This is a genomic window from Consotaella salsifontis, from assembly GCF_900167365.1.
Classification (GTDB): domain Bacteria; phylum Pseudomonadota; class Alphaproteobacteria; order Rhizobiales; family Rhizobiaceae; genus Consotaella; species Consotaella salsifontis.
The window spans coordinates 112,355-168,323 of record NZ_FUXL01000005.1; the positions used below are offsets into that span (position 1 = coordinate 112,355).

General features: G+C 66.0%; 52 protein-coding genes and 1 pseudogene (2 of these 53 cut by a window edge). 20 read left to right on the forward strand and 33 right to left on the reverse strand.

Features of this window, described 5'->3' with window-relative positions:
- The 3 genes in view from dapF to ftsY are tightly spaced (at most 24 nt apart) and all read left to right on the forward strand, a layout consistent with a single transcriptional unit that may run on beyond the window.
- Window positions 1-861 carry the 3' portion of a diaminopimelate epimerase gene (gene dapF / locus B5D38_RS08655; RefSeq protein WP_078708019.1) on the forward strand. Its footprint begins 33 nt before the window's first position, so the window shows 861 of its 894 coding nt (coding positions 34-894); its start codon lies beyond the left edge, outside the window; its stop codon occupies window positions 859-861.
- Window positions 861-2,165, forward strand: a complete 1,305-nt coding sequence (gene mtaB, locus B5D38_RS08660; RefSeq protein ID WP_078708020.1) for a tRNA (N(6)-L-threonylcarbamoyladenosine(37)-C(2))-methylthiotransferase MtaB — start codon at window positions 861-863, stop codon at window positions 2,163-2,165. The genes dapF and mtaB overlap by 1 nt, the downstream gene beginning before the upstream one ends.
- Before the next feature lie 24 nt (window positions 2,166-2,189).
- On the forward strand, window positions 2,190-3,875 hold the full coding sequence (ftsY, locus tag B5D38_RS08665; RefSeq protein ID WP_078708021.1) for a signal recognition particle-docking protein FtsY: 1,686 nt from the start codon (window positions 2,190-2,192) through the stop codon (window positions 3,873-3,875).
- A 312-nt stretch (window positions 3,876-4,187) separates the two neighbouring features.
- Here ftsY and B5D38_RS08670 read toward each other — a convergent pair whose 3' ends face one another.
- The 5 genes from B5D38_RS08670 to B5D38_RS08690 form a co-directional block, all read right to left on the reverse strand.
- On the reverse strand, window positions 4,188-5,126 hold the full coding sequence (locus tag B5D38_RS08670; protein WP_116002615.1) for a DUF4167 domain-containing protein: 939 nt from the start codon (window positions 5,124-5,126) through the stop codon (window positions 4,188-4,190).
- A gap of 307 nt (window positions 5,127-5,433) precedes the next feature.
- Complete coding sequence (gene prmC / locus B5D38_RS08675; protein ID WP_078708023.1) at window positions 5,434-6,324, reverse strand: peptide chain release factor N(5)-glutamine methyltransferase; 891 nt, start codon at window positions 6,322-6,324, stop codon at window positions 5,434-5,436.
- A 9-nt stretch (window positions 6,325-6,333) separates the two neighbouring features.
- A complete protein-coding gene (prfA, locus tag B5D38_RS08680; RefSeq protein ID WP_078708024.1) occupies window positions 6,334-7,413 on the reverse strand; it encodes a peptide chain release factor 1 in 1,080 nt (359 codons plus the stop codon).
- A gap of 99 nt (window positions 7,414-7,512) precedes the next feature.
- The gene (gene ptsP / locus B5D38_RS08685) at window positions 7,513-9,723 is read right to left on the reverse strand and encodes a phosphoenolpyruvate--protein phosphotransferase (protein ID WP_078708229.1); all 2,211 of its coding nucleotides are present in this window, start codon (window positions 9,721-9,723) and stop codon (window positions 7,513-7,515) included.
- Window positions 9,724-9,861: 138 nt separating this feature from the next.
- On the reverse strand, window positions 9,862-11,115 hold the full coding sequence (locus tag B5D38_RS08690; protein ID WP_078708025.1) for an aspartate kinase: 1,254 nt from the start codon (window positions 11,113-11,115) through the stop codon (window positions 9,862-9,864).
- Between the two features lie 234 nt (window positions 11,116-11,349).
- Between B5D38_RS08690 and ubiG the strand changes: the two are divergent.
- Window positions 11,350-12,090: pseudogene (gene ubiG, locus B5D38_RS08695) on the forward strand (bifunctional 2-polyprenyl-6-hydroxyphenol methylase/3-demethylubiquinol 3-O-methyltransferase UbiG); the annotation flags it as partial.
- An 86-nt stretch (window positions 12,091-12,176) separates the two neighbouring features.
- Here ubiG and B5D38_RS08700 read toward each other — a convergent pair.
- From B5D38_RS08700 to B5D38_RS08720, 5 genes are all read right to left on the reverse strand, one after another.
- A complete protein-coding gene (locus tag B5D38_RS08700; protein WP_078708026.1) occupies window positions 12,177-13,370 on the reverse strand; it encodes a L,D-transpeptidase family protein in 1,194 nt (397 codons plus the stop codon).
- Window positions 13,371-13,528: 158 nt separating this feature from the next.
- Entirely contained in the window at window positions 13,529-13,957 is a 429-nt protein-coding gene (locus B5D38_RS08705; protein WP_078708027.1) for a DUF1178 family protein, read from the reverse strand.
- The gene (locus tag B5D38_RS08710; protein ID WP_078708028.1) at window positions 13,954-14,814 is read right to left on the reverse strand and encodes a carbon-nitrogen hydrolase family protein; all 861 of its coding nucleotides are present in this window, start codon (window positions 14,812-14,814) and stop codon (window positions 13,954-13,956) included. Before B5D38_RS08710 ends, B5D38_RS08705 begins: the two co-directional genes overlap by 4 nt.
- Before the next feature lie 24 nt (window positions 14,815-14,838).
- Window positions 14,839-15,096, reverse strand: a complete 258-nt coding sequence (grxC, locus tag B5D38_RS08715; protein ID WP_078708029.1) for a glutaredoxin 3 — start codon at window positions 15,094-15,096, stop codon at window positions 14,839-14,841.
- Window positions 15,097-15,137: 41 nt separating this feature from the next.
- Complete coding sequence (locus B5D38_RS08720) at window positions 15,138-15,887, reverse strand: ComF family protein (protein WP_078708231.1); 750 nt, start codon at window positions 15,885-15,887, stop codon at window positions 15,138-15,140.
- A gap of 320 nt (window positions 15,888-16,207) precedes the next feature.
- Between B5D38_RS08720 and B5D38_RS08725 the strand changes: the two genes are divergently transcribed.
- Entirely contained in the window at window positions 16,208-17,101 is an 894-nt protein-coding gene (locus B5D38_RS08725; RefSeq protein WP_078708030.1) for a class I SAM-dependent methyltransferase, read from the forward strand.
- Window positions 17,102-17,107: 6 nt separating this feature from the next.
- Here B5D38_RS08725 and B5D38_RS08730 read toward each other — a convergent pair whose 3' ends face one another.
- From B5D38_RS08730 to B5D38_RS08750, 5 genes are all read right to left on the reverse strand, one after another.
- Window positions 17,108-17,425 (reverse strand): hypothetical protein, encoded by a 318-nt coding sequence (locus tag B5D38_RS08730; RefSeq protein WP_131829885.1) that lies wholly within the window; start codon window positions 17,423-17,425, stop codon window positions 17,108-17,110.
- A 116-nt stretch (window positions 17,426-17,541) separates the two neighbouring features.
- Window positions 17,542-17,946, reverse strand: a complete 405-nt coding sequence (locus B5D38_RS08735; protein WP_078708032.1) for a (deoxy)nucleoside triphosphate pyrophosphohydrolase — start codon at window positions 17,944-17,946, stop codon at window positions 17,542-17,544.
- 3 nt (window positions 17,947-17,949) lie between these two features.
- A complete protein-coding gene (locus B5D38_RS08740; protein ID WP_245318950.1) occupies window positions 17,950-18,774 on the reverse strand; it encodes a GNAT family N-acetyltransferase in 825 nt (274 codons plus the stop codon).
- The gene (argJ, locus tag B5D38_RS08745; RefSeq protein ID WP_078708034.1) at window positions 18,755-19,996 is read right to left on the reverse strand and encodes a bifunctional glutamate N-acetyltransferase/amino-acid acetyltransferase ArgJ; all 1,242 of its coding nucleotides are present in this window, start codon (window positions 19,994-19,996) and stop codon (window positions 18,755-18,757) included. Before argJ ends, B5D38_RS08740 begins: the two co-directional genes overlap by 20 nt.
- Window positions 19,997-20,146: 150 nt before the next feature.
- Window positions 20,147-21,040: a peptidylprolyl isomerase gene (locus B5D38_RS08750; protein WP_078708035.1), complete on the reverse strand. Its 894-nt coding sequence runs from the start codon at window positions 21,038-21,040 to the stop codon at window positions 20,147-20,149.
- 486 nt (window positions 21,041-21,526) lie between these two features.
- Between B5D38_RS08750 and secA the strand changes: the two genes are divergently transcribed.
- On the forward strand, window positions 21,527-24,253 hold the full coding sequence (gene secA / locus B5D38_RS08755; protein ID WP_078708036.1) for a preprotein translocase subunit SecA: 2,727 nt from the start codon (window positions 21,527-21,529) through the stop codon (window positions 24,251-24,253).
- Between the two features lie 548 nt (window positions 24,254-24,801).
- Window positions 24,802-25,824, forward strand: coding sequence for a LysR substrate-binding domain-containing protein (locus B5D38_RS08765; protein WP_078708038.1), 1,023 nt, complete (start codon window positions 24,802-24,804; stop codon window positions 25,822-25,824).
- 71 nt (window positions 25,825-25,895) lie between these two features.
- Here the strand turns inward: B5D38_RS08765 and B5D38_RS22000 are convergent, their stop codons facing one another.
- From B5D38_RS22000 to B5D38_RS21835, 7 genes are all read right to left on the reverse strand, one after another.
- Window positions 25,896-26,084, reverse strand: coding sequence for a hypothetical protein (locus tag B5D38_RS22000; protein ID WP_131829886.1), 189 nt, complete (start codon window positions 26,082-26,084; stop codon window positions 25,896-25,898).
- Between the two features lie 399 nt (window positions 26,085-26,483).
- On the reverse strand, window positions 26,484-26,753 hold the full coding sequence (locus B5D38_RS08775) for a hypothetical protein (RefSeq protein WP_131829887.1): 270 nt from the start codon (window positions 26,751-26,753) through the stop codon (window positions 26,484-26,486).
- Between the two features lie 41 nt (window positions 26,754-26,794).
- Window positions 26,795-27,010 (reverse strand): hypothetical protein, encoded by a 216-nt coding sequence (locus tag B5D38_RS08780; protein WP_165690816.1) that lies wholly within the window; start codon window positions 27,008-27,010, stop codon window positions 26,795-26,797.
- A gap of 146 nt (window positions 27,011-27,156) precedes the next feature.
- Window positions 27,157-28,161, reverse strand: coding sequence for a L,D-transpeptidase family protein (locus B5D38_RS08785; protein WP_078708042.1), 1,005 nt, complete (start codon window positions 28,159-28,161; stop codon window positions 27,157-27,159).
- Between the two features lie 252 nt (window positions 28,162-28,413).
- Window positions 28,414-29,367 carry an acetyl-CoA carboxylase carboxyltransferase subunit alpha gene (locus tag B5D38_RS08790; protein WP_078708043.1) on the reverse strand — a complete coding sequence of 318 codons (954 nt, stop codon included), beginning with the start codon at window positions 29,365-29,367 and terminating at the stop codon, window positions 28,414-28,416.
- 186 nt (window positions 29,368-29,553) lie between these two features.
- Window positions 29,554-30,501: a site-specific tyrosine recombinase XerD gene (locus B5D38_RS08795; protein ID WP_280949377.1), complete on the reverse strand. Its 948-nt coding sequence runs from the start codon at window positions 30,499-30,501 to the stop codon at window positions 29,554-29,556.
- On the reverse strand, window positions 30,498-30,671 hold the full coding sequence (locus B5D38_RS21835) for a histidine kinase (RefSeq protein ID WP_116002616.1): 174 nt from the start codon (window positions 30,669-30,671) through the stop codon (window positions 30,498-30,500). The genes B5D38_RS08795 and B5D38_RS21835 overlap by 4 nt, the downstream gene beginning before the upstream one ends.
- 109 nt (window positions 30,672-30,780) lie before the next feature.
- Between B5D38_RS21835 and B5D38_RS08800 the strand changes: the two genes are divergently transcribed.
- From B5D38_RS08800 to B5D38_RS08810, 3 genes are read left to right on the forward strand one after another with little or no spacing between them, the layout of a single operon-like run.
- The gene (locus B5D38_RS08800) at window positions 30,781-31,380 is read left to right on the forward strand and encodes a shikimate kinase (protein WP_078708044.1); all 600 of its coding nucleotides are present in this window, start codon (window positions 30,781-30,783) and stop codon (window positions 31,378-31,380) included.
- A 2-nt stretch (window positions 31,381-31,382) separates the two neighbouring features.
- Window positions 31,383-32,522 carry a 3-dehydroquinate synthase gene (gene aroB / locus B5D38_RS08805; RefSeq protein WP_078708045.1) on the forward strand — a complete coding sequence of 380 codons (1,140 nt, stop codon included), beginning with the start codon at window positions 31,383-31,385 and terminating at the stop codon, window positions 32,520-32,522.
- Window positions 32,519-34,033 carry an HlyC/CorC family transporter gene (locus B5D38_RS08810; protein ID WP_078708046.1) on the forward strand — a complete coding sequence of 505 codons (1,515 nt, stop codon included), beginning with the start codon at window positions 32,519-32,521 and terminating at the stop codon, window positions 34,031-34,033. The genes aroB and B5D38_RS08810 overlap by 4 nt, the downstream gene beginning before the upstream one ends.
- Window positions 34,034-34,054: 21 nt before the next feature.
- On the opposite strand, the gene B5D38_RS08815 is transcribed toward B5D38_RS08810, so the two are convergent.
- Window positions 34,055-35,914 (reverse strand): transglycosylase domain-containing protein, encoded by a 1,860-nt coding sequence (locus tag B5D38_RS08815; protein WP_078708047.1) that lies wholly within the window; start codon window positions 35,912-35,914, stop codon window positions 34,055-34,057.
- A gap of 149 nt (window positions 35,915-36,063) precedes the next feature.
- Window positions 36,064-36,363, reverse strand: coding sequence for a BolA family protein (locus tag B5D38_RS08820; RefSeq protein ID WP_078708048.1), 300 nt, complete (start codon window positions 36,361-36,363; stop codon window positions 36,064-36,066).
- Window positions 36,364-36,507: 144 nt separating this feature from the next.
- Between B5D38_RS08820 and B5D38_RS08825 the strand changes: the two genes are divergently transcribed.
- The 5 genes from B5D38_RS08825 to B5D38_RS08845 all read left to right on the forward strand — a co-directional run bounded on the left by B5D38_RS08825 (window position 36,508) and on the right by B5D38_RS08845 (window position 41,690).
- Window positions 36,508-37,116, forward strand: coding sequence for a J domain-containing protein (locus B5D38_RS08825; protein WP_078708233.1), 609 nt, complete (start codon window positions 36,508-36,510; stop codon window positions 37,114-37,116).
- A 152-nt stretch (window positions 37,117-37,268) separates the two neighbouring features.
- The gene (gene cobS, locus B5D38_RS08830; protein ID WP_078708234.1) at window positions 37,269-38,255 is read left to right on the forward strand and encodes a cobaltochelatase subunit CobS; all 987 of its coding nucleotides are present in this window, start codon (window positions 37,269-37,271) and stop codon (window positions 38,253-38,255) included.
- Window positions 38,255-38,728 (forward strand): hypothetical protein, encoded by a 474-nt coding sequence (locus B5D38_RS08835; protein WP_078708049.1) that lies wholly within the window; start codon window positions 38,255-38,257, stop codon window positions 38,726-38,728. Before cobS ends, B5D38_RS08835 begins: the two co-directional genes overlap by 1 nt.
- A gap of 11 nt (window positions 38,729-38,739) precedes the next feature.
- A complete protein-coding gene (cobT, locus tag B5D38_RS08840) occupies window positions 38,740-40,653 on the forward strand; it encodes a cobaltochelatase subunit CobT (RefSeq protein WP_078708050.1) in 1,914 nt (637 codons plus the stop codon).
- Window positions 40,653-41,690, forward strand: coding sequence for an esterase-like activity of phytase family protein (locus B5D38_RS08845; RefSeq protein ID WP_078708051.1), 1,038 nt, complete (start codon window positions 40,653-40,655; stop codon window positions 41,688-41,690). Before cobT ends, B5D38_RS08845 begins: the two co-directional genes overlap by 1 nt.
- 82 nt (window positions 41,691-41,772) lie before the next feature.
- On the opposite strand, the gene B5D38_RS08850 is transcribed toward B5D38_RS08845, so the two are convergent.
- The 5 genes from B5D38_RS08850 to B5D38_RS08870 all read right to left on the reverse strand — a co-directional run bounded on the left by B5D38_RS08850 (window position 41,773) and on the right by B5D38_RS08870 (window position 45,040).
- Window positions 41,773-42,207, reverse strand: a complete 435-nt coding sequence (locus B5D38_RS08850) for a DUF305 domain-containing protein (RefSeq protein WP_078708052.1) — start codon at window positions 42,205-42,207, stop codon at window positions 41,773-41,775.
- Window positions 42,208-42,308: 101 nt separating this feature from the next.
- Window positions 42,309-42,995 (reverse strand): queuosine precursor transporter, encoded by a 687-nt coding sequence (locus B5D38_RS08855; RefSeq protein ID WP_078708053.1) that lies wholly within the window; start codon window positions 42,993-42,995, stop codon window positions 42,309-42,311.
- Window positions 42,996-43,076: 81 nt separating this feature from the next.
- Window positions 43,077-43,379 (reverse strand): 50S ribosomal protein L28, encoded by a 303-nt coding sequence (gene rpmB / locus B5D38_RS08860; protein WP_078708054.1) that lies wholly within the window; start codon window positions 43,377-43,379, stop codon window positions 43,077-43,079.
- A 153-nt stretch (window positions 43,380-43,532) separates the two neighbouring features.
- On the reverse strand, window positions 43,533-44,465 hold the full coding sequence (locus B5D38_RS08865; protein ID WP_425349321.1) for a methylated-DNA--[protein]-cysteine S-methyltransferase: 933 nt from the start codon (window positions 44,463-44,465) through the stop codon (window positions 43,533-43,535).
- An 80-nt stretch (window positions 44,466-44,545) separates the two neighbouring features.
- Entirely contained in the window at window positions 44,546-45,040 is a 495-nt protein-coding gene (locus B5D38_RS08870) for a DUF2244 domain-containing protein (protein ID WP_078708236.1), read from the reverse strand.
- A gap of 130 nt (window positions 45,041-45,170) precedes the next feature.
- Between B5D38_RS08870 and nth the strand changes: the two genes are divergently transcribed.
- Complete coding sequence (gene nth / locus B5D38_RS08875) at window positions 45,171-45,887, forward strand: endonuclease III (protein ID WP_245318953.1); 717 nt, start codon at window positions 45,171-45,173, stop codon at window positions 45,885-45,887.
- Here the strand turns inward: nth and B5D38_RS08880 are convergent.
- Complete coding sequence (locus tag B5D38_RS08880) at window positions 45,853-46,593, reverse strand: sulfate transporter family protein (RefSeq protein WP_078708056.1); 741 nt, start codon at window positions 46,591-46,593, stop codon at window positions 45,853-45,855. The genes nth and B5D38_RS08880 overlap by 35 nt on opposite strands.
- Before the next feature lie 170 nt (window positions 46,594-46,763).
- Here B5D38_RS08880 and B5D38_RS08885 point away from each other — a divergent pair, with 170 nt between their 5' ends.
- Complete coding sequence (locus B5D38_RS08885) at window positions 46,764-47,765, forward strand: adenosine kinase (protein ID WP_078708057.1); 1,002 nt, start codon at window positions 46,764-46,766, stop codon at window positions 47,763-47,765.
- A gap of 33 nt (window positions 47,766-47,798) precedes the next feature.
- Window positions 47,799-48,479 carry a glutathione S-transferase family protein gene (locus B5D38_RS08890; RefSeq protein ID WP_078708058.1) on the forward strand — a complete coding sequence of 227 codons (681 nt, stop codon included), beginning with the start codon at window positions 47,799-47,801 and terminating at the stop codon, window positions 48,477-48,479.
- 64 nt (window positions 48,480-48,543) lie between these two features.
- On the opposite strand, the gene B5D38_RS08895 is transcribed toward B5D38_RS08890, so the two are convergent.
- From B5D38_RS08895 to B5D38_RS08905, 3 genes are all read right to left on the reverse strand, one after another.
- The gene (locus B5D38_RS08895) at window positions 48,544-49,038 is read right to left on the reverse strand and encodes a class I SAM-dependent methyltransferase (protein ID WP_078708059.1); all 495 of its coding nucleotides are present in this window, start codon (window positions 49,036-49,038) and stop codon (window positions 48,544-48,546) included.
- Window positions 49,039-49,132: 94 nt separating this feature from the next.
- The gene (locus B5D38_RS08900) at window positions 49,133-50,665 is read right to left on the reverse strand and encodes a YifB family Mg chelatase-like AAA ATPase (protein WP_078708060.1); all 1,533 of its coding nucleotides are present in this window, start codon (window positions 50,663-50,665) and stop codon (window positions 49,133-49,135) included.
- 324 nt (window positions 50,666-50,989) lie between these two features.
- Window positions 50,990-52,417 carry a helix-turn-helix domain-containing protein gene (locus tag B5D38_RS08905; protein ID WP_078708061.1) on the reverse strand — a complete coding sequence of 476 codons (1,428 nt, stop codon included), beginning with the start codon at window positions 52,415-52,417 and terminating at the stop codon, window positions 50,990-50,992.
- Between the two features lie 140 nt (window positions 52,418-52,557).
- On the opposite strand from B5D38_RS08905, the gene B5D38_RS08910 reads away from it, so the two are divergent.
- Window positions 52,558-54,090: an acyl-CoA carboxylase subunit beta gene (locus tag B5D38_RS08910; RefSeq protein WP_078708062.1), complete on the forward strand. Its 1,533-nt coding sequence runs from the start codon at window positions 52,558-52,560 to the stop codon at window positions 54,088-54,090.
- A gap of 10 nt (window positions 54,091-54,100) precedes the next feature.
- Window positions 54,101-55,969 carry the 5' portion of an acetyl-CoA carboxylase biotin carboxylase subunit gene (locus B5D38_RS08915; protein ID WP_078708063.1) on the forward strand. It continues 141 nt past the right edge of the window, so the window shows 1,869 of its 2,010 coding nt (coding positions 1-1,869); it begins with the start codon at window positions 54,101-54,103; its stop codon lies beyond the right edge, outside the window.

The following is a 55,969-nucleotide window of genomic DNA, read 5'->3' on the forward strand; positions in this document are numbered from 1 at the left end:
GGGCTCGGCAACGAGATCCTCGTCGCCGACATGCGCGGACAGGAGGGTCGCATCGCGCCCGAGGCAGCGCGCGCCTTGGCGGCTCGCCCGGAAACCCACTTCGATCAGATCATGGCGATCCATAATCCCAAGGTGACGGGCACAGACGCCTTCATCCGCATCCTCAACGCCGACGGGACCGATGCGGGCACCTGCGGCAACGGCACGCGCTGCGTCGTTTCGGCGTTGGCGGCCGAGACCGGCAAGAAGACCTTCACCTTCCAGACGATCTCGGGGCTCCTCAATGCGCAGGAGCGGGAGGACGGCCTCATTTCCGTGGACATGGGAATGCCGCGCTTCGCCTGGAACGAAATCCCGCTGGCCGAGCCCTTCGCCGACACACGCTGCATCGAACTCCAGATCGGCCCCATCGACGCGCCGGTTCTCCATTCGCCCTCCGTCGCCTCCATGGGCAATCCCCATGCGATCTTCTGGGTGAAGGAGGACGTCTGGTCCTACGAGCTCGACCGATTCGGCCCAGTCCTGGAAAACCATCCGCTCTTTCCCGAGCGGGCCAACATCACCATTGCCAGGGTGACGAGCCCCTCCTCCATGGATATCCGCACCTGGGAGCGCGGCGCCGGCCTCACCCGCGCCTGCGGCTCGGCCTCGTGCGCGGCGGCGGTATCGGGCGCGCGCACCGGGCGCACCGGGCGCTCGGTCGCCATCACCGTTCCGGCGGGCGGCGAACTTCTGATCGACTGGCGCGCCGACGACCACGTCGTCATGACCGGACCCGCCGAATGGGAATGGTCAGGCCGTCTCGATCCCGCCACGGGCGATTATCGGCGCGACGAGGCTGATGCCGCGGAGGCCTCTTGATGGGAATTGACGTCATCTCTTTCGGCTGCCGCCTCAACACCTACGAGGCCGAGGTGATGAAGCGCGAGGCGACCGAGGCCGGCCTCGGCGCCGATGGCCGCGGCGCGATCCTCGTCAACACCTGCGCCGTGACGGCGGAAGCCGTGCGCCAGGCGCGTCAGGCGATCCGCAAGGCGCGGCGCGAAAACCCCGGTGCCCGCATCATCGTCACCGGGTGCGCCGCCCAGACCGAGGCCCAGCGCTTCGCCGAAATGGACGAGGTGGACGCCGTCATCGGCAACGCCGACAAGCTCGTCGCCGATTCCTACCGCGCGCTGCCCGACTTCGGCGTGGCGGGCGCGGAGAAGGTCCGCGTCAACGACATCATGTCGATCACCGAGACGGCGGCCCATATGGTCGACGCCATCGAGGGCCGCGCCCGGGCGATCGTGCAGGTGCAGAACGGGTGCGACCATCGCTGCACCTTCTGCATCATTCCCTTCGGCCGCGGTAATTCGCGCTCCGTGCCGATGGGCGCGGCGGTGTCCCAGGTGAAGCGGCTGGTGGACGCCGGCTACAACGAGGTCGTCCTTTCAGGCGTCGATCTCACGAGCTACGGCGCCGACCTGCCGGGCACGCCCCGCCTCGGCACCCTCGTCCAGTCGATCCTTCGCCATGTGCCGGAGCTCAGGCGCCTGCGCCTGTCCTCCATCGATTCCATCGAGGCGGACCCGGCGCTGATGGAGGCGATCGCCTCCGAGACGCGGCTGATGCCGCATCTCCATTTGTCGCTTCAGGCGGGCGACACCATGATCCTCAAGCGCATGAAGCGTCGCCACAGCCGCGACGACGCCATCCGCTTCTGCGAGGAGGCCCGGCGGCTTCGCCCGGACATCGTCTTCGGCGCCGACATCATCGCCGGCTTCCCGACAGAGACCGAGGAGATGTTCGAGAATTCGCTGAGGTTGGTGGACGAGTGTTCGCTGACGCTGCTCCACGTCTTCCCCTTCTCGCCGCGCGAGGGAACGCCCGCAGCGCGCATGCCGCAGCTGCCGCGTGCCCTGATCAAGGAGCGCGCCGCGCGCCTGCGCGAGAAGGGCGAGGCCGCCCACCGCGCCCATCTTCAAAGGCTGGTCGGCACGCGCCAGAGCGTCCTTATGGAAAAGGACGGGATCGGCCGGGCCGAGAACTTCATCACCGTTTCCCTTGCGGCCGATCCCGACGGCGCGCACCCGCCGTCGGGCTCCATCATCGACGTGACGATCGTGGGCGAGGATGGCGACAAGCTGATCGCCGCGCCGGCGGGCGCCGCCAAGGCAGCCTGAGGCAGGGTAGGACAAGGAGAGATCATGGCTGAAAAGAAGGGCCTCTTCCGGCGGATCTTTTCCTTCGGCGCCCACGACCAGGAGACGCCGACTGAAGGCGTCACGGTGGCGCCGACCGAAAGCCTGCCGCCGGCACCGCCGGAGCCGGAGAGCGATGCCACCGCCGCGCCGGAGCCCACGGCCGTCGAGGAGACGCTGATCGCGGGCGACGGCGGCGCACCGGTCGAACCCGAAATCCCTGAACAGGCGCCGGTGACGGAAGACCCGGAGCGCGAGATCGCCGTCGCGCCGGCGCCGGTCGAGGCCGCACCGGGCGACGAGGCCGAGGACGATTTTTCCTGGCTCGAGAAACCGGAACCCGAGGCAGACGAGCCGGAAGCAGACTTCTCCTGGCTTGAAAGCCCGAGCGAGCCGCAAGGCGATATTCAGGAGGAAGAGCCGGCTCCCGTCGAGCAGCCAGAGCCCGCCGCCCTCGCCGCCGAGGAGCCAACCGAGGCCATCGAGAGTCCAGAAAGTCCTGAACCGGATAAAGCCGAGGATGAAGCAGAGGCCGATTTCTCCTGGCTCGACGCGCCGCTTGCGCCAGAGGAGGCCGAGGAGGAGAAAGTAGAGGCACGCCTCGTCGAAGAGGACGGCGGCACACTCCCCGACGTGGAAGAGAGCCTGCCCGCGACCTCGGCAGAAGCGCCCACCGTCGTCACACAGCCCGCGACGCTGCCCCCAGCGCCAGAAGCCGGCGAAGGCTGGCGCCGACGCGCCGCGCCGGCACCCGTTCTCGCGCCCGCGCCGAAGGTGCCGTGGTATCAGCGCCTGCGTCATGGTCTTTCCCGCTCCTCCGACCAGCTGACCGGCTCGATCACGGCGCTCTTCACCAAGCGCCGGCTCGACGAGGAAACCCTTCAGGACTTCGAGGACGTGCTGATCCAGGCCGATCTCGGCGTCGAAACTGCCATGAAGATCACCGGCAGGCTTTCCGAGGGCCGCTTCGGCAAGGAAATCTCGGGCGAGGCGGTGCGCGCCATCCTCGCCGAGGAGGTCGAATCCGCCCTCGCGCCGGTGGCGGTTCCGCTGGAACTCGATCTCGACAAGAAGCCCCACGTCGTCCTCGTCGTCGGCGTCAACGGCACCGGCAAGACCACCACCATCGGCAAGCTCGCGGCGAAGCTGACGCGCGGCGGCCTGAAGGTCACGCTCTGCGCCGGCGACACGTTCCGCGCCGCGGCCGTCGAGCAGCTGAAGATCTGGGGCGAGCGGACCGGCTCGCCGGTGATCGCCAAGCAGATCGGCGCCGACGCCGCCGGCCTCGCCTTCGAGGCTTACGATGCGGCGCTCGCCAACGGTTCCGATGTGCTGATCATCGACACGGCCGGCCGTCTCCAGAACAAGGCGGAGTTGATGGCCGAGCTCGAGAAGATCGTGCGCGTCCTGAGGAAGCGCGAGCCCGACGCGCCGCACACCGTTCTCCAGACGCTGGACGCCACCACCGGCCAGAACGCCCTCTCCCAGGTGGAGATTTTTCGCAATGTCGCGGGGGTCAACGGCCTCGTCATGACCAAGCTGGACGGAACGGCCCGTGGCGGCATCCTCGTCGCCATCGCCGCCAAGCACCGCCTGCCGGTCTATTTCGTCGGCGTCGGCGAGGGGATCGACGATCTCGAGCCGTTCAAGGCGCGGGACTTCGCAAGGGCCATCGCCGGACTGGCCGCATAGTTCGCCACGCTTGAAACGTCCGCCTTAGCGTAGGTTCAGGTCAGCGCTGCGACGTCGGAGCGCACCCGGCGCACCGATCACCTCGCAGCGCACGGTCGAGAGTTTGCCGGCGACTACCCGCCCGCGCGATAGGCGACGGGTTCCCCAAACGAAACGATCCCGGAGGCGGACCTCCGGGATCGGGAAGATCAGATGGTTCATCGAAGGCACTTAGCCGGCGATGCTGGAGCGAAATACGACTGATTTCGCTGCCATTCCTCGAGTGGGCATGATGCCTTCACGAAAAGCCAAATGACTTTTCGCCATCATGGCTCAGCCGTTCGAGGCGAGCAGGAAGGACGGAAGTTCGCCGACGCTCTCCTCGCCGCCTTCCTCGTCCTTCTTCTTGCGAGGGCGGCCGGCCTTGCGCTTGGGCTTTTCCTCTCCGGCGGCAGCCTCCGGCGTCTCGGCGGCTTCCTCGGTCTTGGCGGTACGACGACGACGCGGCGCCTTCTTCACTTCGTCCTGAGCCGGCTCTTCGCTCACAGCCGGCGCAGCAGCTGCCACCGGCTCCGGTGTCGGCGCTGGTTCGGCGGCAGGTGCGGCAGGAGCTGCGGCCTGAGTCGGCCGCTCCGAAACCTCTCGCTGAGGCTGGCGCTGTCCGCCGCCCTCATACGAGCCTTCCGAGCCGGCACCATTGCCGCTGCCGCGACGTCCGCGGCTGCGACGCGAGCGCTGCCCGTCACGGTCTCCGCCATAGTCGCGCCGGTCGTTGCCGCCCGACTGACCTCGATTGGAGCCGGACTCATCGTCCTCGTCACGGTCCCGGCCCATCATGGCCTCGCCGCGCTCACCATCGCGATCATTGTCGTCCGAAAGGAAGGGCTGCGGGCCGGTGCCGTTCGCCGAAGGGCGATCCTCACGGCCGCCCTGACGCCGGTCGGGACGAGAGAACGAATTCTCCTGGCCGTCCATATCGTCCTCATCGTCGAGGTCGCGGGAGTCGCGCTCCTCGCGCTGCGGCTGGAACTGGCCCTGGGCCGCGGCAATGATGCGGTTGTAGTGCTCGGCGTGCTGGAGATAGTTTTCCGCCATCACGCGGTCGCCCGATGCGGAGGCATCCCGCGCCAGCATCGTGTATTTTTCGGCGATGTGCTGGGCCGTTCCCCGAATTTTGACATCCGGGCCGTTCGACTCATAGCTTCGCGAAAGCGGGTTGGGCCCTTTGCGTCCGCGCCCGCGCATCCGCTTGTTCTGCTGTCCTGGCCTCATGCTCTTCCTGTCTTTGATCTTCCGGCATCCCGCCGGTTGGACCCCTCAAGGCGACGCACGCGCCGCTCTGCCCGTTGCCGGAGTCGACTGAGCGTCACCGGCCGCAAATACCTTTTGGTGGTTAGTTCCAGCGGCTCGTACCGCCAGACCCCGCGGGCGGCCTCGGCCGTCTCGAGCATCCCGCTTCGTGGCGCTGCGAAAGCGCCCCGTGCGATGGGATGTCCCCCTCGAATTTCCGCGATGTGCCAAAAACCCTAGAGTCTTGTTCGCTGGGCCACAAGCCCTTTTTTCCAACTGTTCCGCGAAATTATACTGATTCCACTGATGGCGTGTCCGCCAGGTCGCTTCGGCGGAATTCGAGCGCCCGCACTCTATCACCCAGGTCGAGCGCCTCACCCGTTAGTACGAATCCGCCCGCCTCGAAAATCATCCTGACATCAGGAGCTTGACCGAAGCCGATTTCGACGAGAACCGCGCCTTGCGCGGCGAGAATCCGCCGAGATTGCTGGGCGAGCGCGCGATAGGCGGTCAGCCCATCCGCCCCTCCATCGAGGGCAAGGAGAGGGTCGTGCTCCCGCACATCCCGCTCCAGGTCGGCGATCTCGCCGCTCGGAATATAGGGAGGGTTTGCGACAATTGCATCAAACGAGCCGCCCAGAGCGGAAAGATAATCCGAGGCCACGGGAAAGAAGCGGCGTTCAACCCCCGCGAGCACCGCGTTGGCGCGCGCGGTGACAAGCGCGCCGGGCGCGAGGTCGATCGCGACGCACTCGGCTAGTGGCAGCGCCGCGAGCAGCGAAACGGCAATCGCGCCCGTCCCGGTGCCGACGTCGACGAAACGGCACCCCGTACCGGATTCCGCCCGGCCCGCGAGGAAACGGCGGGCGAGATCGACCAGGATCTCCGTGTCAGGCCTCGGCTCCAGCGTGTCGCGCGACAGGAGAAAGTCGTGGTCGTAGAAGGCACGGCGCCCGAGAATGCGGTGAACCGGCTCGCCGCGAAGCCGGCGAGCGCTCATCGCCTCGAAGGCGCTGAGGGCGGGCGCCCCCATCGGTTCTCGCGCCTTAAGCACAAGCCCGGCTCGGTCGAGCCCCGTCGCGGCGCACAGCAAGAGGCGCGCGTCGAGATCGGGCGTCGAAAGGCCAGCCGCCGCGAAATCCCGCCGGGTCTTGTCGAGAGCTTCGGCGACGGTCGCCATCGGGGCGGCCTAAGCTTCGGCCTTCACGGCCGCCAGCCGCGCCGCCTGATCCTCGGCGATCAGCGCATCGATCAGCTCGTCCATCTCGCCCTCGATGAAGCGATCCAGCTTGTAGAGAGTCAGGTTGATGCGATGGTCCGTGACCCGCCCCTGGGGGAAATTGTAGGTGCGGATGCGCTCCGACCGGTCGCCGGAGCCCACCTGGACGCGCCGCGCCTCGGAACGGGCGCTGTCAGCGCGATGGCGCTCCAGATCATAGAGGCGGGCCTTCAGAACCTCCATTGCCCGGGCGCGGTTCTGGTGTTGCGACTTCTCCGAAGAGGTGACGACGATCCCTGTCGGCAGATGGGTGATGCGAACGGCGGAGTCGGTTGTATTGACGTGCTGACCGCCGGCGCCCGACGAACGCATGGTGTCGATGCGGATGTCCTCGGCCTTGATGTCCACGTCGATATCCGCCGCCTCCGGCAGCACGGCCACCGTCGCCGCCGAAGTGTGGATACGCCCGCCCGACTCCGTCTCGGGTACGCGCTGCACGCGATGGACGCCCGATTCGAACTTCAGCCGGGAGAAGACATTCTTGCCCTTCACGGAGGCGATCACCTCCTTGTAGCCGCCGACATCGCCCTCACTGGCCGAAAGGATCTCGACCTTCCAGCCGGAAAGCTCGGCGAAACGGTTGTACATGCGGAACAGATCGCCAGCGAAGAGCGCGGCTTCCGAGCCTCCGGTGCCGGCGCGGATTTCGAGGATCGCGCCCTTCTCGTCGGCATCGTCCTTGGGCAGGAGAAGAATCTGAACCTCTCCAGCGAGCTTTTCCAACCGGTCCTCCACCTCGTGGAGCTCGACCTCAGCGAGCTGGCGCATTTCCCGATCCCCCGAAGGGTCGTCGCGCAGCGTCCTGAGATCGGCGACCTCCCGCTCCGCCGCGCGGTAGGTCTGGATCGCCTTCACCACCGGCTCCAGCGAGGCATAGTCGGCGGCCAGCGCTCCAAAGTCGGCGCGGTCGCCGCCTTTGGCCATCTCCGCCTCGAGATAGGCGAAGCGCTTCACCATCTCGTTCATGCTGTCTTCGGGCAATGTGACCATAGGTGCCTTGTCCGTCCGCCACGGAGAACCGGATCAGGAGAGCAGCGCGGCGCCACTCCCGCTCAAATCCGCGCGGAAAACCGCGCGCGAGAAACGGCGCTAATAGGGGATCTCGTGCGTGGCTGCAAATTGCAGCAGCCTGTCGCGCAACTTCACGCCCGGCTGGTTGGCGTCGATGAACTCGTTGACGGTCGACGCGAACTTGCTGACGTCGAGCTGCATCAGCGCGGCCTTGACCGGACCGATGGCCGCCGGCGCCATGGAGATCGAGCGGAACCCGAGGGCGATGAGGACCAGCGCCGAGAGCGGCCGACTGGCCAGCTCTCCGCACAGCGTCACCGGCGTCTTGTTGCGCTCCCCCGCCTCCACGATCGAGCGCAGCACCTTGAGGAACGGCGCGGCGAGATCGTCGTAGCGCCCCGCGAGATGCGAGTTGCCGCGATCGACGGCGAAGAAGAACTGGAAGAGATCATTCGACCCGATGGAGACGAAATCCGACATCGCCATCAACGCGTCGAGCTGGAAGAGCAGCGAGGGCACCTCGATCATCGCGCCGAGCTTGATCGTCTTCGGAACGCCGTAGCCAAAGCGCTCGAGATGAGCCAACTCGCGATCGACCAGCGCGCGCGCCTGCCGCATCTCGGCGAGGTCCGCGACCATCGGGAACATGACGCGCAGCTCGCGTCCCGCCGCCGCCTTCAGCAGCGCGCGCAACTGGGTGCGCATCAGGGCCGGCCGATCGAGCGTCAGGCGCAGCGCGCGATAGCCAAGGGCGGGGTTCTCCTCCGGTGCCTGCCGCAGATACGGCAGCAGCTTGTCGCCGCCGACATCCAGCGTCCGAAAGGTCACGGGCCGATCGCCGGCCGCATCCAAAACGGCCGAATAGAGCCGCTCCTGCGCCGAAGCCTTCGGCATGGTCGAGGCGATCATGAACTGAAGCTCGGTGCGGAAGAGGCCGATGCCGGCCGCTCCCGATTCGTCCAGTTGCGGCAGATCGACGGTCAGGCCGGCATTCATCATCAGATCGATGGTGACGCCGTCTTTGGTCTCGGCCGGCAGACCACGCAGCGCGCGATACTGCTCCTGTCGGCGGGCGCGGAAGCGCACCTTTTCGGCAAAGACGTCCTCGACATCCGCCGGCGGGCGCAGATGAACGCCGCCGTCGTCGCCGTCGACGATGATGGGATCGCCCTTCTCCGCCATGGAGACGACGCCCTTGACCTGCCCCACCACAGGGATGCCAAGCGCACGCGCCACGATGACGACATGGCTCGTCGGCGTTCCCTCTTCGAGAACGAGGCCACGAACCCTTTCACGGCGGTAGTCGAGAAGCTCCGCCGCGCCCATGGAGCGGGCGACGATGACCGCGTCCGCCGGTTCCTGCGGGTCCTCGGCGTCGTCACCGCCCATCAGCTGGCGCAAGAGGCGGTTGGCCAGATCGTCGAAATCGTGCAGGCGCTCGCGGATATAGGGGTCCGTCATGTGCATCATGCGCGCGCGCATGTCGCTCTGGACCTTTTCAACGGCCGCTTCGGCTGTCAGGCCGTTGCGGACCGCCTCTTCCAGCCGGCGCACCCAGCCCCGATCATGGGCGAACATGCGGTAGGCCTCGAGCACCGCGCGGTGCTCGCCCTCGACCGCGATATCGCGCCGAGAAAGAAGGTTCTCGATGGCCTCCCGCAGCGAATCGAGCGCTTGTCCCAGGCGCTCGACCTCGGCCTCGCCGTCCTCGTTGAAGAGGTTCATGACGACGACGCGAGGCTCGTGCAGGACGACGCGGCCCAGCCCGATGCCGTCGGACAGCGGCACCGCCGCATAGGAGACCGGCCGCGTCAGGTCGAGCTGAACGCCCGGCCGGGACAGCCCTTCCAGGCTGCCGGCGGCGATCATCTCGGCGATGACCATGGCGATGGTCTCGAGCGCCTCGACCTCCTCGTCGCGGTAGATGCGCTTGTCCTTGTTCTGGACGTCGAGCACGCCGAGCGTGCGCCCGGCCCTCAAGATCGGAACGCCGAGGAAGGAGTTCACCATCTCCTCGCCCGTCTCAGGCAGATAGGTGAAGGCCGGGTGCTTGTGCGCCTCTGGCAAGTTGAGCGGGCGGGCCGTCGCGGCGATGGTGCCGACGAGGCCCTCACCGAGCCTCAGCTGGGCGAGGTGCACCGACCCAGGGTTGAGGCCCTCGGTGGCATAGAGTTCGAGGACGCCGTCGACCCGGAGCACGTAGATCGAACAGACCTCGGCCACCATGGTCTTGGCAATCTGGCGCACGATCTCGTCGAGCCGCTGCTGCGGCTCGAGCGGTTCGGCCATGAGGCCACGGATGCGCCGCAACAGGACGCGAGGGCCGGAAGGATCGCTTCTTGGCAAGAGCGTCTTCTCGTCTTTCGGTACGGCCGGTCAAACCGGTCGAGGAGCGCGGAAGGCGGCCGGATCAGCCGCGACACATCCTCAAGCTTTGTCCAGACCGTAGGCCGAATGCAAGGTCCTGACTGCAAGCTCTGTAAACTCGCCGTCAATGAGGATCGAGATCTTGATCTCGGAGGTCGTGATCGCGCGGATATTGATGCCGCGATTCGCCAGCGCCTTGAAGGCAGTGGCGGCCACGCCCGTATGGCTTCGCATGCCGATGCCGATGATCGATACCTTGGTGAGGCCCGTCTCGCTCTGCACCACGTCGTAGCGCATATCGGCCTTGGCCTTGTCGAGCACGCCCTCGGCCTTGGCGACATCACCGGCAGGAACGGTGAAGGTCATGTCCGTCGCCGAGCCATCCTCGGAGACGCTCTGCACGATCATGTCGACATTGACGCCCGCCTCGGCGAGCGGGCCGAAGATCGTCGCCGCCACGCCCGGGCGGTCCTGGACGCGCCTCAGCGAAATCTGCGCTTCGTCCTTGGCGTAGGCGATGCCTGTCACGACCTGCTGTTCCACGATTTCGTCCTCATCGCAAATGAGCGTTCCCGGCGGATTGTCGAAGTCGCCCATGCCGGGTGCATCCGGGTCGTCGAAGGAGGACCGGACGAAGGTCCGGACCTTATGAACCATGGCGAGCTCGACCGAGCGCACCTGCAGCACCTTGGCGCCGAGCGAGGCCATCTCCAGCATCTCCTCGAAGGAGACGCGGGCCATGCGGCGCGCCTTGGGCTCGATGCGCGGGTCGGTTGTATAGACGCCGTCGACATCCGTATAGATGTCGCAGCGATCGGCCTTCACGGCCGCGGCAATGGCGACCGCGCTGGTGTCGGAGCCGCCGCGCCCGAGCGTCGCGATGCGATTGTCGGGAGCGATGCCCTGGAAGCCGGCGATCACCGCCACTTGGCCTTCGCCGAAGCGACGCACGATCTCGCTGGCGTCGATATCCTCGATGCGCGCCGCGCCATGGGCGCCATCCGTCTTCAGCGGAATCTGCCAACCCTGCCAGGAGCGGGCGTTGACGCCCATGGCCTGGAGCGTGATGGCCAGGAGGCCGGACGTCACCTGCTCGCCCGAGGCGACGACGGCGTCGTATTCGCGCGCGTCGTGAATGGGCGAAGCTTCCCGGCACCATCCGACGAGCTCGTTGGTCTTGCCGGACATGGCGGAAACCACCACCGCCACCTGATGACCGGCGTCGACCTCGCGTTTGACGTGGCGCGCGACGTTTCGGATGCGGGCGATGTCGGCCACCGAAGTGCCGCCGAATTTGAGAACGAGACGCGCCATCAGGAAAAGAGCCGTTGCTCCGCAGGAGCTTGTGGTGCCAAGCCGTCGTCGATAATCGGAATGCGCGAAGCGGTCATCAATGCCCACGACGCGCGGCGAGCGCGGGCTGAGTAGCGGAATTGTCGCCTCTTCGCAAGATTCGGCGAAGTTCCGGCCATCCGGGCCGGACTTGCTTGACTTTGGGGATGAAAGCGGAACCTTCCCCCCATGGCAGCAGAAAGAGCGGAAATGACGATGACCGAGGCCAAGCCATCCACCATCGACGCGAACGAGATCGATCGCTTCTCGCGGCTTGCCCGGGAATGGTGGAATCCCGCCGGCAAGTTCAAGCCGCTGCACAAGTTCAATCCCGTCCGGCTCGACTACATCCGCGAGCAGGTCTGCATGAATTTCGGCCTCGACCTGAAGGACCTGAAACCCTTCGAGGGATTGCGCATCCTTGATATCGGCTGCGGCGGCGGCCTCATCTGCGAGCCGATGGCGCGCCTTGGCGCATCCGTCGTCGGCGCCGACGCCTCGGAAACCAACATCGAGGTCGCCAAGATTCACGCGGCACAGTCGGACCTTGCCATCGACTACCGCGCGACCACCTCGGAGGATCTTGAGCGCGCCGGCGAGACGTTCGATGTCGTGCTGGCGCTCGAGATCGTCGAGCACGTCTCCGACGTTGATCTCTTCCTGTCCTCCTGCGCCAAGATGGTGAAGCCGGGAGGGCTGCTCTTCGTCGCCACCATCAACCGAACCTTGAAGGCCGGCGCCATGGCGATCTTCGGCGCCGAATACGTTCTTCGCTGGCTGCCGCGCGGCACCCATCAGTATTCCAAGCTGGTCCGCCCCCAAGAGATCGAGGCACCGGTCCTGGCGGCCGGTCTCGACGTCATCGACGAGACCGGGGTCGTCTACAATCCGCTGTCCGATTCGTTCCGCCGTTCGTCCGATATCGACGTCAACTACATGATCCTCTCCCGCCGCCCCCGCGAAGGCGAGATGAGCGAAGCGGCAGCCTCCAAGCCGCCCCGCAAGCGCCGGACTCCTGCAAGAAGAAAGGCGCCCAAAGCCGGCTAACCTTCCTTGAAGACGACCTTCGTCTTCTTCGGCTCGACCAGCTTGGAGAGCGTCTCCGCATCCCAGTTGGTCAGCCGCACGCAGCCGTGGCTGGCGCTCTTGGAGACAAGATCCGGCGCGGCTGTGCCGTGGATGCCGTAGGTGGGCTTGGACAGATCGATCCACATGGAGCCGACCGGCCCATTCGGCCCGGAGGGCAGCGTCATCGCCTTGTCGTTGTTCCCCTGCTTGAAGTTCTTGCCGGGGTCGTAGGTATAGGTCGGCTCCGGAGCGATCGCCTCGACCATCGTCTCGCCCGAGGGTGAGGGCATGGCATCCGAGCCGATGGTCGCGGGCGCCGCCATCACCACGCGGCCCGCCTCGTCATAGGCGAGCAATTCTCCTGCCTTCTTGTCGACCACGATATTCGTGACCTTGGCTTCGGGCGTGGCGCCGGGGACGGTGACGAGAATGGTCGTGCCGGCCTTTGCCAGATCCGCCGCCGGGTTGAGGCGCTTCAGCAGGTCCTCGTCCATGTGGAAGCGCTCGGCCAGCATCTCGGCCGGTCCGCGAAAGCCGAGCCAGTCGAGCTTGGCGAGTTCGCCGTAATCCTCCGGCAGGCTTTTCACATAGCGCGGGGCTTCGTCCTCCGGCGCGATGGTGTATTCAGCGACCACCTGCCCGCCATCGCGCGACAGGGACTGCCAGAGCGATTCGTCGGGTTCGCCGTCGACGGCAAGACCGGCCATGGCCTCGTAGGCGCGAATCGCCTTCTTCGTGTTCTCACCGAGGAAGCCATCGATGACGCCGGGCGAGGCATGGGCCCGGTCCAGCAGCACCTGGAGACGAACCAGGAACGGATCCGGCTCCTGCGGCTCGTCCACTTCCTCCAGCGCGGCCTGATCGGGAACGTCGGTGGAATTCTCGGGAACCTCGACCACCTTGCCCGGTGCGCCCGTCACCGGCACGGTTTCCGTCGAGGAAGACGGTGGCGTCACGGCCTGATTCGCATCGATGATGGCGCCGATGGTCGGATCGGCCTTCGCCGTCGCGGCGATGGCCGCGGCCTCGTCCTGGCGGTGGCGCCAGTCGGTGAAGGTCGCGGCGTTGATGGTGTCGGCGGACAGCGGCTTGGGCAGGCCGGCGGTTTCAGCGGCGACCGCCGGCGAGGCGACAAGGGCAAGAACGCCGGCAAGACGAGCGAGGGTCATGCATGGTCTCCAGAACAGGAAAAGGCGCTTCCCTGGGGCTGAGGCCAGCTCATCCCCTTGGAATCGTTCAAACTGTCCTGTCAACGCACCAGTCCTCGCCGGGCTCCCCGCACAAATGTGGCGAGCGCGGGAAACCAAGGATTAAGGTCAATTTTGAGTTAATTCTGATCTTCCGGCAATGGCGGCATCGGAAAGGCGGCGATGCCCTCGCCGGCGAGTTCCTTCACCTCGGCCGTCGAAGCCTCGCCATAGATCTGGCGGCGATCGGCCTCGCCATAATGGATCTTGCGGGCTTCCTCGGCGAACTGCGGGCCGACATAGTCACCGTTGGCGCGCACCTGGCGTGCCATCTCCTGAAGCTGGGCAAGAGCCTTGGCCGCCTCGGCGTTCATCACCGCGCCGCGCGCTTCCTTGGCGCGGGACGAATTGACCGCGGGCGCCATCGGCGCCTTCTCGACCGCGCTCGCGCCGCACACGGGACAGGAGACGAGCCCTTTCGCCGCCTGCGCCTCGAAATCCTCGCTGGAGCGGAACCAGCCATCGTAGCCATGGCCTTCAGGCTTGCAGCGAAGAGAGAAGCGAATCACAGGCGGTCCTTCCCGCCGGAAAAGCCGAGGCCGAATGCGCGGGCATTCGCAAGGTTCGGAATTTTCTTCCGCGCCGAGGCCACCATCGCCGTATCGATCTCGGCGACCGCCACGCCCGGTTCATCGCCCGCCATCTCTGCCAGGACGCGGCCCCAGGGATCGACGATCAGCGAATGACCGTAGGTCTCGCGTCCGTCCTGATGACGACCGCCCTGCGCCGCGGAGACGACGAACGCGCCGTTCTCGATCGCTCTCGCGCGCTGGAGCACATGCCAGTGCGCCTCGCCCGTCTGCCGCGTGAAGGCGGCGGGGGCCGTCAGCACCTCGGCGCCGGCCAGCGCCTGTCGCTGGAAGAGCTGGGGAAAGCGCACGTCGTAGCAGATGCCGAGGCCAAGGCGCGCCGTGCCCTCGCCCAGCGCGAGATCGACGAGGCCCGCCGTCTCCCCCGGTTGATAGGTCGCCGATTCGCGCCAGCTCTCGCCATGGTCGAGGTCGACGTCGAACATATGGATTTTATCGTAGGTGGCGAGCAACTCGCCCGTAGGCGAAAACACGAAGGCGCGGTTCGCCGCCTTGTCGCCGGTCCCCTTCACGGCGACAGACCCGATATGGATGTGGACCCGGTGACGCCGGGCGAGATCGCGCGCCGCCTTCACCACCTCGTCCTCGTCGGGGTCGCGGAGCCGGGCGTTGAAGACCTCGCGGTCGCGCGCCAGCATGCCCGTCATCTCGGGCGTCTGAAGGTAGATCGCGCCGCGCCGGACGGCCTCCTCGACCAGACGTTCGAGAAGAGCGGCATTGTCGCGCGGCTCCTCGCCGGAGCGCATCTGGAGAACAGCAGCGGAAAAGACGGTCATGACCCTGTCTTGCCCGATTTCGCCTCAGGACGCCAGCAGGGCGTCGAGCCGGCCGGCATGTTCCAGCGCGTAAAGATCGTCGCAGCCGCCCACATGCGTCTCGCCGATGAAGATCTGGGGGAAGGTTGAGCGGCCCTTCGCCCGCTGGATCATCTCCGAGCGGAAGGAGGGATCGACGCCGGAATCCTTCTCATCGAACTCTACGCCCTTCTCGGCCAGCAGTTGCTTGGCCCTGACGCAGTAGCCGCAATAGGGACGCGTATAGATCGTGACATTGGGCATCGGGAGACTTTCTGAAGGAGAGGACACCCGATGATATGGATTCACGAGCTGCCTGCCGCAACCCTGGCGAACGTCACGACATCGACGTCGCGGGCACCGGCGCGCTTCAGCGCGCGGGTCGCGCTCTGAGCGGTGGCACCGGTCGTATAGACGTCGTCGACGAGAAGGACGCGCCGGCCCTCGATCTCGAAGCGGCGATCGTCCCGGACGAGAAAAGCCCCGCGCACATTGTCGTGGCGCTCCTGCGGGCCGAGCCCGACCTGGCTCCGGGTCGGCCGGACGCGCGCCAGGGCAAGAGGCGCCATCGGCTTGCCGGCCTTCCGGGCGATGTGACGGGCGAGCTCGGCCGACTGGTTGAAGCGGCGGCGCCAAAGCCGCCCGGTATGGAGCGGCACCGGCACGACCACATCGACGTCACCGATAAGCTCGGCCCCCGCCCGGCTCATCCAACCCGCCATCATCGGCGCGAGATCGGTACGGTCGCCATATTTCAGCGCACCGACCAGTCGGCCGGCCAGATCACCGTAAAGAACGGCGGCGCGCAGCCGCGCGAAGGGAGGCGGATCGGCAATCGCCTCGGCCGACAGAAAGCCGCGCCCGAGATCGTAGCTGAAGGGAAGGCAGAGAACCTCGCAAAAGGGTCGCTCGATGAAGCGCAGCTGGCTCCAGCATCGGGGACACAAGGCCCCCGCTTTGACGGTCGCGGTCTGGCAGCCAGCACAGACAGGAGGAAACAGAAGGCGCGAAACCACCCCCGCGAAGGTTCTGCTTCCCCGAGCCCACAACGTCATATTCGCCTCCCGACTGCTCGGCCGGGAATCGCCCAGCCGCGCCATGGACGACCCAGCCGATGGCGCCCGTCGCGCCTGTTCGTCTCAGCTCCCCGCGACAATGCCGGTTCTCGCCCCGATCATCCCGCCAGTGGCGCACGATCCCAAATCAAATTCGTGCAACTTTTTCGCGATCGATCGGCTTTCCGCCAAGGACCTCACATTCGTCCCGAGGATTGCCAACGGCTCCGTTCCGCTTCAGAAACCGGGCACGTTAACGATACTCCCTTTGCCGCCGCCGACAAGCGTCCGGGGGAGCGAACGAACAAGGACGCGCCACCATGGCCGAACAGCTGTTCGACAGAATTCTTCTCGATCGCCGAAGGAGCCGGGCCGCGCAAAAGCCCGAAGCCGGCTCGGCGCGTTTCCTTCTCGACGCCGTGACGCAGGAGCTTCTTGATCGCCTTTCGCTGGTGGAGCGACAGTTCGAGACCGCCGTCGAGCTTGCTGGCCACGGCGGGACACTGGCCGAAGGGCTCCAGGGCAGCGGCAAGGTGACGCGCGTCCTTCGCCTCGAGCGCATCGCCGCCTTCATCGACGGCTCACCGCTGTCGGCGGTGGCCGACGAGGAAGCCCTGCCGCTGCGGGATGATTCGGTCGACCTGATCGTGTCGCCACTCGCGCTCCATCTCACCAATGACACGCCGGGCGCCCTTGTTCAGATCAGGAGAGCGCTGCGGCCAGATGGTCTCTTTCTCGCCGCGCTCCTCGGCGCGGGCTCCCTTGCCGAGCTGCGCGCCGCGCTGCTGGCTGCGGAAAGCGAGCTGTCGGACGGGGTTTCGCCGCGCGTTGCGCCCTTCGTCGACACGCGGGACGCCGGCGGTCTGCTCCAGCGCGCCGGGCTGGCTCTCCCCGTCGCCGATCTCGATCGGTTGACGGTGCGCTACCCTTCCATGTTCGAGCTGATGGCCGATCTCCGCGCCATGGGCATGGCGAACATGCTGACCGAGCGCCGGCGCGCCTTCACGGGCAAGCGCCTGTTTCTCAGGGCGGCGGAAATTTACCAGGAGCGCTTTGCCGATCCCGATGGCCGCGTCCGCGCGACCTTCGAGATCGTGTACCTCTCCGGCTGGAAGCCGCACGAAAGCCAGCAAAAGCCGCTGCGCCCCGGCAGCGGCAAGGTCAGTCTCGCCGCCGTGCTGGGCGACAGGTCGAGCGATCTCGCAAAAGATTGAGGGACGTCAGCAGCCGCCGACGCGCCGTCCGTCGGGGTACATCAGGCATGCTGCGGAGCCCGGCTCCTGCAGCACGCTGCGCCGAACCACATAGGTCTGGCGTGCGTCTCCGCGCACCGTGCCGGTGACGATGGGATCGATCAGATCCGTCTGCTCGGCCATGCGAAAGCGCCCCTGACGGTCGGCGACCGGCGCCAGAATGAGCGCGAGCGCGAAGAAGAGAACGCCGAGGAGAAGGGAGGCCCTGACCAGTCCAGTGCGGGCCTCGGCCAGGACGGACCGTCCCGTGTTTCCGGCGCGCCCGTTCGCTCGTTCACCGCTCACTCGCTCCACTCCGCCAGCTCCTGCGAATCGCGAACGCGATACGTCCTTCCTCCACAGGATCGCGCTAGAGCCGTGAATTTTGACTTAACGGAGCCTTTCCCGGATCGGGAAAATTCTCACAAGAGGTCGAGAAGGAAAGGAATGAGCGGCTCGTCGGCCGGCGGCATCGGATAATCGCGCAGGTTCTTCGCCCGCACCCATTTCAGCGCCTGCCCCTCGCGCGGGGCGGGAATGCCCTCGTAGCGCCGGCAGACATAGAGCGGCATCAGAAGGTGGAAGCTGTCATAGGCGTGGCTGGCGAAGGTGAGCGGTGCAAGACATGGCGCCTTAACGGCAATGCCGAGTTCCTCCTCCAGCTCGCGGATCAGCGTCGCCTCCGGGCTTTCGCCGGGCTCCACCTTGCCGCCCGGAAACTCCCAAAGGCCAGCCAGCGTCTTGCCCTCCGGGCGCTGGGCGAGAAGGACGCGGTTGTCGCTGTCCAAAAGGGCGCAGGCCGCCACCAGCAGGATCTTTCCCGTCATCGGCTACTCTTTCTCCTCCTCGGAAGAGGGCCCGGAGAGCATCTGCGCGGAGCCGGCGGGCGCGCGATAGACATAGCGGTAGGCTTCCGTGAATCCGAGACCGCGATAGAGCTCGATACCAGCCTCGTTGTCGGCCTCCACTTGCAGCCAGGCGGTGCTTGCGCCCTTGTGAAGCGCAAAGCGTAGCGTCGTTCTCACCAGATCGCGGCCGATCCCCTGGCGTCGGTGCGCCGGCGAAACGGCGAGGTCGAGGACGCCGGCGAGATCGCCGTCCGGCACGGCGAGGGCCGCCGCCACCGGCCGGCCATCGAAGCCTGCGCGAATGAACATGCCGGCCGGAGCCTTGATGGACTGGAGGATGGCGAGAAGCCCCGGCCGCAGCGACGGGTCGCGCCCATGCACCACCAGGCTGGTTTCGACATACCGGTTGAGATCGCGGGTGGGGATGCCGTCGAGGGCGTCCGACAGGTCGATTTGCGAAAGATCGGCGGACAGCACGATGGATTCGCCGAAGGCATCCCAGCCCTCTTGATCGAGGTGCTCGGCAAGCGTCGGCGGCGCGAGCGGCGAAAGCCGGAAGACGAGCGGCCGCCCAAAGGCGGCGAAGCGCTCGCGGGCCCGCTCGACGCGCGCGGCAAAGTCGCGCGTATCGCCCGGATCGAGCGGGTTGACGGAATTCAGCCGCTTGGCGGGAAAGCTCCCCGTCAGACGGATCACCCACGTCCCGTCATACTCGGTCTGGCTGGCAGGCCAGGCCCTGAGGGACGCGGCCTCCAGCCGCCGGACGAAGGCAAGCCGACTCTGGCGCTCAGCTTCTGTAGTCGCCATTGATCGCCACATACTCCTTGGTGAGGTCGCAGCCATAGACGGTCCAGCGCCCGTCGCCGAGGCCGAGGTCGACGCGAACGACGATCTCGTCCTTCTGCATCACCGCCGAGGCCGCCGCCTCGCTGTAGTCCGGGTCGCGCTCGCCGCCAAAGGCCACGCGCACGTCGCCGAACCAGATCGCAAGACGATCGCGCTCGGCCGGTTCGCCCGCCTTGCCGACCGCCATTACGACACGCCCCCAATTGGCGTCCTCGCCGGCAACAGCCGTCTTGACCAGGGGCGAATTGGCGATGGCAAGCGCGATCCGCTTGGCTGATCGGTCATCGACCGCCCCCTCGACCTCGACGACGACGGCTTTCCTCGCGCCTTCGCCGTCCCGCGCCACCTGGCGGGCGAGATCGAGCAGGAGATCGGTAAGCGCCGCCTTGAACGAAGCGGCCCTCTCGTCGCCCGCATCCGATACGGCGCCGGCGCCCCGGTGCTCGGCGGCACAGGTGGCGAAGACCAGGAGCGTGTCCGAGGTCGAGGTATCGCTGTCGACCGTCACCGAATTGAAGCTCGGCTCGACCGCCTCGGCCAGCATCGCCTGGAGCGCCCTCGCCGCGATCGGGGCGTCGGTGACGACGAAGGACAGCATGGTTGCCATGTCGGGCGCGATCATGCCCGCTCCCTTGGCGATGCCGTTGATCGTCACCGCAACGCCGTCGATCGAGGCGGTGCGCGTGGCGAGCTTGGGATAGGTGTCGGTTGTCATGATCGCCTCGCCCGCCGCGCGCCACCGATCCTCGGAGGCGTCCTGGACGAGGCCTGCAAGCAGGCCGGAGAACTTGCCGGCGTCGAGCGGCTCGCCGATGACGCCGGTCGAGGCTAGGAAGACGTCGCTCGTCGCGCAGCCGGCGGCGCGCGCCGCCGCCTCCGCCGTCATCGCCGTGGCCTGCACCCCTTTTTTGCCGGTAAAGGCGTTGGCATTGCCCGAATTCACCACGAGGGCGCGGGCGACGCCGCCCTTGAGGCTCTCGCGGCAAAAGTCCACCGGCGCCGACGGACATTTCGACCGGGTGAAGACGCCGGCAACAGTGGCCGGACGATCGAACACCATCATCATGAGGTCGGTCCGGCCCTTGTACTTGATGCCGGCGGCGGCCGTCGCCATGCGCGCGCCCTCGATCGGCGGCAGCACGGCGAACGACTTGGGGGCCAGAGGAGAGGTCGAGCCGCTCATGACGAAAATTCCCTGAAACGAAGGATTAGCGAAAGAAGAAGAATGGGCCGGCGCCCGATGACGCCGGCTTCTGGTAGGCGACAGGCCGGGGGCGCAAGGCCGCCCACCCGCCTCGGGCGCCCCGCCTGGGACGCCTTCGCCTCTCACCGGTTACTTGCCGGGTGTCGCCTGAGCGGGGTCGGCAGCGGCACCCGCGGCCGCCTTCTTTTCCAGATCCTCGACCTGGGACTTCAGCTTCGGATCGACATAGGTGACCTTGAGGTCGCCGCGAGCCTTCTCGATCATCGCCATGTACTTGTCGCGCAGCACGACCTGCTTGACCTGATCCTTGACCTCGTCGAATGCCGGCGGCTGCTGCTTGCGCTTCTCCTCGACCTTGATGACGTGCCAGCCGAACTGGGTCTGCACCGGCTCCTTGGTGTAGGAGCCCGGCTCCAGGGCGAAGGCCGCCTTCTCGAACTCGGGCACCATCTGACCCTGGCCGAAGAAGCCGAGATCGCCGCCCTTCGGTCCCGTCGGGCCAGTGGACTTTTCCGTCGCCAGCTTGGCGAAGTCGGCTCCGCCGTCGAGCTGCTTGATGATGTCCTCGGCCTCTTCCTTGGTCTTCACGAGGATGTGGCGGGCGTGGATCTCGTCCGTCGCCGGCATGGCCGCGACTTCCTTGTCGTAGCGCGCCTTCAGCTCCTCGTCGCTGATGGCATTGAGCCCGTTCTTCTCGAAATAGGCGTTGTGGAGGGCCCGATCGCGCAGCAGCTTGATCTTCGCCTTCACCTTGGGATCGTCCTGCAGCTTGGCCTTCTCCGCCTCCTGGGCCAGCGCCTCGATGTCGATAAGGGCGGACAGCACGGCGAGGCGCTGCTGCTCCGGCGGCAACTGGCCGAACTGCTGCCCGAGTTCGTCCGTGGCGATCGCCAGCTCATTCTCGGTGATTTCGGCCGACCCAACCTTGGCCAGAACGCCATTGTCGGCCGCGATCGCCGGAAGCGCGAGGCAGGAGAGCGCCAGGGCGGCCGTCGCCGTCATCAAGCGTGGCATGGATTTCATGGATCTTCTTCCTTTGGGTTCGTTTCTTCGGTTGGGCGGCATCCCGCCTCCCTCGAAAATCAGGCAGGCCGACCGCCTCCGGGAAGGCGGCCGCCAGCCGGGCGAGCGGCGCCGAGCGTTGACATCCCTTGGCCCCACTCTTATCTCTCGCCCGTTCCGGAGAGCAAGAAACATTCAGATGAAATCGGTGTAACTCTCGGGCGTGGGAAGGCCCCAAAGGCAGGGTCAGACGGCCGCAGCCTCTCCGATGGGCCAGAGAGTGGAGGGGTTGAGCGGCGGTTCGAGGGCCTTCGCCCGTTCCGGCTCCAGGCATTCGGACCCGGCTCCGGAGCCCCTCGCCCAAGCACCGTCGGTTTCACCTGAATGTTCCTTGCTGCCGGAGATTCCCCGCTGCCGCGCCTTGAACGCACTTGGCGCCGCGGCTTTGACGGCGACATGCAGCCCGCCAAGAGACGGCTGCGTGGCTTAATCTGAAGAGGCCTGTTCATGGTCAGTTTCGGCGGTCTCGCCCGCAAGTTGCTCGGCTCCAGCAACGACCGGATCATCCGTGGCTTCAAGCCGGCGGTGACTGCGATCGGCGCGCTCGAGTCCGAGATGGAAGCTCTGAGCGACGAGGCTCTCCGGGCCAAAACCGACGAATTCAAGGCCGAGCTGGCAAACGGCAAGACGGTGGACGACCTCCTCGTTCCCGCTTTCGCGGTTGCACGCGAAGCCTCCAAGCGCGCGCTCGGCATGCGCCCCTTCGACGTCCAGCTCATGGGCGGCATGGTGCTCAACAGCGGCGACATCGCCGAGATGCGCACCGGCGAGGGCAAGACGCTGGTGGCGACCCTGCCCGTCTATCTCAACGCCCTGGAGGGCAAGGGCGTCCACGTCGTCACGGTCAACGACTATCTGGCCAAGCGCGACTCCGAGTGGATGGGACGCGTCTACCGCTTCCTCGGCCTCACGGTCGGCGTCATCGTCCACGGCATGAACGACGACGAGCGGCGCGAGGCTTATGCCTGCGACGTCACCTACGGCACCAACAACGAGCTCGGCTTCGACTATCTGCGCGACAATATGAAGTACGAGCGCGGGCAGATGGTGCAGCGCGGCCATCACTACGCCATCGTCGACGAGGTGGACTCGATCCTCATCGACGAGGCGCGCACACCGCTGATCATCTCCGGTCCCCTCGACGACCGCTCCGAGCTCTACCAGATCATCGACAGCTTCATCCCCCAGCTTGCCGACAGCGACTTCGAGCTGGACGAGAAGCAGCGGACCGTGACCTTCACCGAGGAGGGCACGGAAAAGCTGGAAAGGCTGCTGGCCGCCGCCGGGCACCTGCACGGCGCCTCGCTCTACGATATCGAGAACGTGGCGATCGTTCACCACGTCAACAATGCGCTGAAGGCCCACAAGCTGTTTTCGCGCGACAAGGACTACATCGTCCGGAACGACGAGATCGTCATCATCGACGAGTTCACCGGCCGCATGATGCCGGGCCGACGCTATTCGGAAGGGCTCCATCAGGCGCTCGAGGCCAAGGAACACGTCAAGATCCAGCCCGAAAACCAGACGCTCGCCTCGATCACCTTCCAGAACTACTTCCGCATGTACAAGAAGCTGTCGGGCATGACCGGCACCGCCGACACGGAAGCGGCGGAATTTGCCGACATCTACGATCTCGACGTCGTCACCGTTCCGACAAACCTGCCGATCCGCCGTCTCGACGAGGACGACGAGGTCTACCGCACGGCGGAAGAAAAGATCCGCGCCATCGTTCGCGAGATCAAGGACGCGCACTCCCGCCGCCAGCCCATCCTGGTCGGCACCGTCTCCATCGAGAAGTCCGAGCATCTTGCCGACCGGCTGCGCAAGGACGGCCTCAAGGACTTCAAGGTCCTCAACGCCCGCTATCACGAGCAGGAAGCCTATATCGTTGCCCAGGCGGGTGTGCCCGGCGCGGTGACGATCGCCACCAACATGGCCGGCCGCGGCACCGACATCCAGCTCGGCGGCAACGCCGACATGCGCATCGAGGCCGAGCTCGCCGACATGCCGGCGGGGCCGGAGCGGACGGCGAAGGAGGCGGCGATCCGCGCCGACATCCAGCGTCTCAAGGAAGAGGCGATCGCCGCCGGCGGCCTCTACGTTCTCGCCACCGAGCGCCATGAGAGCCGACGCATCGACAACCAGCTGCGCGGCCGTTCAGGCCGCCAGGGCGATCCCGGCCGCTCAAAGTTCTTCCTGTCCCTTCAGGACGATCTCATGCGCATCTTCGGCTCGGAGCGCATGGATTCGATGCTGGTCAAGCTCGGCCTCAAAGAGGACGAGGCCATCGTCCATCCCTGGATCAACAAGGCGCTGGAGAAGGCGCAGAAGAAGGTCGAGGCGCGCAACTTCGACATCCGCAAGAACCTGCTGAAATACGACGACGTCATGAACGACCAGCGCCGGGTCATCTTCGACCAGCGCCTGGAGCTCATGGATGCCGAGACGCTGTCGGAAACCATCACCGACATGCGCCACGAAACAATCGAGGCGATCGTTGCCCGCCACATTCCAGAGCGCGCCTATCCCGAGCAGTGGAAGACGGCGGAGCTCAGCCAGGATGTGCAGGCGATCCTCAATCTCGACTTGCCCATCGCCGAATGGGCGGCCGAGGAAGGCATCGCCGAGGACGATATCGTCACCCGCATCAAGGAAGCCGCCGACAAGATCGCGGCGGACAAGGCCGAGCGCTTCGGCCCCGAGCTCATGACCTATGTCGAGCGCTCGGTGGTCCTTCAGACCCTGGACGGCCTGTGGCGCGAGCATCTCGTAAATCTGGATCACCTGCGCTCGGTGGTCGGCTTCCGCGGCTATGCCCAGCGCGACCCGCTGAACGAGTACAAGTCGGAAGCCTTCGAGCTCTTCCAGTCCATGCTCACGCAGCTGCGCGAGCGCACCACGACCCAGCTCATGCGGGTCGAGTTGGTGCGCCAGGAGGAGCCGGCTTCTCCCCCGCCGATGCAGCTTCACCATGTCGACGCCACCAGCGGCATCGACGAGGGTGGCAACGGCGCCGAAAGGTTGACGGCAGATTTCACGCCGAGCGAGGCGACGCCTCTTCAGCGCGATCCTGACAAGCCCGAGGACTGGGGCTATGTCGGCCGCAACGAGCCCTGCCCCTGCGGCTCGGGCAAGAAGTTCAAGCACTGCCACGGCGCGCTGACGCATGCCTGAGGCAGCCGCTCCGGCGGCTTTGGAATGATCGAGTGAAGGCTCTCCCGACTGACGGCAGAGCCTTCGTCAATGGTGGCCGTCAACAAGCCACCGCCGGCTTCACTTGTGGTGTCCGGCCGGATGCGCGGACTTGCTGGTCTCGCAGATTCGTATCTTGGTGAAGACCTTCTTGCCGTGAACGATCTTTGAACGTCGCTCGACTCGGCACGTGGTCTTCGCCTTCGGTTTTGAGTGCTCCACGGAATGGTGCACATTGGCTGCGGCCAGCGGCGACCTTATGGGTTGCGCGAAGGCTGGAGAGGCCAGGGCGAGACAGGCCGCGACCGTTAGAACAGATAGCTTTTTCATGCTTTTTCCTGATGCTTGACGACGGATAACGTAATCGAGATCAGGGGGCTCAGTTGCCCACGAAAGCGTTACGAATTGTTGCTGGTCATCGTCCTGCTGTTTTGTCGCGGGACATGGCATTCTGGGAGGCCGCCCGTCGACGGTTCAGCGAGGCATCGCGCCCAAGCTGAGCGGCCGACACCGACCGAAAGGCTCGCGCCATGCATGATCTGAACGACCTCTACTATTTCGAAGCCGTGGTGCGGAACGGCGGCTTCAGCGCGGCCGCGCGCGATATCGGCGTGTCCAAATCGATCCTGTCGCGGCGCGTGCGCGAGATGGAGGACGAACTGGGCATACGCCTCATCGACCGCTCCAATCGTCTCTTCAAGGTGACGGAGATCGGCCAGCAAATCTACGAAAGATGCCGGGCGGCGGTCGGCGAGATGGCGCGCGCGCAAGAGATCGCAGCCGCGATGACCGAGGAGCCGCGCGGCGATTTGACCGTCACCTGTCCGCCGGGACGCTGCGCCGATATCGTTTCCACCGTGGTGCTTGAGATGATGGAACGGTACGAGCGGCTGCGCATCCATCTGATTGTCAGCGCGCAACGTTTCAACATCATTGAGGACAACATCGACGTTGCCATCCGGGGCGGCCCCCTGCAGCGGCCGGGTGAGCTGGACCTGGTGGTGAAGAGAGTCCTGGACATGTCGTCGGGGTTGGTCGCCAGCCCTGAGTTGATCGGCCGCCTGGGCGAGCCCAAGGACCCAGTGGAGTTGATCTCCTACCCGACCATCGGCCGGCGGGCGAGCGCGGGGACCGAAACCTGGGAGTTGCGTCGCGACGATGGCGAACAGCGCGCCGTTCGCGTCGCTCCGCGCATGTCGTCGACCGATCTTGTCGTTCACCTCAAGGCAGCCGAACACAGCGGCGGCATCGCGTTTCTGCCCGACTTCATCGCCTGCCATCGCGTCCGCGCCGGAACGCTGGTGCGTGTCCTGCCCGAATGGAAGGGCCTGGATGGCTCGCTTCACATCGCCTTCCCCTCGCGGCGCGGCATGCTGCCGGCGGTTCGCGAATTCATCGATGCGATCCATCCGCGTCTCGTTGCCGCGTTCAGGGAGCCTTACGGAAATCTTGCCGAGAGCGAGATCGAGCTTGCGTCATCGAGCGCCGGATTCGCGCCTCTGTCCGACGCTTCACTCACGCCCACGCCTGTCGTTCCGCTCGCAAAGGCCTGAAGGTCGAACCCGAGACGCAAAAAAAGCCCGGAGGCGGCGCCCCCGGGCTCTCTTGAAAGACCTGTCTTCGCTTACTTCGTGACGTAGGTCACGATGTTCTCAGGCGAGACGCTGAGCGAGACGATCGTGCTCGTATCGACGCCCTGCTCGGCAAAGGCTTCCGCCAGACCCGGATGAGCCTCGATCTGCTTGGCGACCGCCTCAGGCGATGCCTCCGCCGTGTCGGCCGTCGCCGATAGCTCGGCCTTGTTGTTGGTCATCATCTCATTCGACACAACCGGCTTAAGAGTATAAGCCGTGCTCGAGGTCTGAGCCGAAGCAACAGAAGCGACAGAAGACATGCCAAGAATAATGGCGCCCGCGGCAGCGTACTTGATGCAATTCATGATATCACCCTTTCGTGATTTTCTTTGACGAGCAAGCCATTCGCACCGCCATGCGGCGCGTCCTGTCGGCGTTGCCGTCAGACACGGGGTAATAATTATCTCGCGGGAAGAGCGTTCCTAAAAAAAGACGGGCCCGCCTAATTAATTCTCGGGGTTCCGTGCAGCGAGCTGATAGGCCTTGTCGCCATCGAAGCTCTCTTTGTTGGACCAGAAAACAAAGCGGCCCGACAGAAACAATCTGCCGGGCCGATATGAGCGAGATGGTCGAGTCGATTAGTCGACGAAGTAGACCACATGGCTCGGCGTCACCTCGAGCGCGGTGATCGAGGCCGTGTCGACGCCCTGAGCGCGGAAGGCTTCAGCCAGACCCGGATGAGCCTGGATCTGCCTGGTGATCGACTCAGACGACTGGGCGGCGCCGATCAGTCCCGGCGTGTCGGTGTCATTCTGATAGGTCGCCGACTGAGGGACAGAACGCAAAGCATAAGCTCCGCTATTTGCCGTGTTGATCGCGAAGGGATTGGCAGCTGCGATAGAAGTCATGCCAATAACCAGAGCGCCAGCGGCAGCAAAAACACCATACTTCATTTTTTTATTCCTTTGATTACATCGCTAAAGGCAGCGAACTTGGCCGCCTTCGATGAGCTGTACTTATGCCCCTCGATGGTGCGCCGCCAGACAGGAAACTCGAACACCGCGTTCCAGTTTTGCAACGACGAACGGCGCGCGGCCGCTTGAATGCCCGCGCCCGCCTCCCCATGCGACGCTGCATGGACGGCGGTCTGCACGGCAGGTGTCATCGACGGTCAAGGAAGCCAAGCCCAGGCCGGTTCGCGATGCCGCGCCCTCGCGGCGAAAAGCGATGCAAACACGAAAAGGGCGGCGAGAAGGTTCCCGCCGCCCTTGGCCGATTACTGGCTGATTGCGTCCGCCTGGAGCGGATCAGTTATTGGGAAAGCAGCGACTGGAACACCGAGGGCGAAGATTTCGTCACCCGGTTGCCGAGGCGGTCGTAGCCGGCCCGACGATGCTGCTCGGCCGCATAGGCCTCGGCGGTGATGGGGGTTCCCGTCTTGTAGGAGAAGGTCGACTGGACGGCGAAATCGCTGGGATCGAGCCTGGCCGCGATCTTTTCTTCCTCGGCGGCGTCGGCGATCTGGCGTGCAGCGACATCAACCGGCATCTCGATCTTCGGGCAAGGGCCCGTCGGCGTGAGCATCTCCCCCGCATCGAGCTTGGCATCGAAGACGTAGCGCTTCTCGCACACGCCGATTTCGGCGGGCTTGTGGCTCACCTCGAAGCGGTCATAGCCTTCTTTCAGCATCTTCCAGAACGCATAGTGCTCGGAATTGCGGTGCCGCGCCATGTTCTTGGGCGTCATGCGGAAGGGATAGGCCTGGATCTGGAACGAGCGCTGGCCGCCTTTGAAGGCATAGCGCGCCAGCGTGTAGATCTCGCCGATCTGCTGATCGTCCATCGCGTAACAACCGGACGAATTGCACGAGCCGTGAATCATCAGGTTCTGACCGGAGCGCCCGTTGGCGCGGTCATAGGTGTTGGGAAAGCCGGTGTTGATAGCCAGGTGATACTGCGAGGCGGGGTTCAGAAGCCCCGGCGTGATGGCGTAGAAGCCTTCCGGCGCCTGACGGTCGCCTTCCTTCACCTTGGGCCCGAGCTTTCCGGACCAGGCGCAGATGTCGTAGGTCTTGAGCAGCGCGTAGCGGCCATCGGTCTTCTGCTTCCAGACCTCGAGCTGCGACTCTTCCTTGAACAGGCGCACCAGGATCGGCGCGTTCACGCCCATGCCCTTGGTCTGGATCACCTTGACGAGGGCGGGCGGCAGCTGCGCTTCGGCGCCAAGCGCGATCTCGTCAAGCGAGCCCTGGCAGGAAGACAACAGAACGAGGCCCGCGAACAGCGCGGCAGCCTTTGCCAATCGCTTTGCGATCATCCTCTCGCCCCTCTTCAGTCGGGTCGGCCATGCCGTCCCGTCGTCGATATCGTACGGCGCTCGGCCGCTCGGTGCGTGGCTCCGCGCCGGCAGGTGGCCGGTTGACGGAAACTTCACGAAAATTGTCTGTAGTGTGTTGAGAAAGCGTTAAGACCGCTCTTCCCCCTCAACGATGCGTGCAACATACCCCATGGAGCATGGCTGAAGTTTGTCTGATCGCCGGGATAATGAAAATACCCAGGCGTCCTCTCGTCAGAGGTTGCGACCGATCGCGAGAAATTTTTCCCGTCGCTGTTGCTTGAGGGTCGCACCGTCGAGGCCGGAAAGCTCCGCGAGGTTCGCCGCCACCCGCTCGCCCGCCGTGTCGATGGCATCCATCGGCGCACGGTGAGCCCCTCCCAATGGCTCAGGCACGATCTCGTCGATGACGCCGAAGCCCTTGAGATCCTGCGCGGTGATCTTCATCGCCTGGGCGACGTCCTTCGCCCGGCCGGCGTCGCGCCACAGGATCGAGGCCCCCGCCTCCGGCGAAATCACCGAGTAGATGGCATGTTCCAGCATGAGGACGCGGCTCGCCGCCGCCAGCGCGATGGCGCCGCCCGATCCGCCCTCGCCGATGACCAGCGCCACCAGCGGCACCTGGAGATTGAGGCAGGCCTCGGTCGAGCGGGCGATGGCCTCGGCCTGACCGCGCTCCTCGGCCCCGATGCCCGGATAGGCGCCGGCCGTATCGACCAGCGTCACCACCGGAATGCCGAAGCGCTCGGCCATCTCCATGATGCGAACGGCCTTGCGATAGCCCTCGGGCCGGGCCATGCCGAAATTGTGCTTGAGGCGCGTCTGGGTGTCGGCACCCTTCTCCTGGCCGATCACCGCCACGGCCTCGCCGCGGAAGCGGCCGAAGCCGGCGACGATGGCATGGTCCTCGGCAAAGTTGCGATCGCCGGCGAGCGGCGTGAAATCCGTCACGAGGCGGTTGAGATAGTCGATGCAGTGAGGCCGGTCGGGATGGCGCGCCACCAGCGTCTTCTGCCACGGGGTGAGCTTCTTGTAGAGGTCGGAGAGCGCGTCATACGAGCGCTTCTCCAGACGCTGGATCTCGTCGCGGACGTCGACGCCCTCGCCCGCATCCATCAGCTTCTTCAGCTCGAAGATCTGACCTTCGAGATCGGCGACGGGTTTTTCGAAATCGAGATAATTGTGCACAGGCCGCTTCCACCCCTTTGCGCGGGGCGGTCCTCGAAAAGGGCTCGACCCGACGGCCGGGGCGCCCGCAATGGGTTCTGTCGTCCGGCCGCACTCGTCCTGCGGCGTCGGAAAACGCGGCGCAAACTGCCGACATGACATTTCATTGTCAAGGAATGAACCTTGCTGCGGTGCACGGGTCCCGCCTCACCCGTCTTGCCCACGCGAGAGCGGGTGGTGTTCGGAGACGAGGCGCACCAGCCTTTCCTCGAGCACATGGGTGTAGATCTGCGTCGTCGAAATGTCGGAATGGCCGAGCAGTTCCTGCACGGCGCGAAGGTCGGCGCCGTTTTGGAGGAGATGGCTGGCGAAAGCATGACGCAGAACATGCGGCGATATCTTGGCGGCGGGAATGCCGGCTCTGGCGGCGAGCGCCTTGAGGTCGCGCGCGAAGGCCTGCCGCGTCAGATGGCCGCTCTCCGACAGGGCGGGAAAGAGCCAGGTGCCGCCATCGGCCGCCGGGGGCAGGACCGAGGCGAAGGCGGCGAGCGCATCGCGCGCCTTGTCGCCGATCGGCACCATGCGCTCCTTGCCGCCCTTGCCCTTGACCACGATCATGCGGGCGCGGGACCGCAGCACCGAGCGCGGCAGGCCGACGAGCTCGGAAACGCGCAGCCCCGTCGCGTAGAGCAGCTCGACCAGCGCATGAAGTCGCCGCGCCCTGGCGAGCGCGAAGGCCGACCGTTCGGTTTCCGCCGCCTCGCTCGCCGCCGTGGCGAGCAGGCGGTCGACCTCTTCCTCGCTCATGACCTTGGGCAGCGGGCGGCTTTTGCGCGCGCTGTCGATCGGCCCCGTCGGATCGTCGCCGCGCCGCCCCTCGGCATAGAGAAAGCGATAGAACTGGCGCAGCGAGGAAAGCCGCCGCGCCTGGCTCGATCCGGCAAAACCGCGCGCGGCGAGATCGCCGAGATAGGCGCTGATGTCGGCGCTGGCGGCGGCGCCAAGGCTTGTCCCGGTGGAGGAGAGAAAGTCCGAGGCGTCCTCGAGGTCGCGGCGATAGCTCGACAGCGTGTTCTCCGCCGCGCCGCGCTCGGCGGCCATCATCTCCAGAAAGGTTTCGATGTCGGCGCCATCGCGCCGCCCCGCCGAACTCACGGGGTCCCCGCCGCATTGCGCGCTGGCGGCTGATCGAGTTGCGGCAGCGGGACGTTGACCTCCACGGGCCGGCGCACCGGCTGCACCAGATTCACCAGTGCGCTCATCGCGCCATAGATCAGGCCGGCGATGACGGCGACGATCGTCAGGAGGCGAACGAGGGTCGGCATGATCTCTGGTTCTCGCTTTGCGGCACGTGGCGCCCGATGCCCGCCGAAGCGCGCGCCTTGACGGATCAGCCGAATTCCTATTCTGCAAGAGCCGACCTTTCCAGAGAAAATGGGCACTCTGTTGTCGAAGCCGACCACCTCGGAGAATCCGGAAGTTGATTTGATCGGCGCCCGCCTGGGCGAGCGCTCGATCGCGCTCGTCGGACTGATGGGCGCCGGCAAGACCTCGATCGGCCGGCGCCTCGCCCGCGACCTCGGTCTGCCGTTCCACGACACGGACGAGGAAATCGAGGCGGTGTCGCGCATGACCGTGACCGAACTTTTCGCGGCCTATGGAGAGCCGGAATTTCGCGCCCTCGAAACGCGCGTGGTCGGCCGGCTGGCGCGCGAAGGACCCTCAGTCATTGCCACGGGCGGCGGCGCCTTCATCAACGAGCAAACGCGCGAACTGCTGCACGAGGCGTCGATCACCGTTTGGTTGCGGGCCGAACTCGACATTCTGATGGAGCGTGTCACCCGCCGTTCCACGCGCCCGCTTCTCAAGACGCCCAATCCCCGTGCCACCATGCAGGGGCTGATGGAGCAGCGCTATCCCATCTACGCGCAGGCGGACATCACGGTCGAATCACGCGAGGCGCCGCGCGAGACGATCGCCCGCGAGGTCGCCCTTGCGGTCGCGGCCTATCTTTCCGGCGAGGTGACGAAATGAACATGGGTATGGGCGAAGCGGCGGCTAACGACACCACGGTGAGGGTGGCGCTCGGTGAGCGGTCCTATGACGTGGTCATCGGCTCGGGTCTCGTCGAGCGGGCCGGCCGCCTGCTGGCCGAGCGGCTGCCCGGCGCGCGCGTGGTCGTGGTGACCGACGAAACGGTCGCCGGTCTTCATCTCGCCCGCCTGGAAAACGCCTTCGCGCAGGCCGGCGTTACGATGGCGGCGCCGGCGGTGTTGCCGGCCGGGGAGGCCACCAAGTCGTTCGACCGGCTGCGCGAGGTGGTGGACCACATTCTCGCCGCGCGCCTGGAGCGGGCGGATGCGGTGGTGGCGCTGGGCGGTGGCGTCATCGGCGATCTTTCCGGCTTTGCAGCCGGCATCGTGCGGCGCGGCATGGCCTTCGTCCAGGTGCCGACCAGCCTTCTCGCCCAGGTCGATTCCTCCGTCGGCGGCAAGACGGGCATCAACAGCGCCCACGGCAAGAACCTTGTCGGCGTGTTCCATCAGCCGGCCCTGGTGATCGCCGACACCGACATCCTCGATACGCTCGATGCCCGTCAGTTCGCGGCGGGCTATGCCGAGGTCGCCAAATACGGCCTGATCGACCGGCCGGATTTCTTCGCCTGGCTTGAGGAGAACCGCGAGCTGGTCTTTTCAGGACATGGCGAGGCGCGCGCCCGCGCCATCGCCGAGAGCTGCCGAGCCAAGGCCGAGGTCGTGGCCGCCGACGAGCGCGAGTCGGGCCGGCGTGCCCTGCTCAATCTCGGCCATACCTTCGGCCATGCCCTGGAAGCGGCGACCGGCTACCGCTCCGAGCGCCTGGTCCACGGCGAGGCGGTGTCCATAGGCATGGCGCAGGCCTTCCGCTTCTCAGCTCACCTCGGTCTTTGCGAATCCGTCGATGCCGAGCGCGTTGCCGCGCACCTCTCTGCCGCCGGATTGCCGATCAGCCCGAGGGCCATTGCCGGCGAGCCGCTCGATGCCGATATGTTGATGGCTGCGATTGCTCAGGACAAGAAGGTCAGCCACGGACGGCTCACCTTCATCCTCGTGCGCGGCATCGGCCAGGCCTTCATCGCCAAGGATGTCGACCCGGTCGCGGTCAGGGATTTCTTACGGGACGAGTTGTCGTCATGAATGTGACACTGTGGTTGATGCTTGCCATCATCCTGGTGCTGGTCTGCATCTCCGCGTTCTTCTCCGGAACCGAGACCGCGCTCACCGCCGCCTCCCGCGCCCGGATGATGAGCTACGAGAAGAACGGCGACCCTCGGGCAAGCATCGTCAACCGGCTGCTCGAGAAGAAGGATCGCCTGATCGGCGCCATCCTCATCGGCAACAATCTCGTCAACATTCTCGCCTCGGCGCTTGCCACGACCGCCTTCGTCGGCCTTTTCGGCCAGTCGGGCGTCGCCATCGCCACCCTCGCCATGACCGTCATCGTGGTGATCTTCGGCGAGGTCCTGCCGAAGTCGATCTCCATCGCCCATCCCGACACCACTGCGCTGCGCGTCTCCCGGATGACCTCGGTGGTGGTCACGACGCTCGGCCCGATCACGGCCGTGGTGAACTGGATCGTGCGGCTGATTCTGCGCCTTTTCGGCATGAGCCTCGATCAGGGCGCGCCGCTGCTGACAGCCCACGAGGAGCTGCGCGGCACTCTGGAGGTGCTGCATCGCGAGGGCACACTGGTCAACGCCGACCGCAACCGCCTCGGCGGCCTTCTCGACCTTGCCGAGCTGGAGGTGTCCGACGTCATGGTGCATCGCACGGCGATGCGCCAGGTCAACGTCGATGATCCGGCGGAGGAGATCGTGCGACAGGTGCTGGAAAGCCCTTATACGCGCATGCCAGTCTGGAAAACCGACTACGACAACATCGTCGGCGTCGTTCACGCCAAGGACCTTTTGCGCGCCCTGCACGAGGTCGACAACGACCCCGGCCGCATCGACATCATGAAGATCGCTGCCAAGCCCTGGTTTGTGCCCGAGACGACGTCGGTTCAGGACCAGCTCAACGCCTTTCTGCGCCGCCATGCCCATTTCGCCATCGTCGTCGACGAGTATGGCGAGGTCGAGGGCCTCGTCACGCTGGAGGATATCCTGGAGGAGATCGTCGGCAACATCGCAGACGAGCACGACGTGGAAATGCAGGGCGTCACCACCGAGGCGGACGGCTCCGTTGTCGTCGATGGCTCCGTGCCTATCCGCGATCTCAACCGCGCCCTCGACTGGAACCTGCCGGACGAGGAGGCCGTGACCATCGCCGGCCTCGTCATCCACGAAACCCAGATGATCCCCGAGGAGCGGCAGGCCTTCACCTTCTTCAACAAGCGCTTCACCGTCTTGAAACGTGAGAAGAACCGTATCGCCAAGCTGAGGATTCGCCCGGCTCAGGTGGTCGTCCCGCCGCCCAAGAAGGCGGGTGGTCCCGTCTCTGCTCTGCGCAACGAGCCGCCGGTGGTTGAGTATGACGAGGACGACTACATCGAAGCGTCACAAGATGAGGCGCGGACCACCGAGGCGGAAGCCGAGACGCTGGCCGCTGATAGAGTGGACGCAACAGAGCCAACCTCGGCCTCCGAGCCGGACGATAGGGTTGTCGACGAGGAAGCCACACGCGAAGAGACGCGCCGGACGGGAGACTGATCGCCGGGCGCCGCCGCCCCGTCAGTTTTCGTCCCGCTCGGCGTGAGCCACCTCGGTGCTGACCGGGCAGCCCAGCGCGCCGCGATAGTCCTCGGGATGAATGTTCGAGTTGAGGTTCTTCACCAGGGGCACCAGCGCCGATGAGGAATAGCGCCGCTTCAGCTTGGCCGGATCGCTCGCGCCGGCCGACACCAACACCGTATAGGCGCCGGTAAAGGTGATCAGGGTGATCTGGCGGTTGTTGTCGGATGTGCCGGTCTTGGCCGCGACCTCGCGCACGAACCGGCTTCCGTTGGCCGTACCGCCCGGTCCGGTCACTTTGGCGAGCATGGCATGAAGCATGTCGAAGCCGTTCGTCAGGCGCGCGTCGGCGGCGGGAAGCCCTTTCGCCGTCTGACGCATCACGACTTTTTGCGTCAACGCGTCCCTCGCCTCCTCTACCATCATCGGCGCATTGGCGACCCGTCCGCATGTCGCGATCGTCACATAGGCGCCGAGGAGATCCTTGAGGCTCACAGGCTCGGCGCCGAGCGCCAGGGAGCGCGCCGTCGGCCCCGAAAGGCGCAGCGGAGAGTTCATCCTCGCCAGGATGCCGTTCGGGCAATCCGCGCCGAATGAACCGACCAATCGCACGAAGGGCGGGTTGCGGCTGCGCATGAGCGCGGTTTCCAGCGCGATGCTGCCGAGATAGTGGCGGTCGAAATTGCGCACCGGCGGCACGCCGACAGGCGTGTCGAGCATCTTCGTGCCCTCCGTCCAGCCGTGGTCGACGATGGCGCAGAGCGCGGCGAAGGGCTTGACGGTCGAGCCGGGATAGATGCGCGCGTTGGGCGGCGCGACGATGGCGCGGATGCCGCCATTGGCGTTGTCGACGACGACGGCGGTCAGCCTGTCGTAGCCGGCGGCCTCGATCCTCGGATAATAGGTCGCGATGGCCTTCTCCAGATAGAGCTGGATCTCGGACGAATAATAGGTGACGACGTCGAGGGTGCGGGGCTCGGCTCCCAGGCGGGCGGAGACCTCGAAGGCGGCAAGATTGCGCGCCGAGGAGAACTGGTCGGAAAGACGGCCGCTTTCCTCGAAGGCCGCCGCGGCGAAGCGCCGGGGCAGGCCGGGGTCCCTCACCGCCTTCTCGCTCAGCACCTTCGGCTCGATTCCCATGGCAAGGAGGAGCCGGCGCGCCCTCGCCATGTTCAGCGGCTCGGTCGGGTTGCCTCCGGTCGGGTTCTTGATGGTCACGGCAAGGCTCGCGGCCATTTCCGGCGTGAAGGCCACGGGTTGCCAGCGTCCGGCCTTCTTGAACGAGTAGCCGAAATAGTGGCGGGCGGCCGCCTCGATCCCCTTCGTGCCGTGGCCCATGAACGGCGTGTTGAAATAGAGTTCGAGCAGCGTTTTCTTGTCGAAGTGCCATTCCAGCCAGAGCGCGATGGCGAGCTCGTCGAACTTGCGCGTCATCGCGTGGCGGCTGCCGACATAGAGCTGCTTGGCGAGCTGCTGGGTGATGGTGGAGCCGCCCCGCCCGTCGCCGCCGAACTGGCTGATCAGCGCCTTGCCGAGAGCGATCGGATTGAAGCCGGGATGATAGAAAAACCAGGCGTCCTCGCTGGTGAGGATCGCCTCCCGCATGACCGGCGGCACATCGCCATAGGCGACGTACATCATCTCTTCCATGGGCGCGTTCCAAGGTTCGGCGCCATGGTCCGGCAGATGGATGACAAGCTTGTTGGCGTGCGCCCGCTCCAGCGTCGTCGCCTCGGTGACGCCATAGCGCCCCACCGTCCAGTTGACCCAGGCATAGGCAAGGGCAAGACCCGACGCCATGAGAAGGACGGCGAACGCGACCAGCGCGGCCCCAAGTCGCCGGGATGCCCTCTCGCGCATATTCCGATCCCCTCGCCTCAAGCGGCTCTTTACCGCTCGTTAACCATAAGTATGGGGAGGAGAAAATGGCGCCGCAACGGCGGCAGCGGCGCGACCGGTGGCATATTTGCCTCATCGGCCTCGCAAAGTGAGGGCGAGGTCCGAAGCGCCTATCGAGTGGCCGCCTCGCCCGGCGCGGACGCCTCGATGGCCAGCGCGTGAACGCCCCCAGCGAGCTCTTCCTTCAACGCGGCGTTGATCGCGCGGTGGCGCTCCAGCCGGCTCATCCCGGAAAAGGCCGGCGCCACGATGCGCACCCGAAAATGGGTTTCGCCGTCGCCCGTCACCGGAGCATGGCCCGGTCCGTTGGGCCGATGGCCGGCGTGATGGTGGCTCTCGTCGAGAACGGCAAGCGCTTCAGGCGAAAACGCCGCCGCGAGCTTGGCTTCCATGACGTCTCTGAGCCCCATGGCCGATCCCCGTTCCGGTCCTCGTGGAGAAAACGCCGGCGCATCGGACCGAAAAGATCGTCGCGCCGAACCCCAATGGATGTGGCGCTTTTTTCGCTTCTGTCAATTCTTGTTCGGCCGAGTCGCTCGCACCATAATCGGCGGATGAAGCTCGACTCGAAATATTTCGACCGCATACGCCTTCGCCCCGATCCGCTGGCGCAGGAAAAGGCGCGCGCCCCCGGTTGCGAGTGGGAAGGATGCGAGGAGTCCGGCATCTATCGGGCGCCACGCGGTCGCGACCACGAGGGCGAGTATTACCATTTCTGCGTCGACCACGTTCGGCTCTACAACAAGAGCTACAACTACTTTTCCGGGCTCGGCGACAAGGACATCCAGGCCTATCTGAAGGACTCGATGACTGGCCACCGGCCGACCTGGGGCATGGGATCGAATTCGACGCGCCCTCAGGGGGCTGAGGCGAAGGCTAAGGGATTGAACAGCCATATCCGCGATCCCTACAACCTCTTCGGCGAGGCCGACCTCAAGCGCCGCTTCGAGACGCGCCGCAAGAAGGTTCGCTCGCTCGAGGCAAAAGCCTTCGAAGCGCTCGATTTGACGCCCGATTCCGATGGCGAGGCGATCCGTATGCGCTATAAGAACCTTGTGAAGCGCTACCATCCCGACGCCAATGGCGGCGATCGCGGCAGCGAGGACCGCCTCAGAGAGGTCATTCAGGCCTACAAACTTTTGAAGCAGTCCGGTTTCTGCTAGCAGGTGGCGATTGCGCATCAAAACGTCGCGAAGATCCCCTCGCGCGTATCTTAAACCGTTCGACGCCGGCGCGGCCTTCAGGGTCAATTCGTCAGCCGGTTGATGACGAGAAAGCGGCCCGGTCGATCGTTCGCCCGGCCGATGGAGGTATGATGAGTGCAGCGGTTCAGGATGTGGCGGGTCTTCCCGACTGCACGGTCTCGGTCCGCGAAAAGTTCGGCTTCGACAGCGATCTGACGGTTCCCGCCTACCGCGAGACCAGCGAGCACGTGCCCGAGATCGATCCGGACTATCTCTTCGACCGCGAGACGACGCGGGCCATCCTCGCCGGCTTTGCCAAGAACCGCCGCGTCATGGTCGCGGGCTTCCACGGCACAGGCAAGTCGACCCATATCGAGCAGGTCGCCGCGCGGCTCAACTGGCCGTGCGTGCGCGTCAACCTCGACAGCCACATCTCGCGCATCGACCTCGTCGGCAAGGACGCCATCACGCTTCGGGACGGGCTCCAGGTCACGGAGTTCCGCGACGGCATCCTGCCCTGGGCCTATCAGAACAACGTGGCGCTGGTCTTCGACGAGTATGACGCCGGTCGGCCCGACGTGATGTTCGTGATCCAGCGCGTTCTGGAATCCTCCGGCCGGCTGACCCTGCTCGACCAGAGCCGCGTCATCCGCCCCCATCCGGCCTTCCGCCTCTTCGCCACGGCCAACACCATCGGCCTCGGCGACACCACCGGGCTCTATCACGGCACCCAGCAGATCAATCAGGCGCAGATGGACCGCTGGTCCATCGTCACCACGCTCAACTATCTTCCCCATGAGAACGAGGTCGGCATCGTGCTGGCCAAGGCCAAGCACTTCGACACGACCGAGGGCCGGGAAATCGTTTCAAAGATGGTGCGCATCGCCGACATGACGCGCGCCGCCTTCGTCAACGGCGACCTTTCGACCGTGATGAGCCCGAGAACGGTGATCACCTGGGCCGAGAACGCCGAGATATTCGGCGATGTCGGCTTTGCCTTCCGCGTCACCTTCGTCAACAAGTGCGACGATCTGGAGCGGCCGCTGGTGGCCGAGTTCTATCAGCGAGCCTTCGGCAAGGAGCTGCCGGAATCGTCGGCGAACCTGGTTCTGGACTGATGCTCCTCGACCGGCGGAGATTCCTCGGCTCGCTCGCCGCCTCCTGCATCTCCAGTGTCGCGCTCGCACAGCAGCAGCGCGTGCTGCGAGTGAATGGCGAGGTGACGGGCCGAAACTACCTCGGCCTCGAAGCCTTTCTGTTCAACTCGATCGACACCGTTATCGGGTTGAAGCTTCGTTTCCATCAGAACGAAGACGCAGGCAAGGGTGATGTCTCCGCCTCTGTCGACGACGGCCTTTTTGTCGCCTATCTCGTCGGCGGCGGCGAATCCGAGGTGACGGCGCGCCAGGGTTTTGCCGAAGACCGGATCTACTACGCCTTCGACGGCTTCTTCGTGGTGAAGGACGCCGGCATGCATCAGGGCATCACTTCGCTCTTCCTGGAGAAGGCAGAGGCGGCCTCGGTCCTTCTCTCGGGCCGCAAGGTCAAGGACATCGACATCGATCGCCTCAATCCGGCGATCAGGCATTAGGATTAGAACCCGTGGCGACCCGCATCGGCGATAATTCCGACCCGCAAAAGGCCAAGAGCGCCGACCGTGAGCCTTTTCGGCGCGCGGTCGCCGGGTGCCTGCGGGCCATCGCTGGCGACAACGAGATCGAGGTGACGTTCGGCAGCGACCGCCCCGGTATGTCCGGCAACCGCGCCCGCCTGCCCAACCTGCCCAAGCGCACCACCGCCAACGACCTCGCCGTCACCCGCGGCCTCGCCGACGCCATGGCGCTCAGGAAGGCCCGCCACGACGTGCGCCTTCATGCGCGCTTCTGCCCGGACGGGCGCAGCGCGCGTGCCGTCTTCGACGCCGTGGAGCAGGCCCGCGTCGAGGCGATCGGCGCGCGCGCCATGGCAGGCGTCGCCGACAACCTCTCCTCCATGCTGGAGGATCGCTACTTCCGCTCCAGCTATGCCGACGTCACCGATCGCGCCGAGGCGCCGCTGGAGGACGCCCTCGCCCTGGTGGTGCGCGAGAAGCTCACCGGCCGCCCGGTTCCCAAGAGCGCGGCGGCGCTCGTCGACCTGTGGCGCGACTTTATCGACGAGAAGGCCGCCGCCAAGTTCGAGCGTCTCCTGGAGACCATCGAGGACCAGCAGGCCTTCGCCCGCGCGATGCGCGACATGCTGGCCGCCATGGACATGGCCGAGGAGCTCGGCCAGGAGGCGGAGGACGAGGAGAACGAGGACCAGGAGAGCGGCGACAAGCAGACCGGCGAGAGCCAGGAGCGCGGCGGTTCGGAAACCGACGCCAGCCCCGATGAAGCCGAATCACGAGAATCGGAAAGCGAAAGCGAATCCGAGGCCGAAGCCGAAACGGAGAGCGAGCTCAGCGCCGACGAGACGCTGGAGGACGCCGAGCAGGACGCCGAGACGCCGGGTGAAAGCCGCCGGCCGCCCGGCAAGCTCTCCAACGAACCACAGGAAGCGGCCTATGCCGTTTTCACACAGCAGTACGACGAGGTGATCGGCGCCGAGACGCTGTGCGACGAGGCCGAGCTGGAGCGGCTGCGCGGCTTCCTCGACAAGCAGCTCGCCTCGCTCCAGGGTGTCGTCGGCCGCCTCGCCAACCGGCTCCAGCGCCGCCTGATGGCGCAGCAGAACCGCGCCTGGGACTTCGACCTCGAGGAGGGCTATCTCGATCCGGCGCGCCTGTCGCGCCTCGTCATCGATCCGCTTCAGCCGCTGTCCTACAAGCAGGAGCGGGATACCGATTTCCGCGACACTGTGGTGACACTGCTCATCGACAATTCGGGCTCGATGCGCGGCCGGCCGATCACCGTCGCGGCGACCTGCGCCGACATTCTGGCGCGGACGCTGGAGCGCTGCGGCGTGCGCGTCGAGGTGCTGGGCTTCACCACCCGCGCCTGGAAAGGCGGCCAGGCGCGCGAGGCGTGGCTCAAGGCCGGCAAGCCCCAGCGGCCCGGCCGGCTCAACGACATTCGCCACATCATCTACAAGAGCGCCGACGCGCCCTGGCGGCGGTCGCGGCGCAATCTCGGCCTGATGATGCGCGAGGGGCTTCTCAAGGAGAACATCGACGGCGAGGCCCTCGTCTGGGCCCACAAGCGGCTTCTGGGGCGCCCGGAGCAGCGCAAGATCCTGATGATGATCTCCGACGGTGCGCCGGTCGACGATTCCACGCTGTCGGTCAATCCCGGCAACTACCTGGAGCGCCATCTGCGCTCGGTGATCGAGGAGATCGAGACGCGCTCGCCGGTGGAGCTTCTGGCCATCGGCATCGGCCACGACGTCACCCGCTACTATCGCCGCGCCGTCACCATCGTCGACGCCGAGGAACTTGCCGGCGCCATGACCGAGCAGCTCGCCGCCCTCTTCGAGGACGAGGGCCGAACCGGCCGCGCCTCATCCGCCAAGCCTCGCCGGGCCGCTGGCGGGCGCTGATGCGGGCAAGGCGGGCCGCCATCGTTCTGGCGGGCGTACTGCTCGCGACCGCCCTGCCGGCGGGTTCGGCGGGAAGCGCGCCGGAATTCGGCGCAATCGAAGTCTCCGCCCGGCCCATCCGCCAGTTCGATTCCGGCTCGCAGAAGACGCGCTTCGGCAAACTCACCTTCGTCGGCGGTCTGGAGCTGCGGTCCTCCAACAGCCGGTTCGGCAGCCTTTCGGCCTTCCGCTTCACCGACAGCAAGGGACGCTTTCTCGCGGTCTCGGACACAGGACTGTGGATCGAGGGGCGGCTCCTGCGCGACGAGGACGGGCGCCCCGCGGAAATCCGTGAGGCCAGAATCGAGCCCATTCTCGATGCCGACGGGCAACCGGCGACGGCAAAACGCGCCGTCGATGCCGAATCGCTCGCCATTTTCGAGGGCCAGGCGGTGGTCGGTTTCGAGGGGGTAACCCGCATCGCAACCTATTCGCCCGCCGCCGATCCGGCGCGCGGTCGAGCGCACCTCTGGCCCTTGCCGATCCCGCGCAAGGAGCTTCGCGCCAATCAAGGCTTGGAGGCGATCGCCACGCCGCCGGCCTCGAGCCCCCTCGCCGGCAAGCTCGTGACGGTGAGCGAGCATTCACTGGATGCGTCCGGCAATCTCCTCGCCGCGATCTTCGACAGCCAGACCTCTGCGCTCTTCTCCGTACGGCGCGACGAGAACTGGGACGTCTCGGACGGCGCCTTTCTGCCCGAGGGCGATCTTCTGCTCCTGGAGCGCCGCTACACCGGCATCCTGCACGGCATCGACATGCGCATACGCCGCGTTGCCGGGCAGGCGATCCGCCCCGGCGCGCTGGTCGATGGGCCGGTGATCATGGAAGCGGATCTCTCGCAGGAGATCGACAACATGGAGGGGCTGGAGGTCTCGCTCGATCCGGACGGCACGCCGCGCCTGACCCTCGTTTCCGACGACAACGGAAACTTCTTCCAGCGCACCCTGCTGCTGGAATTCCGCCTGGAGGAGACGGCAGGACGGCAGACGAGGCGCTGATCCGGCGGGGACCGGCGGCGAGGGTCACGCGCCCTCGCCGCCCAACTCGGACGCCGAGCGGGTTCCGCCGGACGCTCGCTGGCTACTTCTTCAGCGACTCCACACGCTTCGTCATGTCCTCGATCTCCTTCCGTTGAACCTTGATAATCGTCTCGGCCATGGCACGCGATGCCTCGTCCTTGCCTGAACGCAGTTCTTCCTCGGCCATTGCGATCGCACCCATATGATGGGCGATCATTCCACAATTGAAGGAAAGATCCGGGTCCTCGATGGTCGCCGCCCGCATCATCAGCTGCTCCCAGCCCGACATGCTGGCCATGGCGCCCATGTCGCCCTCACCGCCATGCCCCATGGCATGCCCCTGCGAGGGCATGGAAGAGCCGGCATCGAGGGGACGCACCGCAGCCTCGCAAGCCTGCGGCAGCTTCTCCGCCTGCTCGGCGAGTGAACTCGTCTCAGCAAACGCTTGCCCCGAGGCCAGCGTCAGCACGAACGATGCGATCAGAAATTTCATCATGAAGGAACTCTCGATGGACCGCGCCGGGGATGGCGCGGCTCCATCGAGAACAGCGATTATGGCCGAAGGACGACGAGGGTGGCCGTCGATGGCGCGGGCGGTCAGCCCTTGGCCGGCGCCGGATAGGGCATCAGTGCCTGCATGACGATGCGGTAGGGCACCAGCGCGAAGGCGGCGATGACGAGCTTCACCGAAAGGTCGCCCAGCGCCCAGGAGATCCAGCGCGCGGTTTCCACCGGCAATGCGCCGAAGAGCGGTGCCTGACCGAGGGCGAAATCGTCGTTGGCGCCGAGGAAGACGAAGATCGGAGCGAAGCTCACCGAAAAGAAGGTGATGGTGTCCACAACCGACCCGGCCAGCGAGGAGACGACGGGCGCGCGCCACCAGCTCTGCTGGCGCAGGCGGTTGAAGACGGCGATGTCGAGCAACTGGGCGAGAAGGAAGGCGCAGCCGGAGGCGACCGCGATGCGCGTCAACCGATCGGCGGCCGTCGAATAGTCGAGGAGGCCGAGACGGAAGAGGAGCGGCGGGGCGACGATGGAGCAGGCGACGGCGGCCATGAAGCCGACGAAGACGACGCGCCGGGCCACCGCCGGCCCGAAGCGGCGATTGGACAGATCCGTCACCAGAAAGGCGAAGGGATAGGTGAAGGCGCCCCAGGTCAGGATATCGGCGAGTTGCAGGGAGCCGACATGACCGGCCACCGGAAACTGGACGAGAATATTCGAGGCGACGACGATCAGCGTCATCGCCAGAACGAAGGGCAAAGTGCGTCCGTGACGTGTCATTTTTTTATCCTGGGTGATGGAACCAGTGCGGCCGGACGACGAATGCCGTCCGGCCGCATGAAGGCAATGGCTATGAGAAGCTTAGGCTTCGGCGGTTTCGCCGCCGGCCAGCTTCTTCGCGATCTGGCGCCGGAGCAGGCGGGCGCGCGGCGAAAGCTCCTTCTCGCTGGACTTCAGCAGGAAGGCGTCGAGGCCGCCGCGATGCTCCACCGAGCGGAGGGCATGGGCGCTGATGCGCAGGCGCACGCGACGACCGAGCGAGTCGGAGATCAGCGTGACGTTGCAAAGGTTCGGCAGGAAGCGACGCCGGGTCTTGTTATTGGCGTGGCTCACATTGTTGCCGGTCAGGACGGCCTTGCCCGTCAGTTCGCAAGCGCGAGACATTGTTTCACCTTTCGATGGCCGATCTCATGAGACGGCCGCAGCCGTCGCGCGGCGCGATCATGCCCTGGGACCGATCGGAAAAAAGTCGACCGCCCTATAGCGGCATCGGCCGCCGCCGTCAACAGAGGCGAAGCGATCGGCGCATGTTCTCTTTCAGTCCCGCGCGAGGAGCCCTGCTTCCCAGCCTAGCATGGCGCGCTTGCGGGTAATGCCCCAATGATAGCCTGTGAGGGCGCCCGATTTTCCCACGACACGGTGGCAGGGCACCACGAAGGAGATCGGGTTTCGCCCGATCGCCGCGCCGACGGCCCTCGCCGCCTTGGGCGCACCGATGCGGCTGGCGATGTCGGAATAGGTCGTCGCGCGCCCGACCGGAATGGTCAGGAGCGCCTGCCAGACGCGCACCTCGAAATCCGTGCCGATGAGCACCACGCGCAGCGGGCGGGCGGAGCGCCATTCGGTCGGGGTGAAGACGCGGCTGGCGATCGCCGCGACGCCGAGATCGTCGCGGCAAAGGCGCGCCTTGGGCCAGCGCCGCGCCATGTCGGCAAGCGCCAGCGCCTCGCCCTCCTCGCCCGCCTCGGCAAAGGCCAGGCCCGACAGGCCCCGCGGCGTCCACATCAGCAAGGCGCGGCCGAAGGGCGAATCGGAAAAGCCGTAGCTCATCTCGACGCCCTCGCCCTTGCCCTTGTGCTCGCCAGGAGACATCGCCTCGTGCTTGACGAAGAGGTCGTGGAGGCGCGACGGCCCCGACAGGCCGACTTCCAGCGCCGCGTCGAGAAGCGAGGCGCCCTCCGACAGGAGGCGACGGGCATGGTCGATGGTGACGGCCTGGAGAAACGCCTTGGGCGTCAGCCCCGACCAGCGCCGGAACGCCTCTGTCAATTCCTCGCCGCGCAATCCCAGCGCTTCGGCGATCTCAGCGGTCGAGGGCTGGCCGCGATACTCGGTTGAGATGAATTCCACGGTGCGGCGCACGGTTTCGTAATCCGAAGCGGGCTGCGGCATGGACCAACCCTCGGCCTCGGCGGCAGGCGCCGAGAGGCACAGGGAGGCGCTGGATCGTTCGGTGATGGAGGTCAGCATGGCGTCATCCTCTCATGGCGTGCCGGATGAGACCACGCCCGTGAAAGTCCCGCCACCCGATTTTTGGAAACCGGGCGCGCTCAGCGCCCCTTGGCGGTCGCGAGCGCCCTGCCGAAGGCGGTGGCGAAAGTCTCCCGGTCGTCGGGGTTGAGGAAGCCGCCGATCTCGGTCGCCCGGTTCGTCTCGGCCACGGCCATGCGCGTGATGCCGATCTCGGTGTGCCGGTTGATCAGGAAGCGCGCCCAGAATGGATGATAATGCGCCTCGCGCACGTCCCCCTTGGGAGAAATCTTTCGGATGGAAAGCTGCGAGCGCGTCACCGCCACCTCCTCGCGCGCGGCGGCGGCCTTGTAGTTGGCGCGGAACGCGAGCCAGACGAGAAAGGCGTCGAGACCGAAGAAGCCGACGATCGGCCAGGCGCCGTTGAGGACGAAGAGCAGCCCGCAGGCGATGCTCACCAGGCCGACCGCGATCATCAAAACAGTGAAGCCCCGCCGCCCCAGCGAGCGATGGGGCGTCAAAAGCGCCTGAAAGATCGGCTCGTCGGATTCGCGTTGAGAACCGGCCTCGCCCATCATCGTCGACCTATCCTTCCACCGCGGCGGCCGCTATAGACGGCTCATGCCAGAAAGAAGCGCCAAGACCGGATCATCCGAGGGAACGGGAAAACCTGCCCGGAAGAGCACGGCCAAGGGTGTCAATGCGATGAAACGTCGCATACCCTATTCGAAAGCGCAAATCACCGAAATGTTCCGCCGCTTCCAGGTGCAGCGGCCGGCGCCGAAGCCGGAGCTGGAACACACCAACGCCTTCACCCTTCTCGTCGCCGTCGTGCTTTCGGCGCAGGCGACGGACGCCGGCGTCAACAAGGCAACGAGGGAGCTTTTCCGCGTCGCCGACACACCGCAGAAGATGCTGGCGCTCGGCGAGGACAGGGTGCGCGAGGCGATCCGCACCATTGGCCTCTATCGCAACAAGGCGAAGAACGTCATTGCCCTTTCGAGGGTGCTGGTGGAGAGTCACGGCGGCGAGGTGCCGGGCGACCGGGCGGCGCTGGAGGCGCTGCCGGGGGTCGGCCGCAAGACGGCGAACGTCGTGCTCAACGCGGCCTTCGGCCAGCCGACGCTAGCCGTCGACACCCACATCTTCCGTCTCGGCAACCGGCTGAAGCTCGCCCCCGGCAAGACGCCGGAAGAGGTGGAGATGGGCCTGATGCGGATCGTGCCGAAGGACGCGCTGATCCACGCCCATCACTGGCTGATCCTGCACGGGCGCTATGTCTGTAAGGCGCGGCGGCCAGAGTGCGAGGCCTGCATCATCGCTGACCTGTGCAAGGCGGACGTCAAGACGAATGACGTGCCGGCCCCGCTCGTTCCCCTCGCCCCGCTCAGCGAAGACGATCCGCGCCCACCGGCTCCCTGATCGGAACGCTTCCGTTTTTGGCCGAGATCTTTTGGTGGAGATGGACCATCAGCGCGGCGGCGAAGAGCGGCGTCAGGAGATTGAGGATCGGGACGGCGAGGAAGGCGGCGATCACCAGCCCGGCGAGGAAGACCGTCGTGCCGTGCTTCAGCCTCAGCGCCTTGGCGTCCTCCTCCGCGCGAAAGCGCAGGGCGGCGAATTCGAAATATTCCCGTCCGAGCAGATAGCCGTTCACCACGAAGAAGGCGACGAGGTTCACCCCCGGCACCAGCAGCAGCGCGAAGGCGATGAGGTTGCCGAGGATGACGACGCCGAGAAAGCGCAGCGAAAGAATGAGCCCGCGCACGAACGGCACGGCTTCGCCCTGAGGCAGTTGCGGATAGGTCCTCTCGACCGTTTCGGCAACATCGTCCAGAAAGAAGCCGGCGATAATGGCGCTGATCGGCGCGATGAGGAAGCCGAGCAGAAGCGCCAGCAGCAGGCCCGCCGCCCAGCCAGCGAACCCTTCGGCGTGGGAAAGCCAGGCGGGCATGTCCGGCGCGAATCCCGCAAAGAAGGGAATGGCGACGTTCTGGAACAGTGCCTCGAAACCGAACCACAGCGCGACGAGAACCGCGAGCGTAAGGCCCAGCGACTTCCACAGGACGGCCCGGAAGGGCGGCGAGAACAGATCCCTGAAGGCAAGCGCGGCGGCGGAGGCGATCATCGGCGGCCCTTTCGTTCAGCCTTTGAGATAGGCGGCGGGCCAAGGCGTCGCAAGGCGCGGGAAACCCCGTCCTCCGCTGCGGGTCGCCGCCCGGCGCTTTCGCGCTTGCGAACGGGCCGCCCCGCCCCTATCCACGGTATCCGACGCCCAGCGGGCCCCGAGGAGTTCAGATGCACGAATTCGACGTCCTGACGATCGGCAATGCCATCGTCGACATCATCGCCCAGACCGACGACGCCTTTCTCTCGCGCGAGGGAATCCAGAAGGGCGGAATGACGCTGATCGACGCCGCCCGCGCGGTGGAACTCTACGAACGCATGGGGCCGGCGGTGGAAACCTCCGGCGGCAGCGCCGGCAATACCGTCGCCGGCGTCGTCTCACTGGGCGGCACCGGCGCCTATTTCGGCAAGGTTTCCGACGATTCGCTCGGCACGATCTTCACCCATGACATCCGCACCCAGGGCGTCAACTTCGCCACGCGGCCCCTCAACGGCCACCCGCCGACGGCGCGCTCCATGATCATGGTGACGCCCGACGGTCAGCGCTCCATGTCCACCTATCTCGGCGCCTGCGTCGAGCTTGGCGAGGAGGATATCGACGAGACGGTCGTCGCCGCAGCCAAGGTGACCTACTTCGAGGGTTATCTGTGGGACCCGCCGCGCGCCAAGGACGCCATCCGCAAGGCGGCGGCCATCGCCCATCGGCACGGGCGCGAGGTGGCGATGACCTTGTCCGACAGCTTCTGCGTCGACCGCTACCGCGAGGAGTTCCTGGACCTCATGCGTTCGGGCACCGTCGACATCGTCTTCGCCAACGAGGCGGAAGCGACAGCGCTCTACAAGGTGAACGATGTCGCCTCGGCGCTGGACCGCCTGGCCGAGGACACGAAGCGCTTCGCCGCCGTGACCCGTTCCGAGCACGGCTGCATCATCGTCGACAAGGCCGAGCGGATCACCGTGCCGGCGACGCCGGTCAAGAGCGTGGTCGATACGACCGGCGCCGGCGATCTCTTCGCCTCGGGCTTCCTGCGCGGCTACACGACAGGTCTCGACCACCGCAGAAGCGCTGAGCTCGGCTCGATCGCCGCCGGCGCGATCATCGAGCAGATCGGGCCGCGCCCGCAGCGCCCGCTGGCCGAGCTGCCGGCGGTCAAGGCCATTCTCGGCGCCTGATCGGGCGTCCTTCTGGAGAGACGGAGGCGGAGCATGTTGAAGCTCTTCATCGCCAACAAGAACTATTCGTCCTGGTCGCTGCGGCCCTGGGTGCTCATGAAGATGCTGGGCATCGCCTTCGAGGAGCAGCTGCTGCGCTTCGAGGCCGATAGCTGGGAGAAGTTCCGGGCCGTCTCGCCCAGCGGCACCGTGCCCTGCCTTCATGACGGCGATCTCAAGATCTGGGATTCCATGGCGATCGCGGAGTACCTCGCCGAGCGCCATGACGGCGTTTGGCCGAAGGATGCGACGGCGCGCGCCTTCGCCCGCTCGGCGGCGTCCGAGATGCACGGCGGCTTCACCGCGCTGCGCAGCCTCTGCACGATGAACTGCGGCATTCGGGCCAAGGTGCGGCAGGAAACGCCCCAGCTGCGGCGCAACGTCGACCGCATCGCCGAGCTTTGGGCCGAGGGGCTGGGGCGCTTCGGCGGTCCTTTCCTCGCCGGCAACGACTTCACGGCCGTCGATGCCTTCTTCGCGCCGGTGGCCTTCCGCATCCAGACCTACGGCCTCTCCATGCCCTCCCCCGCCGCGGACTATGCCGCGCGCCTTCTCGCCCTGCCGGCCATGAAGGAATGGTACGAGGCGGCGCTTGCCGAAACTTTCCGCGAGCCAGGCCACGAGGTGGAGCTCGCGGCCATTGCCGAGATCATCGAGGACCTTCGCGCCTCCTGAGCGAGGGCGTGAACCGGCAGGCCTCAGAGGTGAGATAGTGGGCCGGCGACAGACAGGTCGCCGGTTACAGCTCGGTTTCAGCCTTGCGCAACAGCCAGACCCGATGGATGGCAGCTCCCGGCTCGTCCAAGCGATCCCACTCCACGAGAAGGTCGTTTGCCTTGAAGAGCGATCTGTATTCGGCGCCGGAAAAGCTGCCGTAGGAGAAGTCGACGCCGAACATCTGGCTGATCACGGTGGAATGGCCGGGGCCAGTGGTCAGCATCAGCAGGCCGCCCGGCGCGAGCCAGTCGGCAAACCGCGCGATCATCTTCACCTGATCGTCGTGATCGAGATGAAAGAAGCTGTCCCAGGCGAGGATGCCGTCGAAACGCCCGTCGGGCTCATGGACCAGCATATCGGCCCGGACGGCTTCGACGCCGGGATAGCGCTGGAGGAACAGCGCCAGCATGGCGGACGAACCGTCGAGCGCGGTGACATGCGTGCCCGCATCGATGATCGTGGCGAGGCCGGCATGACCGCTGCCGCAGCCACAGTCCAGCACCCGCGAACTCGGCAAAGATCGGCGGCTCCCACGGCTTCACCCGCCTCTTGTCCTCGAACGCGGCAGCGATGCGGTCATAGCCAGCGATGTTGGAAAAGCCGAGCATGGTTCAGGCCGCCGCCGATAGCCGCTCGCCGGCGGAGCGGTAGGAGATCGCCTCGGCGAGATGCAGCCGGCCGACGGTCTCCGCACCGTCGAGGTCGGCGAGGGTGCGCGCCACCTTGAGAATGCGATGGTAGGCGCGTGCCGAGAACCGCATCTGATCGGCCGCGTCACGCAGCAGCTTGATGCCGGCGTCGTCCGGCCCTGCCACGGACTCGATCAGCGCGGCCGAACACTGGGCGTTGGTCATGGCGGGCGAAAGCCCCATCGTTTCGTAACGTTGTGCCTGAAGGGCGCGCGCCCGCGTCACCCGCGCCTTGACCGTCGCCGAGCATTCCGCCGGCGCCGGCCGAATGAGGTCACTCGCCGACACTGCCGGCACATCCACCCGAAGATCGATGCGATCGAGAAGAGGGCCGGAGATGCGCGCCTGATATTCGGCGGCGCAGCGCGGCCCTCGCGCGCAAGTGTGACCCGGCTCGCCCGCCATGCCGCAGCGGCAGGGGTTCATCGCCGCCACGAGCTGGATTTTCGCCGGATAGGTGACGCGGTGGTTGGCGCGGGCAATGGCGCACTCGCCGCTCTCCAGCGGCTGGCGCAGCGAATCCAGCACCACCGGCGAGAACTCCGGGAACTCGTCGAGGAAAAGCACCCCGCGATGGGCGAGCGAAACCTCTCCGGGCCGCGCCCGGACGCCGCCCCCCACCATCGCGGCCATGGAGGCCGAATGATGCGGCGCGCGAAAGGGCCGGCGATCGGAGAGCTTGCCGTCGCCGAGCTCGCCCGCCACCGAGGCGATCATCGACACCTCCAAAAGCTCGCGCGGCGTCAGCGCCGGCAGGATCGAGGGCAGGCGCTGCGCCAGCATCGACTTGCCCGAGCCCGGCGGGCCAACCATCAGAAGATTGTGCCCCCCTGCCGCCGCGATCTCCAGGGCGCGCTTGGCGACGATCTGCCCCTTGATGTCGGCAAGGTCCGGCAGGTCGCCGCTCGGCGAGCGCACGGCCGGTTCTGGCCGCGAGATCGTCTGCGTTCCGCGAAAGTGATTGGCCACCTGGACGAGGCTGCGCGCGGCGATGATGGGCATTTCGGGATCGGCCCAGGCCGCCTCGGAGCCGCACTCGGCTGGGCATATCAGCCCGAAGCTCTCGGCATTGGCCGCCATGGCGGCGGGCAGGACGCCAGCGACCGGCGCTATCATGCCATCGAGCGAAAGTTCGCCGAGAACCACGAAGCCTTGCAGCGCATCCGACGGAATCGCCCCCAAAGCCGCCATCAGGCCGAGCGCGATGGGCAGGTCGAAATGGCTTCCCTCCTTCGGTAGGTCCGCCGGCGCAAGATTGATCGTCACCTTCTTGGGCGGCATCGAAAGGCCGGAGGCATGAAGCGCCGCCTGCACCCGGTCGCGGCTTTCGGCGACCGCCTTGTCGGGAAGGCCGACGATCTGCATGCCCATCTTGCCGGGAGCCACCATGACCTGAACGTCCACGGCGACCGCCTCGACACCTTGGAAGGCCACCGTCCTCGCCCTTGCAACCATCCTGTGCCCCTCGCGCGGACGCCGCCTTCATCGCGGCAACCGCCCCTGACAAAACACCACTCATAGGCGAGCATGCCACATTTTACGGTGCATGTCCCGGCTTTGGATTGTCCACTGATGGTAATACAATGATACGAATAAAGGAAGAACATTATCAGAACAAAAAGGGCCGAATCGGGCGCTTTATGCAACTAATCTAATTCTCGTTGAAAGCGACGCAACGACGAGCAATCTTGGGTTGGTTCGACGCTCCGCGATGCCTCGCTGTTCGGCGGGTCGCGACGACGCATAGGACAATGCAACGTCGAGGTCGCGCCCCGCCGCCTAATCGACCCGATAAGGCACGATGTCGCGATGGGCGGGATCGACGAGGATGCGGTGGTCGGCGGGCGGCACGGCGCGCTGATGACAATCCGGCCGTTCACACAGTCGGCAGGAGACGCCGATCCTGACGATGGGAGCCGGGTTCCTGAGGTCGATGCCGTCCGAATAGACGAATTCGCTGGCGTAGGTCATCTCGCAGCCGAAGCCGATGGCATAGCGCAGCCTCAGCGCATCATGGCGCGCCTCGCCCTTCACCAGCGCCCGCGCCATCGAAAGATAGCGCACGCCATCCGGCATTTCGGCGACCTGGGTGAGAAAGCGGTCTGCCGTCTCGAAGGCCTCATGGATGTTCCAGATCGGGCAGGCGCCGCCGTATCGCGCGAAGTGGAAACGCGTCGCGCTGTGGCGCTTGGTGATGGTGCCGGCGCGGTCGACCCGCAGGAAATAAATCGGAATGCCCTCGTGCCCCGGCCGCTGTAACGTCGAGAGGCGGTGGCACACCTGTTCGAGGCTGACCTCGAAGCCGGCGGCAAGGCGCTCGACGTCGTGGCGGGCTTGGCGAGCCTCCTCCAGAAAGCGCCCATAGGGCATCAGCAGCGCGCCGGCGAAATAGTTCGCGAGCGCCGCCTCGCAGAGCTTGGCGGCGTCGGGAGCGCGGAAGGCACCGCCCGCGACGACTGCCGCGATTTCCTCGCCGAAGGAGAGCAGCGCCAGATGGCGCGCCATGGCGAAGGTGCGCGTCGCCAGCGGCAGCGCGGCATTCAGGACCAGGCGGCCACGCACCTTGTCGATGCGGCTGATGAAGTGGGCGCGGGGCGGCGGCATCTCGCATTCGACGGTCAGGCGATGCCGGCTCGAGAGTTCGCTTTCCAGATGCCGGGCGACGGCGCCGGGCTGGCCGCTCCAGCGCCGCGCGAGATCCTCGGCGGCGAGGTCCAGCGGATCGACATAGTTGCCGATGAAGTGGAAGAAGTCCCGAACCTCGTCGAAGGGTGAGCGCTGCACCATCCCGCCGGCAGAACCGTCCGACGCTTGGAGCGCCTCCTCCAGCGTGCGGTGCTTTTCGTCGAGCCGGTGGTAGAGGCTGTAGAGGTCGACGAGGGCGCGACCGACACGCGGCGCATGCAGAGCCAGCGCCTTCAGCTCGCGAAGCGAAACGTCCGTGTTGCCGAAGGCGGGATCGCCGAGAAGCTCGCGCAGCGTCGCCACCAGCCGGTCCGAATCATTGTCGGAAAAAGTTGCGACGTTCACTCGCAGAACGCGGGCGAGCTCGACGACGGTCGTGCCGGAGAGCGAGCGCTGGTTCGCCTCGATCTGGCTCATATAGCTGGGCGAAACGCCGATCCGCCGCGCCAGCTCGCCCTGGGTCCAGCCCCTGCCCTCGCGCAGAACGCGGATGGTATCGCCGGCGAAGAGTTTTCGCTTCATGTGAATTTGCCAAGTTTCCTCTTTCGCAGATTGGCACGAATCGCCTTGTCGGGAAACAGCCCGGCCGCTACCTCTTCCATCTGGGAGTTGAGGAGAGCCGCGCGGTCTCGCGACACGCGCGCATCGGGGAGGACGAATGCGTGCGCGACGTTCTGGAAAAGCTCGACGAGCGCCGAGGTCGGGCGCGGCTCGGTGGCGGCATCAGCCGGATCGAAGCCCAGCACGGCAAGGGCAAGCTGACGGCGCGCGAGAGGATCGAGCTTCTGCTCGATCCCGGCTCGTTCGAGGAACTCGACATGTTCGTCGAGCATCGTTCGATCGACTTCGGGATGGAGAAGCAGAAGATACCGGGGGACGGCGTCGTCACCGGCTGGGGCACGGTCAATGGCCGCACCGTCTTCGTCTTCTCCAAGGACTTCACCGTCTTCGGCGGCTCGCTCTCCGAGACGCACGCCAGGAAGATCGTCAAGGTCCAGGACATGGCGCTGAGGATGCGCGCGCCGATCATCGGCCTGTTCGACGCCGGTGGCGCCAGAATCCAGGAGGGCGTCGCCGCGCTCGGCGGCTATGGTGAGGTGTTCAAGCGCAATGTCGACGCCTCGGGCATCATCCCGCAGATCTCGGTGATCATGGGCCCCTGCGCCGGCGGCGACGTCTATTCCCCGGCGATGACCGACTTCATCTTCATGGTCCGCGACACGAGCTACATGTTCGTCACCGGCCCGGACGTGGTGAAGACGGTGACGAACGAGGTGGTGACGGCCGAGGAGCTGGGCGGGGCGCGGGTCCACACCACCAAGTCATCGATCGCCGACGGTGCCTGGGATAACGACGTGGAGGCGCTGCTCCAGGTGCGCCGCCTCATCGACTTCCTGCCCTCCAACAACCAGAGCGGCGTTCCGGCCTGGCCGACGCGCGATCCGGTCGACCGCGTCGACGGCTCGCTCGACACGCTGGTGCCCGACAGCGCCAACAAGCCCTACGACGTCAAGGAGCTGGTGGTGAAGGTCGCCGACGAGGGCGACTTCTTCGAGATTCAGCAGGACTTCGCCAGAAACGTCGTCACCGGCTTCATCCGCATGGACGGGCGAACGGTGGGCGTCGTCGCCAACCAGCCGCTGGTGCTCGCCGGCGTGCTCGACGCCGACGCCTCGCGCAAGGCGGCCCGTTTCGTGCGCTTCTGCGACAGCTTCGAAATCCCGATCCTGACCTTCGTCGACGTGCCCGGCTTCCTACCCGGCACCGACCAGGAATATGGCGGGCTCATCAAGCACGGCGCCAAGCTTCTCTTCGCCTATAGCCAGGCGACGGTGCCGCTGATCACCGTCATCACCCGAAAGGCCTTCGGCGGCGCCTATGACGTCATGGCGTCAAAGCATATCGGCGCCGACTTCAACTATGCCTGGCCAACGGCGCAGATCGCGGTCATGGGCGCCAAGGGCGCGGTGGAGATCATCTTCCGCCAGGACGCCGGCGATCCGGACAAGATCGCGGAGAAGACGAGGGAGTACGAGGAGCGCTTCCTGTCGCCCTTCGTCGCCGCCGAGCGCGGCTATATCGACGAGGTCATCATGCCCCGCACAACGCGCCGCCTCGTCGCCCGGGCGCTCGCCATGCTCGCCGAGAAGAAGGCCGAGCGCCCTTGGCGCAAGCACGACAACATTCCGCTGTGAGGGCCCACCGGTGTTCAAGAAGATCCTGATCGCCAACCGTGGCGAGATCGCCTGCCGGATCATCAAGACGGCGAAGAAGATGGGCATCGCCACGGTCGCGGTCCATTCCGACGCCGACAAGGACGCGCTCTTCGTCGAAATGGCCGACGAGGCGTTCGCCATCGGGCCGGCGCCCGCCGCCCAGTCCTATCTGGTGATCGAAAAGATCGTCGCGGCCTGCAAGGCGACCGGCGCCGAGGCGGTCCATCCCGGCTACGGCTTCCTCTCCGAGCGGGCCGCCTTCGCCAGGGCGCTGGAGGCCGAGGGCATCGTCTTCATCGGCCCCAACGCGCATGCCATCGAGGCGATGGGCGACAAGATCCAGTCGAAGAAGTTCGCCAACGCGGCGCGAGTTTCCACCGTTCCCGGCTTTCTCGGCGTCATCGAGAGCGCGGAGGAGGCGGCGAGGATCGCCGACGACATCGGCTATCCGGTGATCATCAAGGCGTCGGCCGGCGGCGGCGGCAAGGGCATGCGTATCGCCCATGACCGCCAGGAAGTCCTGCAAGGGTTTGCCCGCGCCAAATCCGAGGCCTCGTCCTCCTTCGGCGACGACCGCGTCTTCGTCGAGAAGTTCATCGTCAACCCGCGCCATGTCGAGATTCAGGTGCTCGGCGACAAGCACGGCAACGTCGTCTATCTCGGCGAGCGCGAATGCTCCATCCAGCGCCGCAACCAGAAGGTCATCGAGGAGGCGCCCTCGCCGCTGCTCGACGAGGAGACACGGCGCGCCATGGGCGAGCAGGCCGTCGCGCTCGCCCGCGCCTGCGGCTACGACAGCGCCGGCACGGTGGAGTTCGTCGCCGGCCAGGACAAGAGCTTCTTCTTCCTGGAGATGAACACCCGCCTTCAGGTCGAACACCCCGTGACCGAGTGCGTCACCGGCATCGATCTCGTCGAGCAGATGATCCGCATCGCCGCCGGCGAACCCCTGCCCTTCGCCCAGAAAGACATCAGGCTGAAAGGCTGGGCGGTGGAAAGCCGCATCTACGCCGAGGACCCGATGCGCGGCTTCCTGCCTTCCATCGGCCGTCTCGTCACCTACGAGGCGCCGCGCGAGGGCACGGAATACGACGTCACGGTGCGCAACGACACCGGCGTCGCCGAGGGCTCGGAAATCTCCATCCATTACGACCCGATGATCGCCAAGCTCGTCACCCATGGGCCGACTCGGGAAAGCGCCATTGAGGCGCAGGCGAGCGCGCTCGACGGCTTCGTCATTCGGGGCATTCGCCACAACACGCTTTTCCTTTCCGCCATCATGGCCCATCCGCGCTTTCAGGCGGGCGAGCTGTCGACGGGCTTCATCGCCGAGGAGTTTCCGGACGGCTTCCAGCCGCGTGAGCCCGAGGGCGAGACGGCGACGACGATCGCCCTCGCCGCCCTGTTCATGGACCATGTGATGCAGGAGCGGAGGCGCGGCATTTCCGGTCAGATATTCCCTCACCGGGCGGTGGAGTTCGACAACGAGCGCATCGCCATGCTGGGCCGCACGCCCTATCCCTTCGCCATCGGCCGCGAGACGCTGGAGGGCGCGCTGATCGTCACGGCGGCGGGCGGACGCGTCTATCACGTCGAGTCGAGCTGGATGCCGGGGAGCCCCGTGTGGCGGGGCTTCATTGAGGGGCAGCCTGTGGTGGTGGGCGTCGAGCCTCTTCTCAATGGCGCCCTTCTCTCCCATGCCGGCACGCGGATCGACGCCCGTGTCTTTTCCCCGCGTGAGGCCGAGCTTTTCGCCCTCATGCCGCAGAAGGCGAAGGGCGGCTCGTCGAAGCAGTTGCTCTGCCCGATGCCGGGGCTCTTGCGCGTGCTGAGCGTTGCGGAGGGCGAGGAGGTGAAG

What these genes read in the sequence shown, in the direction of transcription:
- mtaB (WP_078708020.1), top strand. Translation starts at nt 861, where the DNA reads ATGGGAATTGACGTCATCTCTTTCGGCTGCCGCCTCAACACCTACGAG.
- ftsY (WP_078708021.1), top strand. Translation starts at nt 2,190, where the DNA reads ATGGCTGAAAAGAAGGGCCTCTTCCGGCGGATCTTTTCCTTCGGCGCC.
- B5D38_RS08670 (WP_116002615.1), bottom strand. Translation starts at nt 5,126, where the DNA reads ATGAGGCCAGGACAGCAGAACAAGCGGATGCGCGGGCGCGGACGCAAA.
- prmC (WP_078708023.1), bottom strand. Translation starts at nt 6,324, where the DNA reads ATGGCGACCGTCGCCGAAGCTCTCGACAAGACCCGGCGGGATTTCGCG.
- prfA (WP_078708024.1), bottom strand. Translation starts at nt 7,413, where the DNA reads ATGGTCACATTGCCCGAAGACAGCATGAACGAGATGGTGAAGCGCTTC.
- ptsP (WP_078708229.1), bottom strand. Translation starts at nt 9,723, where the DNA reads ATGGCCGAACCGCTCGAGCCGCAGCAGCGGCTCGACGAGATCGTGCGC.
- B5D38_RS08690 (WP_078708025.1), bottom strand. Translation starts at nt 11,115, where the DNA reads ATGGCGCGTCTCGTTCTCAAATTCGGCGGCACTTCGGTGGCCGACATC.
- B5D38_RS08700 (WP_078708026.1), bottom strand. Translation starts at nt 13,370, where the DNA reads ATGACCCTCGCTCGTCTTGCCGGCGTTCTTGCCCTTGTCGCCTCGCCG.
- B5D38_RS08710 (WP_078708028.1), bottom strand. Translation starts at nt 14,814, where the DNA reads ATGACCGTCTTTTCCGCTGCTGTTCTCCAGATGCGCTCCGGCGAGGAG.
- grxC (WP_078708029.1), bottom strand. Translation starts at nt 15,096, where the DNA reads ATGCCCAATGTCACGATCTATACGCGTCCCTATTGCGGCTACTGCGTC.
- B5D38_RS08720 (WP_078708231.1), bottom strand. Translation starts at nt 15,887, where the DNA reads ATGACGTTGTGGGCTCGGGGAAGCAGAACCTTCGCGGGGGTGGTTTCG.
- B5D38_RS08725 (WP_078708030.1), top strand. Translation starts at nt 16,208, where the DNA reads ATGGCCGAACAGCTGTTCGACAGAATTCTTCTCGATCGCCGAAGGAGC.
- B5D38_RS08735 (WP_078708032.1), bottom strand. Translation starts at nt 17,946, where the DNA reads ATGACGGGAAAGATCCTGCTGGTGGCGGCCTGCGCCCTTTTGGACAGC.
- B5D38_RS08740 (WP_245318950.1), bottom strand. Translation starts at nt 18,774, where the DNA reads ATGGCGACTACAGAAGCTGAGCGCCAGAGTCGGCTTGCCTTCGTCCGG.
- argJ (WP_078708034.1), bottom strand. Translation starts at nt 19,996, where the DNA reads ATGAGCGGCTCGACCTCTCCTCTGGCCCCCAAGTCGTTCGCCGTGCTG.
- B5D38_RS08750 (WP_078708035.1), bottom strand. Translation starts at nt 21,040, where the DNA reads ATGAAATCCATGCCACGCTTGATGACGGCGACGGCCGCCCTGGCGCTC.
- secA (WP_078708036.1), top strand. Translation starts at nt 21,527, where the DNA reads ATGGTCAGTTTCGGCGGTCTCGCCCGCAAGTTGCTCGGCTCCAGCAAC.
- B5D38_RS08765 (WP_078708038.1), top strand. Translation starts at nt 24,802, where the DNA reads ATGCATGATCTGAACGACCTCTACTATTTCGAAGCCGTGGTGCGGAAC.
- B5D38_RS22000 (WP_131829886.1), bottom strand. Translation starts at nt 26,084, where the DNA reads ATGACCAACAACAAGGCCGAGCTATCGGCGACGGCCGACACGGCGGAG.
- B5D38_RS08775 (WP_131829887.1), bottom strand. Translation starts at nt 26,753, where the DNA reads ATGACTTCTATCGCAGCTGCCAATCCCTTCGCGATCAACACGGCAAAT.
- B5D38_RS08780 (WP_165690816.1), bottom strand. Translation starts at nt 27,010, where the DNA reads ATGACACCTGCCGTGCAGACCGCCGTCCATGCAGCGTCGCATGGGGAG.
- B5D38_RS08785 (WP_078708042.1), bottom strand. Translation starts at nt 28,161, where the DNA reads ATGATCGCAAAGCGATTGGCAAAGGCTGCCGCGCTGTTCGCGGGCCTC.
- B5D38_RS21835 (WP_116002616.1), bottom strand. Translation starts at nt 30,671, where the DNA reads ATGCCGACCCTCGTTCGCCTCCTGACGATCGTCGCCGTCATCGCCGGC.
- B5D38_RS08800 (WP_078708044.1), top strand. Translation starts at nt 30,781, where the DNA reads ATGGGCACTCTGTTGTCGAAGCCGACCACCTCGGAGAATCCGGAAGTT.
- aroB (WP_078708045.1), top strand. Translation starts at nt 31,383, where the DNA reads ATGGGTATGGGCGAAGCGGCGGCTAACGACACCACGGTGAGGGTGGCG.
- B5D38_RS08810 (WP_078708046.1), top strand. Translation starts at nt 32,519, where the DNA reads ATGAATGTGACACTGTGGTTGATGCTTGCCATCATCCTGGTGCTGGTC.
- B5D38_RS08815 (WP_078708047.1), bottom strand. Translation starts at nt 35,914, where the DNA reads ATGCGCGAGAGGGCATCCCGGCGACTTGGGGCCGCGCTGGTCGCGTTC.
- B5D38_RS08820 (WP_078708048.1), bottom strand. Translation starts at nt 36,363, where the DNA reads ATGGGGCTCAGAGACGTCATGGAAGCCAAGCTCGCGGCGGCGTTTTCG.
- B5D38_RS08825 (WP_078708233.1), top strand. Translation starts at nt 36,508, where the DNA reads ATGAAGCTCGACTCGAAATATTTCGACCGCATACGCCTTCGCCCCGAT.
- cobS (WP_078708234.1), top strand. Translation starts at nt 37,269, where the DNA reads ATGAGTGCAGCGGTTCAGGATGTGGCGGGTCTTCCCGACTGCACGGTC.
- B5D38_RS08835 (WP_078708049.1), top strand. Translation starts at nt 38,255, where the DNA reads ATGCTCCTCGACCGGCGGAGATTCCTCGGCTCGCTCGCCGCCTCCTGC.
- B5D38_RS08845 (WP_078708051.1), top strand. Translation starts at nt 40,653, where the DNA reads ATGCGGGCAAGGCGGGCCGCCATCGTTCTGGCGGGCGTACTGCTCGCG.
- B5D38_RS08850 (WP_078708052.1), bottom strand. Translation starts at nt 42,207, where the DNA reads ATGATGAAATTTCTGATCGCATCGTTCGTGCTGACGCTGGCCTCGGGG.
- B5D38_RS08855 (WP_078708053.1), bottom strand. Translation starts at nt 42,995, where the DNA reads ATGACACGTCACGGACGCACTTTGCCCTTCGTTCTGGCGATGACGCTG.
- rpmB (WP_078708054.1), bottom strand. Translation starts at nt 43,379, where the DNA reads ATGTCTCGCGCTTGCGAACTGACGGGCAAGGCCGTCCTGACCGGCAAC.
- B5D38_RS08865 (WP_425349321.1), bottom strand. Translation starts at nt 44,465, where the DNA reads ATGCTGACCTCCATCACCGAACGATCCAGCGCCTCCCTGTGCCTCTCG.
- B5D38_RS08870 (WP_078708236.1), bottom strand. Translation starts at nt 45,040, where the DNA reads ATGGGCGAGGCCGGTTCTCAACGCGAATCCGACGAGCCGATCTTTCAG.
- nth (WP_245318953.1), top strand. Translation starts at nt 45,171, where the DNA reads ATGAAACGTCGCATACCCTATTCGAAAGCGCAAATCACCGAAATGTTC.
- B5D38_RS08880 (WP_078708056.1), bottom strand. Translation starts at nt 46,593, where the DNA reads ATGATCGCCTCCGCCGCCGCGCTTGCCTTCAGGGATCTGTTCTCGCCG.
- B5D38_RS08885 (WP_078708057.1), top strand. Translation starts at nt 46,764, where the DNA reads ATGCACGAATTCGACGTCCTGACGATCGGCAATGCCATCGTCGACATC.
- B5D38_RS08890 (WP_078708058.1), top strand. Translation starts at nt 47,799, where the DNA reads ATGTTGAAGCTCTTCATCGCCAACAAGAACTATTCGTCCTGGTCGCTG.
- B5D38_RS08900 (WP_078708060.1), bottom strand. Translation starts at nt 50,665, where the DNA reads ATGGTTGCAAGGGCGAGGACGGTGGCCTTCCAAGGTGTCGAGGCGGTC.
- B5D38_RS08905 (WP_078708061.1), bottom strand. Translation starts at nt 52,417, where the DNA reads ATGAAGCGAAAACTCTTCGCCGGCGATACCATCCGCGTTCTGCGCGAG.